This is a genomic window from Streptacidiphilus jiangxiensis (assembly GCF_900109465.1).
Taxonomy (GTDB): domain Bacteria; phylum Actinomycetota; class Actinomycetes; order Streptomycetales; family Streptomycetaceae; genus Streptacidiphilus; species Streptacidiphilus jiangxiensis.
Genome location: NZ_FOAZ01000019.1, coordinates 1 through 57,420 on the forward strand (window position 1 = coordinate 1; position 57,420 = coordinate 57,420).

Consider the following 57,420-nt stretch of genomic DNA (forward strand, 5'->3'; position numbering starts at 1 on the left):
TCCAAGGCTTGTCCCAGAGTGCAGGGCAGATTGCCCACGTGTTACTCACCCGTTCGCCACTGATCCACCCCGAAGGGCTTCACCGTTCGACTTGCATGTGTTAAGCACGCCGCCAGCGTTCGTCCTGAGCCAGGATCAAACTCTCCGTGAATGCTTTACATTCGCGCAGAGCGGTGCAACACCTGCTGGAATGAGCAGGCTTGCACACAGCGTCCTCGCTGAAAATTTGTTCTCAAAAGTAACTGGCGTTGACTTTTGGCACGCTGTTGAGTTCTCAAGGAACGGACGCTTCCTTCGCGCCTGTTTCACCAGGCCCTCCGGGCGCTTCCTTCGTTTTCTAGCTTAGCAGATCCGCCGGGCGGCTTTTCCGCTTCCCCGCTAGAAGTGGGGCTGTCGCTCGTTCGCGACCTCCGTAACGTTAGCGCATTTCCCGGATTCCCGGAAATCAGCCTCCGCTGCGTCAATTCGCACGCCAAATAGAACCCGCTTGGCTTCGGAAGACACCGATGCCTACGAGATCGATCAAGTGAGTGAATCAACTACGGGTGGTCACGCATGGACTGGTGCGGCGGAGCGACGCTCCGTACGACGCATCTGTCCGATTCAGGCGACTCGACCTACATTAGCCCCTGCCCCGGCCCTCGTCAAACGCGAAGGGGGGAGATCCGTGCGGATCTCCCCCCTTCGGGTGAATCTCTGGCGAACGTGCAGGTCAGCCTCGGTCGCCCGGGTCAGCCCTGCAGCAGCTCGACCGCGGCGAGGTTGCGCTTGCCGCGGCGCAGGACGAGCCAGCGGCCGTGGAGCAGGTCCGCCGGCGTGGCGAGAGCCGCCTCGTCCTCGATCTTCGCGTTGTTCACGTAGGCGCCGCCCTCGTTGACCGTCCGGCGAGCGGCCGAGCGGCTGGCGGAGAGGCCGGTGGCGACGAACAGGTCGACGATCTCGCCGAGTTCACCCACCTGGGCGCTCGGCAGCTCGGCGACCGCGGCGGCGAGGGTGCGCTCGTCCAGCTCGCCGAGCTCGCCCTGGCCGAAGAGTGCCTTGGACGCGGCGACCGCGCGGTCCAGCTGCTCCTGCCCGTGGACCAGAACGGTCAGCTCCTCCGCGAGCGCACGCTGCGCGGCGCGCTTGAAGGGGGCCTCCTCGGTCAGGCGCTCCAGCTCCTCGATCTCCTCGTGGGACTTGAAGCTGAAGATGCGCAGGAACTTGGAGATGTCACGGTCGTCGGCGTTCAGCCAGAACTGGTAGAACGCGTACGGCGTGGTCAGCTCGGGGTCGAGCCAGACCGTGCCGGACTCGGTCTTGCCGAACTTGGTGCCGTCGGCCTTGGTGATCAGCGGCGTGGCGAGCGCATGGGCGGCGACGCCCTCCGCCTTGCGGATCAGGTCGGTGCCGGCGGTGAGGTTGCCCCACTGGTCGCTGCCGCCGGTCTGCAGCATGCAGCCGTGGCGGCGGTAGAGCTCCAGGAAGTCCATGCCCTGGAGGACCTGGTAGCTGAACTCGGTGTAGGAGATGCCCGCCTCGGAGTTGAGACGCCGGGAGACGGCCTCCTTGGCGATCATGTTGTTGACGCGGAAGTACTTGCCGACGTCACGCAGCAGGTTGATCGCCGACATCCCCGACGTCCAGTCGAGGTTGTTGACCATCTGCGCGGCGTTCGGGCCCTCGAAGTCGAGGAAGCGCTCGATCTGGCCGCGCAGGCGGCCGACCCAGTCGGCGACCGTCTCGGGGTCGTTGAGTACTCGCTCGGCGGTGGGCTTCGGGTCGCCGATGAGGCCGGTGGCGCCGCCGACGAGGCCGAGCGGGCGGTGGCCGGCGTCCTGGATCCGCTTCATGGTGAGGATCTGCACCAGGTTGCCCAGGTGCAGGCTGACCGCGGTCGGGTCGAAGCCGCAATAGAAGGTGACCGGACCGTCCGCGAATGCCTTGCGCAGTGCGTCCTCGTCGGTGGACAGGGCCAGCAGGCCGCGCCACTTCAGTTCGTCGACGATGTCGGTCACGGTCTCGTCTCTTCCTTCGGTCGTTCCGCCGGTCGACCCGAGGGATCGGTCGCCCGAGGGGCCTGGTCGGCTAACAGCCTCGCCGACGAGGGCCCCTCTTGGCCAATCCGTTCCAGATTTCAGAGCCCGCTGGGCCAGGTGTAGCTGCTCGGGATCTGCACGGAGGCGTTCTGGGCGGCGGTGCCGTAGACGATCGCGATCTCGTCGTGGGCGTGGAAGACCAGCTGGGACGGGTCGCCGGTGGTCTCCTTGCCGTTCACGTAGACCTTGAGCGTGTGCGTGGCGTCGGTCTTGTCGGGGCCGAGCTGCGTGGAGCTGATCGGCACGCCCCACTCGGTCATGAACTGGCCGAGGTGGTAGTCCTTCACGACCGGGGACTCGATGTGGACGACGCCGGTGGTGTCGTGGGTGTGCAGCGGGCTGATGGTCCCGGCGCCCTCGTTGATGCCGACGAGCTGCGGGACGGTCACCTTCTGGCCGTTGGCCCAGACGTCGAGGTGGATGTGGATGTGCTCGGCGGTGCCCTCGGCGTTGAGCATGGTGAGGCCGGCGGCCTTGACGGCGGCGTCGGTGTCCGTGGGGGCGGCCCAGCTCACCGAGGAGGCGGAGGCGGTCGAGGCCTTGGAGCCGTTGTTGTCGACGGCGGCGGCGATGCCGATGATCGCCCCGGCCGCGATGACGACAGCTCCGGCGCCCAGGAGGATCTTGTTGCGGCGGTCACGGGCGCGCTCGGCGGCCTGCATCTCGGCTATGCGGGCGCGGCGGTCGGCGGCTGCCTGCTTCTTGGACTGTCCGGCCATGGGGCTTGGCTTCCGTTTCCGTCGGTTCCTTCGGGACTGCTGCTTCCGAAGATAAGCGAGCGAACGGTTCAAATGCGAACTACTGTGACGGACGCCTCCATCTCGCACCGAAGCTGTCACAATGCCGAACTTCCGCTGGTGAGCAGGCTTGCCGCTCCGGTACACCAGTCTCGCCCAGCGGGGCGAGGACCGGTCTCGAGAGGGGTTTTCACAGGTGACTCTAGGCAAGCTGACCTTGGTGGTCTGGCTCTGGTTCGGACTGATGAGTGCGGGATTCCTGCCGCTCTGTCTGCTGGCGAGCCAGGTGCCAGGACCGAACGCGCTGCACATCGCGCTCTATGTCCTCATCGTCGGCGTCCTGTGGTGGGGCTCGTTCGGGTACGGCATGTACCTGGGCCAGGCGATGCAGAACGGCGACAAGCGGGTCTTCCAGCGGGGTATCCGCGGGACCGGCACCGTCCTGGAGACCAAGGGCACCCACACCTACATCGGCGGGAACGACATGGGCTACGGCGGTTCCCGTCTCTACCGCATCCGCATGCGGGTGGAGCTGCCCGGACGGGAGCCCTACGAGACGCGGGTCAGCATGACCAGCCACGGCCTTCGGGAAGGTGACCGGGTCGAGGTCGGAGTCGCCAAGCACAACCGCCGCCGGGTCGCCGTCGACCTCAGCCCGGGCGCGCTCCAACGCCAGGCCGCACAGCGCGCGGCGGCCGCGCGGGCGGCGTCGGCCCCGAGTCAGCGAAAGCACCCCGCGGGTGATTCGGAGATCCGGCTCGACCGGCTGGCCAGGCAGCAGAAGGCCAAGCGCCCGCACGCCCCGGAGGACGCCGTCCCACCCGGGTACGCGGCCGCTCACGCCGACGGGCAGGGAGGGGTCCAGCCCCACGGAGGCGAGCGCGGCGGCGACCACCGGGGCAGCCAGGAGGCCGAGCGCATTCGCCAGCTGTCCGAACTGGGGCGACTCCACAAGGAGGGTGTGCTCAGCGACGAGGAGTTCGCGGCCGAGAAGGCCCGGATCCTCGGCTTCAGCTCCTGACCCCTCGGTCCACCCTTTCAGTCCACCCTTTTCAGTCCACCCTTTTGCGGACGTGGCGGCGGTAGGGGCTGACGGTGGGCTCGCCGTCGATCCAGAAGCGGTAGGGGGTGTCCGCCGCCTGGGCGACGCCGGTGCGCGGGCCCCGGCGGATCCGCTCCGCCGGGGCCGGGGTGCCGGGCAACAGACGGAAGACGTCGCCGCCGAGGCGTTCGCCGTCCTGGTCGCGGGCGACGCCCAGGGCCTGGGTGAGTCGGGCCGGTCCCTGGGCGAGCTCGGTGTCGCGGCGGGCGGAGGGGCGGCGGTGCCGGGCCTGCCCGAGGCCTTCGACGATCTCTCCGGCCCGCAGCAGTACGGCCCCGGCGGTGGTGCCGGGGCCGGTCACCAGGTTCATGCAGTAGTGCATGCCGTAGGTGAAGTACACGTAGACGAAGCCGGGCGGCCCGAACATCACGGCGTTCCGCGCGGTGCGCCCCCGGTAGGCGTGGGAGGCGGGGTCGTCGGGTCCGGTGTAGGCCTCGACCTCGGTGATCCGGACGGCGACGCGCCCGTCGGGGCGGGTGCTCACCAGGATCCGTCCGAGCAGGTCGGGGGCGACCTCGGGTGAGGGGCGGTCGAGGAAGCGCGGGTCAGTCGGATCAAGGGCCACCCGGCGAGACTAGGCTGATCGGCGGCGATTCCACCATCTCCCTGTGTTGCCGTCGTTCCCAAGGAGGCTGACGACATGTCGGAGCCCAAGCGGCGTCCGCTCCCCCACGACTTCCACCCGCCGGTCGCGGAGTTCTCCGTGTCCAGCGAGGACCTGACCGACGGCGGTGTGCTGCCGGACGCGCACGTGTTCGCGGCCGGCAACACCTCCCCGCAGCTGAGCTGGTCCGGGTTCCCCGCCGGGACCAGGAGCTTCGCGGTCACCTGCTACGACCCGGACGCGCCGACGGGCAGCGGCTTCTGGCACTGGACGGTCTTCGACATCCCGGCCGACGTCACGGAGCTGACCGGCGGTGCCGGGACCGGACCGTTCAAGGGGCTGCCGGCCGGTGCCGTGCAGGTGCGCAACGACTACGGCACGCGTGACTTCGGCGGCGCCGCGCCGCCGCCGGGGGACGGTCCGCACCGCTACGTGTTCACCGTCTACGCGGTGGACCAGGAGAAGCTCGGCCCGGACGAGAACGCCACGCCCGCCGTCGTCGGCTTCAACCTGCGCTTCCACACGCTCGGCCGCGCGCAGCTGATCGCGACCTACGAGAACGTGTGACGACGGGCCGACGACGACAGGTGACGGCTCAGCCTTAACCGCGATGCCACCGAAATTACGTTGTCCCGGCATCCGGCCCGCCCGCACAGTGGACCCACCGTCCAGCTGGGGCGGGCCGGGAGTCGGAGGCGGGTGGCGGGACATGCGTAAGACGCTGGTGCTCAACGCGACGTACGAGCCGCTGGCGGCGGTGACGCTGCAGCGAGCGGTGGTGCTCGTGCTCCAGGACAAGGCCGTGGTCGAGCGGGCCCATCCCGGACGAAGGGTGCGCGGCAGCTCGGTGGAGATACCGCTGCCACGGGTGGTGCGGCTGAAACGGTACGTCCGGGTGCCGTTCCGACAACAGGCGACGTGGTCGCGGCGCGGGGTGCTGGCGCGGGACGGGTTCCGTTGCGCCTACTGCGGACGGCGTGCGACGACCGTCGACCACGTGGTGCCGCGCTCGCACGGCGGGCCGGACAGCTGGCTGAACACCGTCGCCGCGTGTGCGGCGGACAACCATCGCAAGGCGAACCGGACTCCGGAGCAGGCCGGGATGCGGCTGCTGCGGCGTCCGTTCGTGCCGACGCCGGACGCCGCGCTGGTGGCGGCGCTGGGCCTGACCGCCGCCGATCTGGCCGACGAGCCGACCGGTGACGCGGCCGGGGCTGCGGCCTGGGCCCTGGGCACCGCGGAGTTCGGGGAGCTCGCCGCGGCGGGATGATCCGCCGGGTCAGCCGGAGGCGACGCCCTTCCAGGCGGTCGCGGAGGTGTTGTAGCTGCCGGTGTACTCCGGCAGCGCCACCACCAGGCCGCCGCTCAGCAGGACGCGGCCCGCGCCGAGCAGTGAGCCGGTGCCCTGCGGGAAGGTGCCGCCGACGGTCTCGGCGCCGCTGGTCAGGTCGAAGTGGCTGAGCCGGGCCGCCTGGCCGACGCGCTCGTCGGTGGCGACGACCGCCGCCGAGCCGTCGATGCCGACCGGCTCGGAGACGCCCTTCTCCTGGGCGGTGGTGCGCCACAGCTCCTTGCCGCTGACGAGACTGTAGGCGGCGATGACGGTGGGCCCGGAGGCGGCCGCGGCGGACTGCGCCGGCGGGTCGACGGCCGCGACCATCGTCGTGCCGGAGAAGAACAGGGCCGGGTCGGGGTCGAAGCTGCCGTGCGTGGCGTCGAGCGTGCCGCCGCTCTGGGCGACGGGGATGGTGGCCTGGCTGTCGCCCTTGTCACTGAAGGAGAGCAGGCTGTCCTGGGTCGGGTCGGTCATGTGGACGCTGACCACGGCGGGGTTGGCCGAGAGCACCGTGTAGGAGGCGGCGCTCTGCGGGAGGCCGCGCCACCAGTGGAGCTTTCCGCTGTCCGGGTCGAGCGAGACGACCTGCTGCTTGGGGCTGGTGTCGGCGCAGGTGGTCTGGAGCAGCAGGGCGGTGCCGCCGCCGTTGCCGGACAGGGCGCAGTACTTGCCGGGGCCGGAGTAGGTCCAGGCCTGCTTTCCGCCGGAGGCGTCGTAGCCGACGGCGGCGGAGTCGGAGACGGCGACCACGTGGGTGTCGTCGACCATGACGGAGGCGCCGTAGCTGGTGCCGCCGCTGGAGGGCAGTTGGGCCTTCCACTTGGTCTGTCCGGATCCGGTGTCGACGGCCACGAGCTGGCCGCAGGCCTGGCCGTTGCCGGGTTTGGCCTGGAACAGGACGGCGCCGACGCCCGAGGAGTTGACCGAGGGCGACATCGCGCAGGGCACGGCGCCGCTGCCGGGGGCCTCGACGCTCCAGAGCTTGTGGCCGTCGGCGGTGGAGTAGGCGGTGACGCCCTCGCCGTCGCCGCGGACGACAGCGTTGCTGGTGGTCCACGCGCCGAGGAGCCCGTCGTTGGCTCCGCCCGCGGCGCTGCCGCCCGCGCCGGCGCCGGCCGCGGCGGGAGCCGCCCAGGCCTTGGTGTGGTTGACGCCGATGTCGGCCTGGCTCTGGCTGCCGCCACCGGTCTGCGGGCTGCTGCCGGAGCTGCCGCCGGCGACGAACCAGCCGGCTCCGGCCACGACCACGAGCGCGACGCCGCCGATGGCGAGGCGGGTCAGGTAGCTCTTGCGGTCGACGTTCGGCCCCCGGCCGAGTGCGGCGTCGAGAACCCGGTCCTTCAGCGCGCCGCCCGACCGGTCGTCGTCACCGCGTCCGACCGCGGTGGCACCGGCGGCCGGCGCGGGTGCGTCGGCCTCGGTGTCGGACAGGGACTCCTGCTCGGGCGCGGAGGCCTGCGGCGGGACGTAGGGCGTCTCGGCGGCGTTCTCCCCGGCGGACCAGTAGGGGGTGGCCGCCGCACCGGAGGGGTCGGCGTAGTACGCCGCGTACTCCTCCTGCTGCTGGTACGTCTGTGCCTGCGGCTGCTGGTACGCCTGGTAGTCCTGGTACTCCTGAGAAGGCTGGTACTCCTGGGACGGCTGGGCGTACTGCTGCGGGTCGTAGTAGGCCTGCTGCTGCTCGTACCCGGTCTGCTCGTAGCCGCCCTGCTGGTACGGCTGCTGGTACCCGGTCGCCGGGTCGTAGCCCTGTTGCTCGTACGCCTGCTGATAGGCGGCGGGGTCGTAGCCGGTCTGCTCGTAGCCGGTCTGCTCGTAGCCCTGGCCCTGGTGGGCGTTGTAGGCAGAGTAGTCGTACGACTGCTGACCGTAGGCGTCGTAGGACTGCGGTGTCTGCTGTGGGGGCCAGTACTGCTGTTCCTGCCCGCCGTTACCGGTCTCGTCCGCTCGTTCCATGGCTGTGGTACCACTCCCGCCTGCCCGATGCGCGAGTCAGCATCTCATGCCTCTGCCGCCGCGGCGGCATCGATGAGCGATGCGAGCCTCAGATCGAGGGCGGTCAGTCCACCCGCCGAGTGCGTGGACAGGGTGAAGTGGAGGGTGCGCCAGCGGATGTCGATGTCCGGGTGGTGGTCCATCGCCTCGGCCTGGACCGCCACGGCGTCGACGATGCGGATCGCCGCGGGGAAGTCCTTGGCCTGCACGGTGCGTTGGATCGAGCCGCCCTCGCGCTGCCACTCGGGCAGGGCGAGGAGGCCGGTGGTGATCTGCTCGTCGCTGAGGAGGTCGCGGGTACCCATGGGCAGCACGCTACTCCGGGGTGCGGCTACTCGGGGTCGAGCTCGGGACGCTCGGTGCGGCGTTCGACGCCGGTGGTGCCGTTGGCGGCCGTGACGGCCGCGTCGGCCGGACCGGGGATCTTCGGGGCCAGGCCCTGGAAGGCACCGCCGACGCCCTTGATCGCGTCGCTGACCTCGCTCGGGATGATCCAGAGCTTGTTGGCGTCGCCCTGGGCCATCTGCGGCAGGGTCTCCAGGTACTTGTAGGCGAGCACCTTCTGGTCGGCGTCACCGGAGTGGATGGCCTCGAAGACGGTGCGGATCGCGGCGGCCTCACCGTCGGCGCGCAGAACGGCGGCCTGCGCCTCGCCCTCGGCCTTGAGCACGTCGGCCTGCTTCTGGCCCTCCGCCTTGAGGATCGCGGACTGCCGCTCACCCTCGGCCTGGAGGATCGCGGCACGCTTGTCACGGTCGGCGCGCATCTGCTTCTCCATCGAGTCCTGGATGGAGGTCGGCGGCTCGATCGCCTTGAGCTCGACGCGGTTGACGCGGATGCCCCACTTGCCGGTGGCCTCGTCCAGCACGCCGCGCAGGCCGGCGTTGATGGTCTCGCGGGAGGTGAGGGTGGACTCCAGGTCCATGGAGCCGATGATGTTGCGCAGCGTGGTGATGGTCAGCTGCTCGATCGCCTGGAGGTAGCTCTGCACCTCGTAGGTGGCCGCGCGCGGGTCGGTGACCTGGAAGTAGATGACGGTGTCGATGTTGACCACCAGGTTGTCCTGGGTGATCACCGGCTGCGGCGGGAAGGGCTGGACCTGCTCGCGCAGGTCGAGCCGGTTGCGGATGGTGTCGATGAACGGCACCACGATGTTGAGGCCCGCGTTGAGCGTGCGGGTGTACCGGCCGAAGCGTTCCACGATCGCCGCCTGGGCCTGCGGGATCACCTGGATCGTCCGCAGGAGCATGACGAACACGAACACCGCCACCAGAACCAGGACGATGATCACGGTTTGCACAGGGACTCCCTCGACGGACCCGCACCAAGTAGCTGACGCTGTGTTGCCTTGCCTACCCCGGGACGGGGTCGGCGACTCAGAGAACGACCGCGGTCGCGCCGTCGATCTCGGCGACGCTGACCTTCTCCCCCGGTTCGAAGGTCTGCCCGGCCGCGAGTGCGCGCGCCGACCACACCTCTCCCCTGAGCTTGATCCGACCGTCGTGCTCGTCGACGCGTTCCAGGACCACGGCCTCCGCCCCCTTCAGCGCCTCGATCCCGTGCCGGACCGACGCGGCCTGGCGCCGTTGGCGCCTGGTGATCGGCCTGACCAGCAGCAGGAGTGCGAGCGTCGTGGCGAGGAACACGACGAACTGGAGCACCACTCCGCCGCCCAGCCCGGCGGTGAGCGCTGCCGCGCCCGCGCCGATGCCGAACATGACGAACTCCAGCAGTGCCGTGTGCACCACAGGGGCGCACAGCAGCACGGCCACCAGCAGCCACCATGCCCAACTCTCCACGGGCCTCATGGTAGTTGCGCAGGTGGCTCCCCGTCAGTCGACGGGGAGAAAGATCATTACGTATCGGTCACTTCGTCATGGGCAGGCCTCGGGCGGCCCAACGGCCGTCCTGGTGCTCGAGGGTGAGCGGCAGACCGAAGCAGAGCGAGAGGTTGCGCGGGGTGAGCGTCTCGACGATCGGGCCGGCGGCCAGCACCTTGCCCTGCCGGATCATCAGCACGTGGGTGAAGCCGGGCGCGATCTCCTCCACGTGGTGCGTCACCATGATCATGGCCGGGGCGATCGGGTCCTGGGCGAGCGCGCCCAGCCGGCGGACCAGGTCCTCACGGCCGCCGAGGTCGAGGCCGGCGGCCGGCTCGTCGAGGAGCAGCAGCTCCGGGTCGGTCATCAGGGCGCGGGCGATGAGGGTGCGCTTGCGCTCGCCCTCGGAGAGGGTGCCGAACCGGCGCTCGGTGTAGTCGGCCATGCCGAGCAGGTCGAGCAGCAGCCGGGCGCGGGACTCGTCGGCCTGCTCGTAGGTCTCGCGCCAGTGCGCGGTCATGCCGTAGGCGGCGGTGAGCACGGTCTCCAGCACGGTCTGGCGCTTGGGCAGCTTGTCGGCCATCGCGGCACCGGCCAGGCCGATGCGCGGGCGCAGCTCGAAGACGTCGACGCTGCCGAGCTTGTCGCCCAGGATCGAGGCGGTGCCGGTGCTGGGGAACAGGTAGCTGGAGGCCACCTGCAGCAGCGTGGTCTTGCCGGCGCCGTTCGGTCCGAGCACGATCCAGCGCTCGCCCTCGGCGACGGACCACGACACCTGCTCAACCAGCGGGCGCCCGTCCCGGATCACGGAAACGTCCACCAGCTCCAGCACGTCGCTCATTGCGTACGCCTTCCCCAAGGAAAAGAAGAGTTCTCTCACGGTCGCAGCCTCGTGAGCCGGTCCAAACCTACGCCACCGAGGTGGCCGGACGCTCCGTAGGCTTGGCCCATGCCGCAGACGGAAGCCCATGAAGCGTACGAAGAGCCCCGGTCCGCCCGACTTGTCGCCTGGGGCAACGCCTGGTTCGCGGGCCAGGCCTCGCCGGACGACACCGCGGACGCGGTCCGCGGCGACGACGAGTCGCACGTCGTCCGCGGGCTCCCGGGTGCGGACGGGGTCGGCCTGACGCTGGCGCTGGGCCGCCTGCGCACCCTGGGCGCGACCGGGCTGCGGCTGGCCCTGCCGGCCCCCGGCCACCCACTGGGCCTGACCGGTCCCGCCGAGTTCAATGCGCGCGCGATGGAGACGGGCGAGGCGGTGCTCGCCGTCGGCGCCCCCTGGGGCTTCGTCCCCGAGGCCCTGTGGCACGGTGCGGACCACGAGGACGACGGCGTCCTGGCCGTCACCTGGCACGCGCTGCCGGTCAGCCCCGGCTTCCCCGCCGACGTCCCCGCGCTGCGCGACGCCGAGCGCGAGCTCGCGGAGGGCATGCGCGACGCGACGGAGGCACTGGTGCGGCTCGACGTCGCGGGCGCGGGCCCCGAGGTGCAGCGGGCGCTGGGACGCCTGCGTTCACGGGACGCGGAGGCGGTGGAACTGCTGGCACCCGGGTACCCGCAGCGGGCGGTGCGGGTCCTTCAGAGCGCGCGCCGCGTGGCCGCGCTGGTCGCGTTGGCGGCGGCGACGGAGGGCGCGGCGGTCAGCGCGAGCGAGATGGCGCAGCGGGCGAGCGCGCTCCGCCCCCTGGAGCGGGCCGCCCGGAAGGCGAGAGTCGCGGCCTACAACGCCGCGGTCGACGAGCCTTGACTTTCGCTGCGCCTGAGGTTGCACCGCCCAGGGGTGCGGGGAACTGCGCGACAAGCCACCCTGTGCAGTCAGATCCCGTGTGCGCAGGGCCATCCGCCTCGGGTGGGTTGCTCGCGCAGTTCCCCGCGCCTCCGGCCGTGCAACTACTTCGTGATCCCGTTACGGACCGCCCAGAGCGCGGCCTGGGTGCGGTCCTGGAGGTCCAGCTTCATCAGGATGTTCGACACGTGCGTCTTGACCGTCTTCTCCGAGAGCGTCAACGCACGCGCGATCTCGCGGTTGGAGCGGCCGTCCGCGATGAGGCCGAGGACCTCCTGCTCGCGTTCGGTCAGTGAGCCGCCGCGTCCCTGGGGCGCGCGGCCCGTGCAGTCCTCGGCGAGCAGCGCCTCCGCGAGTTCCGGTTGGAGCAGGACGTGTCCGGCATGGACGCTGCGGATCGCACCGGCCAGCGCCTCGGGGTCGACGTCCTTGTAGACGTAGCCCGCCGCGCCCGCGCGGAGCGCGGGGACGACCGTGCGGTGCTCGGTGAAGCTCGTGACGACCAGCACCTTTGCGGGGTTGCCCCGCTCCTTCAGCATCCGCAGCGCCTCGATGCCGTCGGTGCCGGGCATCTTGACGTCCATCAGGACCACGTCCGGCCGCAGTGACTCGGCGAGGTCGACGCCCTCCGCGCCGTCCCCGGCCTCGCCGACGACGGCGATGTCGGGCTGGACCTCCAGAAAGGTGCGCAGGCCGCGCCGGACGACCTGGTGGTCGTCGACGAGCAGCACCTTGATGGTCGCGTCAGCCACCGGGGACCTCCAGTTCCACCACGGTCCCCGCTCCCGGGGACGATTCGATGTGCAGGGAGCCGCCGACGCCCGCGGCGCGGTCGCGCATGGAGACGAGGCCGAGGTGGCGGCCGGCGCGGCGGGTGCCGTCGGGGTCGAAGCCCTTGCCGTCGTCGGTGACGCGCAGCCGCGCGCCGCGGCCGGTGCCGCCGGGGCCGGGGGCGCTGCACAGCTCGACGGCGACGGCCTTCGCGCCGGAGTGGCGCAGGGCGTTGTGCAGGGCCTCCTGGGCGACGCGCAGGACCGCCTCCTCCTGGCCGGCGGGCAACGCGGCGACACGGTCGTGGGTGAAGACGACGCTCGCGCTGTGGGCCCGGTTCAGGACCTCGACCTGGGAGGCGAGGGTGGGCAGCAGGCCGTCCTCGTCCAGGGCGGCGGGGCGCAGTTCGACGACGACGCTGCGCAGCTCCTCCGCGGCTTCGGCGGCGAGGCGGGAGACCTCGGCGAGCTCGGCGCGGGCGCGGGCCGGGTCGCGCTCGACGAGCGCGGCGGCGGCCTGCGCGGTCAGGCGCAGCGAGAAGAGCTTCTGCGAGACGGCGTCGTGCAGCTCGTGGGCGATCCGGGCGCGCTCGCCGACGAGGGTCAGCTCGCGGCTGCGCTCGTACAGGCGGGCGTTGACGAGCGCGAGGGCGGCGTGCGCGGCGAGGATGCGGAGGAGTTCCTCGTCGTGCGCGGTGAACCGCTGACGGCCGACGGGATTGGCCAAGAAGAGAGCCCCGAGGATCTCGTCGCCGTCCTGGATCGGGACGCCGAGGAAGGCGTGCATGTCGGGGTGGGCGCTGGGCCAACCGCCGAAGCGTTCGTCGGCACGGACGTCGTCGAGGCGGGTCGGGTCCTGCTCGTGCAGCATCGCGAAGAGGATGCCGTGCTGCCGGGGCAGCGGGCCGATGGCCCGCCACTGGGCCTCGCTGACGCCGTCGACGACGAACTGCGCGAAGCCGCCGTGGTCGTCCGGCACGCCCAGGGCCGCGTACTCGGCGCCGACGAGGGTCCGTGCGGAGGAGACGATGCGCTGCAGCACCTCGCGCACCTCCAGGTGGCGGCTCATCGCGAGGACGGCGGAGCTGATCGCCTCGATCCCGCCGAGGCAGGGGTCGCCCGCCGCGTGCTCGCTGGGCCCCGCGGCCCCACCGGGGGCACATTCGTTCGCCGACATGCCGTCACCGTACCGCCCGTGATCGCCAAGGGCATCGGACGCGGGTCGGTGGAGGCCGGGGCCCCGGTCCTAGGACCAACGGACCCGGCTCGCGGCGGCTTGTGGCCGAGGTGGGTGGGCCCGGGGGCGATCTAGCTTCGGCAGTGTCGGACGAACCGACCGGGAAGAGCACGGATCGCACGGGAGGTAGGGCCATGGCAGTCGCCGTTGTGACGGGGGCGTCGCGTGGACTGGGGCGGGCGCTGTCGCTGGCGCTGGTCGAGCGCGGCTGGGAGGTGGTCGTCGACGGGCGCGACGCGGACGCGTTGGCACAGCTCGCCGAGGGCCGCCCGCGGGTCCACGCGGTACCGGGGGACGTGACGGACGCGTGGCACCGCACCGCGCTGGTCACCACCGCGTTCGACCTGGGCGGACTGGATCTGCTGGTCAACAACGCCGGGGTACTGGGCGGCCGGGGGCTCGCGCCGGTGGCGGATCTGGAGCTGGACGAGCTGCGTCGCGCGTTCGAGGTCAACGTGGTGGCGCCGCTGGGGCTGGTCCAGGAGGCGCTGCCGCTGCTGCGGGCCTCCGGCGGAGCGGTGCTGAACATCAGCTCCGACGCGGCCGTCGAGGCCTACCCGCAGTGGGGCGGGTACGGGGCGACGAAGGCGGCGCTGGAGCTGTGGTCGGCCTCGCTGGCGGCCGAGGAGCCGAAACTGCCGGTCTGGTGGGTGGACCCGGGCGAGATGAACACGGCGATGTACCGGGCGGCGGACGCGGGCGCGGCGGAACAGTCGCCGCTGCCGGAGGAGGGCGCGGTCCCGGGCCTGCTGGCCCTGCTCGACGTCCGTCGGGCGAGCGGCCGTTACACGGCGGCCGGCCTGGCCCAGGAGGTCGGCGAGGCCGGGGCGACCGCATCGGCGGGGGCGGAGGCGGCACGGTGACGGGGAGGACGGAGGTCGCGGTGGGCGGGACGGCGGCGGACGAGGACGGCGGTTTCGTGGACGACGGGTTCGTGGACGACGGGTTCGTGGACGGGCTCGGCGACTGGCAGCTGCCGCCGGAGCTGGAGGCGGACGCGCCGCCCGAGGAGCGGGGCGGCAGCGGCCGGGACGACGTGCGCCTGCTGGTCGCGCGACAGCCGACGAACTCGACGCCACTGGTGACGCACCACGCGTTCCGGGAGCTGCCCGCGCTGCTGCGGCCGGGCGACGTGCTGGTGGTGAACACCTCCCCGACGCTGTCGGCGGCCGTCGACGGGCGGATCACCGAGACCGGCGAGCCGGTGGTGGCGCACTTCTCGACGCGGCAGCGCGAGAGCGAGTGGGTGGTCGAGCTCCGTTCCCCCGACGGTCGGGGCAGCACCCGCCGGCGCCCGCACGACGGCTCGCTGGTGACGGTCCGGCTGACCGGCGGCGCGCGGCTGAGTCTGGTGGCGCCGGTGGACGGACAGGACGGCGGTTCCCGCCGGCTGTGGCGGGCCTGCTTCGCGGCGGCGGAGCCGCTGGCCTACCTCGCGCGGTACGGACGACCGATCAGGTACGCGTACACCAGCGCCGACCGGCCCTCGGACGCCTACCAGACGGTCTTCGCCGAACCGCTGGCCTCTGCGACGGCGGGGAGCGCGGAGATGCCGAGCGCGGCCCGGCCGTTCACGACGGAGCTGGTGACCCGGCTGGTCGCCCGCGGCGTACTGGTCGTGCCGATCACGCTCCACACCGGGGTGGCCTCGATCGAGTCCCACGAACCCCCGTACGCCGAGTGGTTCACGGTGCCGGAGGTGACGGCGCGGGTCGTGAACGGCGCGCGGGCGGCAGGCTCCCGCGTCGTCGCGGTGGGAACGACGGCCGTGCGGGCGCTGGAGTCGGCGGCCGACCCGGACGGGACGGTGCGGGCACGGTCCGGCTGGACCGAGCTGGTGATCACCCCGGAGCGCGGGGTGCGCGTGGTGGACGGGCTGCTGACCGGCTTTCACGAGCCCCGCGCCTCGCACCTGATGATGCTGGAGGCGGTCGCCGGACGGGCCCTGCTGGACCGCAGCTACGCCGAGGCGCTGCGCGAGGGCTACCTGTGGCACGAGTTCGGCGACCTGCACCTCATCCTCGCCGAGGAACGGGCGGCGTCTACGGGATGAGTTCAGGCTCCGGCCCGCTCGCGCGGGCGGTCTCGGTCGGGGACATCGTCACGATGATCGCGCCGGCGGTCAGGAAGACCGCGACACCGACGGCCAGCGGCAGGATGAACTGCGAGGCCGGCAGACCGCCGGTGACGGCCCGTCCGTCCAGGTGGACCGTCACGGCCGCCATGGCGGTGTAGTGCATCGCGACCACCGCGACGCCGGCGACCAGGGCGGAGCCGAGCGCGGCGATCAGCCCGCGCACGTTCAGGGTCATCCACAGCGCCGTCGTCGACGCGGCGACCGCGATGACCACGGAGGCCAGCACCAGCAGCGGGTGGTAGGAGACGCTGCCCTGCACCTGCATCGCGGCCATGCCGAGGTAGTGCATCACCGCGACGCCGACGCCCATCAGCGTCCCGCCGACGAGCAGCGTCGGCAGGCCGCGCGGCCGGTAGCCGACGTGGACGACGCCGATCCCGACGACAACGATCGCGAGCAGAAGACTCGCGATGGTCACCGGTACGTCGTAGACGATCGTCGATCCGGTGACGGTGAATCCGAGCATCGCGATGAAATGCATGGTCCAGATACCGCAGCCGATCGCGGAGGCGGCCAGGAGCAACCAGCCCAGACGGTCCTTGGACGGAAGGTCCAGTGCGCGCACGGTGCAGCGCAGGCCCAGCGCGGCGCCTATGGAGGCGATCGCGTACGCGAGGACGGGATTCACCAAACCGTAGTGAAAGCCGTCGAGATGGGCCATGGTGGCGGAATTCACGACCGGTCCTGACTCGAAAACGGGAAACGAAAGCGGGGAGCGGCCGAGACAATACATCCCGGACGCTCCCCGCTCCACATACGGTCAAGAACTAGCGGCTGCGCATGACCTCGGGCTCGTGACGGCGCAGCAGGCGGGCCACCAACACGCTGCAGACCACCCCGAGCAGCACCAGCACGCCGACGTCCATGCCCCACTGGGCGATGGTGTGCGTCCACAGCGGGTCGTTGACCGGCTTGCCGTCCGAGCCGAGGCCCTGGATCTGCAGCAGGTTGATCGAGGCCGCCTGCGCGGCGACCGCCCAGCGGGAGGGAACCAGCCAGGCGAGCTGCTCCAGGCCGATCTGGCCGTGCACGGGGATCAGCGAACCGCAGAAGACGACCTGGATGATGGCGATGAGCACCAGCAGCGGCATGGTCTTCTCGGCGGTCTTCACCAGCGCGGAGACCACCAGACCGAGCGTCATCGAGGTGATGCCGAGCAGCATCACGACCAGGACCAGCTCCGGCAGCGCCGTGCCGGAGACCAGCAGGCCGCCGCTGGGCAGCTTGCGCGGCAGCAGGCCGATCATGGCGACCATGACGGACTGGAGCGCGGTGATCGCCCCCAGCACGATGATCTTCGACGCGACGTAGGCGGAGCGGGAGAGGCCGACGGCGCGTTCGCGCTCGTAGATCACCCGTTCCTTGATCAGCTCGCGGACCGCGTTGGCGGCGCCGGTGAGGGAGGCGCTGACGGCGAGCAGGAGCAGGACCGTGGCCGCGTCGTGGTTGCCGGCCTGGGGTGGATCGGACGGGCCGAGGCCGAACTTGGCCGGGATCGCCGCGCTCATCGCACCCATGATCAGCGGTAGCGCGAAGAGCAGCACGACGTAGCCGCGGTCGGCGGCGATGACCGAGACGTAGCGGCGGACCAGCGTGGACAGCTGCGAGCCCCAGCTCTGCTGCTTGGGCGGCTGCGTCTGGTGCTGCTGTATCCCCGCGGACTGGGCCTGCACGGCGTCGACGTCCGCCGCGTACATCTGGAAGTGCACCGAGCCGCGGAAACGGCCCTGCCAGTCGTGCTCGGCGTGGTTCTCGAAGGCCTGGAAGACGTCGGCCCAGGTCTCGCACTGGAAGAAGTGCAGCGCCTCCTTCGGCGGGCCGAAGTAGGCGACGGAGCCGCCCGGGGCCATCACCAGCAGCCGGTCGCAGAGCGCGAGCTCCGCGACGGAGTGGGTGACGACCAGGACGGTGCGGCCCTCGTCGGCCAGGTCGCGCAGCATCTTCATGACGTCGCGGTCCATGCCCGGGTCCAGGCCCGAGGTCGGCTCGTCCAGGAAGATCAGCGACGGCTTGGTCAGCAGCTCCAGCGCGACCGAGACGCGCTTGCGCTGGCCGCCGGAGAGGGCGGTGATCCGGTTGTCGGCGCGCTTCTCCAGGTGCAGCTCGACGAGCACCTCGTCGACGCGGCGCTTGCGCTCGCTCGCCTCGGTGTCGCCCGGGAAGCGCAGCTCGGCGGCGTACTCCAGGGCGGTGCGCACGGTCAGCTGCGAGTGCAGGATGTCGTCCTGCGGGACCAGGCCGATGCGCTGGCGCAGCTCGGCGAACTGCTTGTAGAGGTTGCGGCCGTCGTAGAGGACGTCGCCGCGGTCGGCCGGGCGGTAGCCGGTCAGCGCGCGCAGCAGCGTCGACTTGCCGGATCCGGAGGGGCCGATCACACCGATCAGCGACTTCTCCGGCACGGCGAAGCTGACGTCGTTGAGCAGGATCTTCTTCTGGCCCTTGTGCTCGACCTCGACGGTCAGGTGGCGGGCGGAGAAGGAGACCTCACCGGTGTCGACGAACTCCTCGAGCCGGTCGCCGACCAGCCGGAAGGTGGAGTGGCCGACGCCGACGATGTCCTGGGTTCCCAACACCTGACGGGAGATCGGCTGACCGTTGAGGTAGGTGCCGTTGTGGCTCTCGAGGTCGACGATCTCGTACCGGCCGTCGGTGAGCTGACGCAGCTCGGCGTGGTGGCGGGAGACCGACAGGTCGGAGACGACCAGGTCGTTGTCGAGGCCGCGGCCGATCCGCAGGGTCTTCAGACCCGCCGTCAGGTTGCGCACCATGGTGGGGTTGCGCGCGCCGTAGACCGGCTCCGGGTAGGCCTGCGCGGCGTAGCCCTGGCTCGGCTGCGGTTGCGACTGCTGGGCGAGCGGCTGCTGATAGCCGCCCTGCTGCGGGAACTGCTGGTGCGCGGGCTGCTGGGGCTGCTGGGGCTGCTGCTGCGGGTAACCACCCTGCTGCGGGAACTGCTGCGGCGCGGGCTGCTGACTCTGCTGCTGGCTCTGCTGCGGGTAGCCGCCCTGCTGCGGCAGCTGTGGCTCCTGGCCCGGCTGGACGCGGGCGGTCTGCTGGTCGTACCAGTCGGCGCCGGCGCCCTGGCCGGGCTGCGCCGCCGGCACCGCACTGGGCAGACCCGAGAAGGAGAGCCTCGGACCGTTCTCGGCGTTGCCGAGCGCGATCACCGTCCCGTTCCCGAGGTACGCCTGCGTGGTGCGCCGACCGTCCTGGAACGTGCCGTTCGTGCTGCCCAGGTCCTGGAAGAGCCAGGCGTTGCCCGCGAATGAGATCGTCGCGTGCTGCCACGACACACGGGCGTCGTTGATCGTGAAATCGCACTGTGGATTGCGGCCCACGCTGTACGTACGCCCGGGATCCAGCGTCGACCGCTGCCCGTTGAGTTCAAGTACCAACTGCGGCACTGTTGCCTGCCCCACCTGTAGTCCCCCGAGGTTGCCCCGCTTGCCAGGGGCAGTGTAGGGATGCCGAACGACTGGGGGAATCATTCCAGCTCGGTCACCGTCTTCAGAACCGGAACCGTCCTGCTGACGCCGGACCGTGACCGTGTGGCAACCTGACGCCTGGGGGCGGACGTTGCGGTCGTTCGCGTGACGCGCGGGAATGGTGGACGAAATGACGGTGTACCAGAGCGGCCGCCCGGTACCGGGCGGGCCGCGACCGAGTGGCGGCGGGACGCTGGTGGGTGGCGTCGTCTCCGCTGCGATGTCGGCCAGTTGGGCCTTCGTGGCGATGGCGGCAGTTGGCGCTCTCGGGGTGCACCTGCTCGGCCTGGACGCCCACGCAAACCTCGGCCCGGTGACGGCTGCCCTGGTGGCGATGGCCGTCGGCGGGAAGATCAGCCCGACCGGTGACGTGTCGGTCTTCGGAATTGACGCGGCGGCAGCTCAGGGCTCCATCGACATCATGCCGCTGGGGCTGACGCTGGTCGGCGCGGTGGTCCTGGGGTGGTTGTTCACCCGTTCGCTGCGGCGGGTAGCCGTTCTGACGGTCGGTGAGCTCGCTGCGCGCGCGGGCGGGGCGATCGTCGCGTTCATGGTGCTGCTGGCGATCGTGGCGTGGTCGGGCAACGGCACCGTGTCGGTGGACATCTCCTCGCTGACCGGCGGCTCCGGTTCGGGCGGGTCCGGCGGATCCGGAGGCTCGGGCGGTGGTGACGATCCGTTCGGTGGCCTCGGCAGTCTCGGCGGACTGATCGGCGGAGCGGTCGGCGGCAACACCAAGCCGACCGTCGGCTTCAAGGTCGACCTGGCGCCGACACTCGGCATCGGCCTGCTGTGGGTGGTGGTCGTGCTGGCCTTCGCGGTGGTGGCGGCCCGTCGCGCCCCGCTGCCGGTCGGCTGGCAGGGCCTGGCGCGCACCGCGCGCCCCGTCGCCTCGGCGATCACGACGGTCTACGTCGGCGCCTGCCTCGTGGGCGCGCTCGCGGGCATCGTGGTCGGCCTGACCGGCAACGGCGGCGCCAAGACGATCGGCGGCGTGCTGCTCGGCACCCCGAACGGTGTCTTCCTCGCGATCCCGCTCGGCATGGGCGTCAGCCTCTCGGGCAAGGCCTCCGGCCCGCTGACGCACTTCCTGCCCGCCCCGGTCAACACCTTCCTGGCCGGCGGCCAGGGCAAGACGATCACCGTCTCGTCGTTGGCCGCGCAGGACGGCCGGATCTGGCTGCTGCCGGTCGCGGTCGTGCTGATGCTGCTCGCGACGGGCGTCTTCGCCGCCGTCCGCACCCCGCGGCGCGCCTCGACCGCCGAGCCGCTCGGCGCCGAGGTCGGCGGCGCGGCGGTACGGCTCGGCGTCGCGCTGCTCGTCGTCACGCCGGTGCTGCTGGCCCTCGCGGACGTCACCGTGAACGCAAACCTGTCGGTCTTCGGCTTCGACGCGGTGGGCGCGGGCCTGAGCGTCACCGGCAACGTGGCGCTGGCGCTGGGGCTCGGACTGGTCGAGGGCGCGGTGATGGGCGCGCTGGGCGCGCTGCTGGTGCGCCGCTTCGCGGAGGCGAAGCGGGTCGGCCCGGCGGGCGGCGGCTTCGGCGGCGGTCCGGGTGGCGGCTTCGGTGCGGTGCCGGGCGGCGCTCCGGGTGGCGGCTTCGGTGCGGTGCCCGGCGGGCCGGTGCCGCAGGCGGGGCCGGCGCAGGGGCCGGGGGCGTACCCGCCCGCGTCGCCGTACCCGGCGGACCGGCCGGGTCCCTACGGGCCACCGGCAACTCCTCAGGCTCCTCCGGTTCCCCCCACTCCCCCGGCGCCGCCTGCGCCGGGCGGCTGGCCGCCCCCGCCGCAGCACCCGCAACACCCGCACCCGCAGAACCCCTACGGCGGGCCCGCGACTCCCCCTCCCCCTGCCCCTTCGCAGAACCCGTACGGCGGGCTGCCGCAGGGCCCGCAGCCGCCGCAGTCGCCGTCGCGGCCCCGGCCGGAGGACGACAACCCGTACCGCTGATCACCCGCTCGGGTTCGGGATCGTGGCACGCGCTGGCTAGGCTGGGGCGCGTGCCACGTCGACTGGTGAGCGTGAAGACCACCGGGGCCGCCCGGATCGAATCCGAGCTGGCCGCGTTGCGGGCCCGGCTGGAGCTTCCGGACGGGTTCTCCGCCGCGGTGCTGGCCGAGGTCGACGCGGTGTCCGCCGCCCCGCTCGGCCTGCCGGGCCCCGCCCGGGTGGACGCGACCGACCTGCCGCTGTTCACCATCGACCCGCCCGACTCGCGCGACCTCGACCAGGCCATGTACCTGGAGCGCCTGCCCGGCGGCGGCTTCCGCGTCCACTACGCCATCGCCGACGTCGCCGCGTGGGTCCGCCCGCGCGGCGCCATCGACACCGAGGCCCGCCGCCGCGTCGAGACGCTCTACTTCCCCGACGTCCGCGTCCCGCTCCACCCGGCGCAGCTCTCCGAGGGCGCGGCCAGCCTGCTGCCGGGCCAGGACGTCCCGGTCCTGCTGTGGCAGCTCGACCTCGACACGGACGGCGAGCTGCGCACCACCCGACTGCGCCGCGCCACCGTCCGCAGCCGGGCCAAGCTGGACTACGCGGGCGTGCAGAAGGCCCTGGACACCGGCACCGCCGACGAGGCCCTCGCGCTGCTTGCGGTCATCGGCCCGCTGCGCGAGGAGCGCGAGCAGGCGCGCGGCGGCATCAGCCTGCCGATCCCGGAGCAGGAGGTCGAGGAGATCCCCGGCGACGGCTACACCCTCGCCTACCGGGCACCGCTGCCGGCGGACAACTGGAACGCACAGATCTCGCTGCTGACGGGCATGGCCGCGGCGCGGCTGATGCTCGCCGGCGGCGTGGGCGTGCTGCGCACCCTGCCGGGCGCGCCGCCGTCCGCCATCGCCAAGCTGCACCGCGTCGCCCAGGCCCTGCGCGTCGACTGGCCGGACGACCTGCCCTACGCCCGCTTGATCCGCTCCCTCGACCCGCACCTGCCGGCCCACGCGGCCTTCCTCAACGAGTGCACGGGCCTGCTGCGCGGCGCGGCGTACACGGCGTTCGAGGGCACCGTCCCGGTCGATCCGGGCCACGCGGCCGTGGCCGCCCCGTACGCGCACTGCACGGCCCCGCTGCGCCGCCTCGTCGACCGCTTCGCCGGGGAGGTGTGCGTGGCCCTGGCGAACGGCACCGAGGTCCCCGCCTGGGCGCTCGACGCCCTCCCCTCCCTCCCGGCCCTGATGTCCGGCGGCGACCGCCGCGCCCACGAGGTCGAACGCGCCTGCGTCGACCTGGTCGAGGCCGCTCTGCTGACCGGGCGCGAGGGCGAGCTGTTCGAGGGCATCGTCATCGACGTCGACGAACGCCGCCCGGCCCGCGGCACCGTCCAACTCTGCGACCCGGCGGTCCGCGCCCCGCTGACCAACGGCGGCGGCCCGCTGCCGCTGGGCGAGGAGATCCGCGTGCGCCTGACCGAGGTCGACCTCAGCCAGCCCGCCGTCCGCTTCGCGACGGCGTGAGGGACGGCTGATCGCCCTCTCGGCTGCCGGTACCATGGTCACCACGGCGGACGAGCCGGCCGGGCGGTCGCGACGGGTCCCTCAGGGGATCCGCCGAGGAACGTCCGGGCTCCACAAGGCAGGGTGGTGGCTAACGGCCACCCGGGGTAACCCGCGGGACAGTGCCACAGAGAACAGACCGCCGGGCGCTTCGGCGCCCGGTAAGGGTGAAACGGTGGTGTAAGAGACCACCAGCGTCCAGGGCGACCTGGACGGCTAGGTAAACCCCACCTGGAGCAAGGTCAAGATGGGCGTCGGCAACGACGCCCTGCGCTGACGTCTGAGGGCTGCCAGCCCGAGTCAGCGGGTAGACCGCTTGAGGCGGCCGGCAACGGCCGCCCTAGATGGATGACCGCCTCCCGCGGCCCGGCAACGGACCGCGGAGACAGAACCCGGCGTACAGGCCGACTCGTCCGCCGCCTAGCCGCTGACCTGCGGAAATGGGCCACAGTGGCCCGTTGGCCCCGACAGGGGACGGCCCGCGCTGACCTGCGGTTTCCCAGGAGTTCCCTCCCGAATATGCACTGATTGTGCACTGGCTGGGGCATAGGTGAGCCGCTGCCGGAGTGAGGGCGCGCCGCTGGAGCGTTTCCGCAGGTCCCTCTCTGAGGCCAAGCCCTCGGTCGGCCTGGTCGGCGCCGCAGGCAGCGTGACGGGCGAGCAAGCCCGAGCTGAGCACGACCTGCGCCAGGTCATCGAGATCATCCGTACATTCCCCGGCTTCGAACGTTTCCTGTGCTCCAACGGTCTGGATGACATCATCCGCGCGACAGGTGGCCTCCCATTGGCGTACCTGGTGGTCCCGCGAACCGAACCTGGCAACCGCGCAACCGTGTCGACGCCGCAGGTGCAGTTGGTGGCTGTCCCAGAGGTCAGCAGTGTGTCGATTCTCGACCTCGTTCTGGGCGGTCCATCAGGGCCGGGCTCCTCTCGGCGCAGAAGGCCCGGTGGCTCAGCGGTACCGTCTGACCGGTGCTGCCCTCCAACGACTGGACCAGCTCACACCGCTGCTCGCCCCGGTCTCCGAGCTGGTTGCCCAGGACCGCGCCCGGAAGGCTGTCGTCGTTCCCACTGGGCTGCTGGGCATTCTGCCCCTCCACGCCGTTCCCTGCCCGCCGTCGCATGCGCTGCTCGACGATGCCGGCACCGTCATCGTCGCCCCGTCCGCCGCGGTCCTGGCCCCCTCACGGGCCAAAGCCGCACGCACACTTCCCGAACTCAGACTGGTCGGGATCGCGGACCCCACCATCGGAGCCCGCACGGGGCAGCAGCGCCAAGTCCGCCCATCGGCGTGGTGCTGACCTCGCGGTCGCCGACATGCTGGCCGCCGGCTTCGTGCCGCAGAAACCGTACCCAGGGGTACTGGAGCCCTGGGAAAAAATCTGCACCCGCTGTGGCGACCTGGTGGCACCGAAACTGGCTAAGGTGCGGTCCGGACAACGCGGGTGCCGACGCTGCGGATACGACACGGTGTCAGCCGCCCTACGGATGGACGCGACCGAGGCGGTGAAGGTGACGAGCAAAGCGGGCCTCCGCCTTCGCCCGCCTCGGCTGGAACCTGCTTGGCACCCTCGACTTCCCCACCGGCTCCGAAGCACACGCCTTCGAGCGAGACTGCCACGAGCAGTTGGAGCAGCGTGGACTGAAGCCGTTCCTCAGCCCAGAGTCGATGGGTCGCCTCTGCGGGTACGGCGAGACCTACGATGCTGCCCTACTGCCGCCAGACGAGGCCCTGGCATTCGTCCTGGAGCGGCACTCGCACGTTCAATCGGGGCCGCCATGGACCGACCCGCAGGCGCAGGCGGGGCAGGAACACAAGGGATGCTAGAAAGCCCTGGTGACAGATCATCCCACCAGTCCTCGACCCTGCGCCTGTTCGTTGTGCCGGCCCCGCCAGACGACGCCAAGGACGAGCTGGCGGCCGCCCTGCAGCCCGCCTACGAGAAATACTCGCACCTGCGGTGGGCCCGGATCGAGGACTGGCACATCACCTTGGCGTTCCTCGGCGAGCTCTCGGTCACGACCGTCCCGCTCCTGCGACCGGCCCTCGCTCGGCTGGCCGCCGATCACCTGTCCCCGGGACTGCGCCTGAACGGCGGCGGGCACTTCGACGAGCGGCTGTTCTGGAGCGGGACCGAGGGGAGCTCGCCGGTCTCCACAGGCTCGCTGATGAGGTTCGCGACTCGGTGCGAGCCTGCGGCATCTCCTTCCAGCAGCGCCCCCTGCGCCCGCACCTGACATTGGCCCGAGACTAAACGCGGCCAGGAGACCGACATCCTGTCTGCATCCGCGGGCCTCGCCGACTTCACCGGCCGCACCTGGCAGGCCGAACGCCTCCACCTGGTCGGCAGCAACATCGGCCGCGGCCCCGGTGTGATCCGCTACCGCGACATCGGGGCTTGGCGGTTCGCCGGCAAATCCTGACCATGCCTGGCCGCCCACGGTTCGACTCGTCCACCGGGACCCTGACCCCCGGTCAGGTCGTAGGGCTCCAGCGGCGCAGTGAAGCAGGCGATTTCCGAAGCAGTCCGCCATGAAACCTGAAAGCTGTCATGAATCATCGGGTACAGGCGGATCGGAATGACGCGGCGCACCGCCTCGGCCCTCTCGCTCGAGCACTTCAAGGGCGTGCGCTACCTTTCGGGCGAGATATCCGGGGCCGTCCTCGTCGTACATTGCGGTTTCATGCAGCCAGTGCCGCAGATCCGCCTCGACCTCCTGATCCTCCTTCACGTAATTCCCAGAGGCTCCAGAGAATGAGTGATTCATGCCACCGTGCTCGTCCACCACCAAGTCAAAGCCATGCAAATACTGAAGACCCATTGAAATCGCCGCGTCGTCCGGATTGAATTCGGCCCCTTCAACCCATGCAGCTGCCCACGCATGCCCCTCTTCGCGCGCGACGGAGCCATCGATCACACCCCGCCAGACGCGCGCCACCTCAGCCCTGGACGGGAGTTCGCTGCGCTCTGGCATCAGGGGGCACCCCAGGCGCCCGAGGCAATTCGACCGTCAAGCTCCTTCTGGGTGAAGTCCTTGATGACAGTCGTATATCCACCGCTTGAATTCGACATGTCCCTCACCGCCACATTGTAAACCCCATTGCCCACTGGCAGAACCTTTACCACCTGCCCATCCCTGCTCTGTATATACATGACACTACTCGGATCATTCCAGATTTCATCTCCCGACGTGCGCGTCGCGTCGCGCAGAGCCCCGTGAACATCCCGACCCGATACAGAAGGTCCGGATGGTCCGGGGGCGGCAGGGTCGAGAACCTCTGGCATGCCCTCGTAGTTGCAGTAGCAGTCCCCAGCATGACCGGAAGTGCCGCAGGCATTGTGCACGAGCACCGGCGTGCCGCCCACCACCACATAGTACGTGTGGAGCTCCTGGACGGTCAGATTCCAGCGGTCGGCCGCTCCTGGGGTGATTGTCGTACCCACCACGGAGGGGTGCCTGGCGCCGTGGGTGCTGGCGAGCTTGTGGCCGGCCTGAAGTTGGTCAGCGTGGACCCACGTGTGCGTGGTGTTGTCCCAGAATGGATGGTTCGCGGTGGTGTGAATGACGGAGGTGTGGCCGTTGCCCTCATCGATCGCGACGTCGAGGAGGTCGGTGTCGTGGTTGATCCAGACGTGCTGGACCGTGCGGGCTCCCTTGTCCTTGCCGGTGGTGGGGTCGGCAGATTCGACCTTGTCACCGACCTTGAGCTTGCCAATCGGCTTGGTCTTGCCGTCGGCGAGGAGGACCAGGGTGTCGGGAGCGAAGCTGCACTGGCAGGAAACGCAGTTGTCCCCGCTAACGAAGTCGTCGGCAGCGCCGAGCGCCAGGAGGAACTCCGAGGTCAATTGCTGTTCAACCAGCTGACCCTTGTGGTACTCCTGCGCCGAATACTGCCCATGGTGGATGCAGTCGTTCCAGATGCAGTAGAACGCGGCGATGACCTTGGCGCCCTGCAGGTCCCCGGTGTTCTGGAGGTACCTGAAGGCCTGATTGCACGCCTCGCGGCCGAAGCATAGTGCCTGTGCGCCGTGCGTTGCTCCGGTCCAGTAGTCTCCGTGCACATTCTGACCTGGTACGGCCAGATACCCGAACCACAGGAGCAGCGCATATTTCGGGTCGTCCGTATTCGGGCTGTACTTCTGCAGCCAGTTGTTCAGTTCCTTGTTGATCGTCGCGGTCGCCGGGGCGCTGGAGCCGCAGGTCCCCTGGCACTGGCAGGTGCACGGGCCGGTCTGCGGGGGCGGACCGCAGGTTCCCTGGCACTGGCAGGTGCAGGTGTCCGGGCCGGACGTGCTGCTGCCGCCACCACCGCCACCGCTGGGCCGGCAGTCGTCGCACCAGAGCCCCTGCGGGTCCGATCCGGTCGAGGGGTTGTCCCCGGCGTAGGTATAGCCGCCCATCTGGTTGGGATCACCGGCCTCGAACACCGGGTCGGGGCTGGTGAAGCGGCCGATGGAGGGGTCGTAGGCCCGGGCGCCGAGGAGGTTGAGTCCGACGGACTGGTCCGTGGGCTGGCCCAGGTATCCCCGGTTCATGCTGGGGTTGACCCAGGTGCTGGGCTGAGCACCGCGCGGATTGCCGTACGGGTCGTAGTAGCGGTGGGTGGCGGTGAGGGTGGTGGCGTCGAGGTTGCACTCGGCCGTGCCCTGGGCGTTGGAGACCTGGTAGTTGAGAGCGCCCGTGTTGGTGCGGGTGATCGTGACGCCGCCGGGCCCCGAGTAGTAGCGAATCGCGGTCGCGCCGCCGGTGGGGGCGTTGACGGTGATCTGCTCGCTGCCGCCGAAGAGGTAGAGAATCTTGGTGTTGGTGCCGGTGGTGGACTGCTCGAGGAGGTTGCCTGCGGCGTCGTACAGGTAGCTGCTGGTCTGGGCTCCGCTGCCGACCGAGTCCATGACCGTGCTGGTGCGTCCCTCCGCGTCGTAGGTGAAGGTCTGCGGGGAGGCGAGGGTCTGGCCGGTGCCGGGGGTGGTCCAGGTCTGGCCGCCGGAGCCACAGGTCCACAGGACCTGCTGGGTGCCGATGGTCGCCGACGCGGCGGGATCGGCCAGGCACAGCGGGGCCGAGGTCGGAGTGCCGAGGTTGACCAGGGTGCCGCTCGGGGTGGGCTTCCACTGCTGGGTGGCCCTGGTGTGGTCGCAGGTGTCGATCACGACCTTGGTGCCGTTGGCGATGGCGTCGCCGGCGGTGTCCAGACACACGTTCTTGCCCGTGAGTTGGACGGTGCCGTCACTCGCCATGGTCCACTGCTGCGAAGAGCTGCTGTTGCAGGAGTAAACCTGGACCTTGTTCTCCGGCGTGGTGGAACCCGAGGCGTCGTCGATGCAGAGCTTGCCACCGGTGGACAGGGTGAAGCCGGTGACCAGCGGTCCGCTGCTGGTGCGCTTCATCGTGTTGCCGGCGTTCACGCCGCTGTAGCCGGGGTCGGCGTAGGAGGGCGTGGTCGTGGTGCTGCCCAGGCCCGGGTTGGTGCTGGTGACGCTGGTGGCCTCGTTCGGCTCGGCGGTGCTGCTGGTCGCGTTGGTACCGGAGTAGGCGACGGTCTGGGTGGTGTTGTTGGCCGCGTTGCCCGTGGTGTCGTGGTTCACCATGCTGGTGCGGTCGCCCAGCAGGTCGTAGGTGTAGTCCTGCCAGTAGGCGGCCGGGCCGCCGACGGTCGTGGCCTTGGGCGCGGCCGGGGTGGCCGCCCCGGTGGGAGTGGCGCTGACGCAGCCGCCGGTGTCGCCCGTGCCCGCCGCACCAAGGCCCTTGGTGTCGCTCCAGGCGGTGGTCAGGCGGTTGAAAGCGTCGTAGCTGAAGCACTGCGTGTCGTGGGTGGTGTTGCCCTGGAGGTCGTCGACGGCGGTGATGTCGCCGGCCTGGTTGTAGCGATAGCTGACCTGGTCCGGGTCGTTGTTCGCCTTCTGCGACCAGTCACTGGTCTGGGTCACCCGACCGGTGGTCTGGTCGTACTGGGCGTAGGAGTTGAACTGGCTGCCGCTGGCGGCCGTGTTGTAGTCGGCCTCCTGGACCCGTCCGTAGGCGTCGTGGATGGTGTCCGTCAGGTAGGAGGGAGTGTTGTTCGAGGCGATCCAGCCGCTGATCCCCCACAGCTGGTTGGCCTGGTTGTAGGAGTACTGGACGTTCTCGCTCGCCAGGCCGCCGTCGTTGCCGAACTGCACGTTCTTCAGCAGGCCGTCCACGCTGCTGTAGCCGGCGGTGGTGGCGTACCGGGTGTAACCGGACGGCGCGGCGGCGATGCCCGCGGGCAGCGTCGTGGGCTGCGGAAAACCGTCGCCGGTCGGGATGTCGACCGTGGTGCCGGTCGGCTGGTAGCGCGTCGAGTAACCGGTGACGCTCTGCGTGTACGCCTTGCCGGTGGTCTTGCCGCCGACGTAGCGGATCTCGGACGTCGGGTAGCCGACGGCAAGGGTGTCGTAGGTGTCCGCCGTGAGCTGGTTGGCCGGGTTCGGGCTGCTGGTCCAGGCGCCCGTGAAGGTCCCGGTGACACGGCTGTGCCAGTCGTACTGCGTGGAGGTGGTCTGGCCGCGCGAGTCGGTGCCCTGCTGGAGGTTCCCGGCCACGTCGTAGGGGCCGTAGCTCGAGGTGCCGGTGTTCGGATCCGTCTGCGAGATCTTCTGACCGAGCAGGTTGTACTGGTACTTCCACTGGTTGCCGGCGCTGTCGGCGATCGTGGCGACCTGTCCGTTGGGCCAGTACGTGTAAGCGGTGGTGGAGTCTGCCTGCGCCTGTCCGCCGGTGTTGCTGACCGCGACGGGACCGCCGCTGACCGGGTTGATGACGAGGTTGCCGTCATTCTGAAGTGCGAGGGTGGCACCGCTGCTCGCCGCGTGACCGGTGGTCCAGAGCGACGTGCCGGAGGCACTGTAGACGACGAGGTTGCCGTCAGTACCGAAGACCGCGTACGCGCCGGGGCTTGCCGTTCCGGTCGCCCACAGGGCCAGGCCGCTCCTGACGGAATAGATGACCAGGTTGCCGTCGGCCTGCATCGCCAGACGCACGCTGGCAGACGTCAGTGTCGTGCCGGACGGGATGACCTGTCCACCGACGATCTTGACCATGCTCGTGGTGTTCTGAACGACGCTCTTGACGGTCTGGCCCAGCGCGTTGGTGAAACTCTGCGTGGAGGCCCCACCGTTGCCGGGAATGACCTGGCCGTTGGCGTCCTGGAGCTGGCTGTGGTCGGTCTCGTCCGCGCCGGGGTAGCTGGTGGTGCTCTGCCACTGCTCGACGGCGTCGTGCCACAGCGTGTTGACGGTCGGTCGGCCCTGACCGTCGTAGAAGGTGCTCGTCTCCGCCACGACACTGGCTTCAGCCGAGGTGTAGAGCGTGCCGGACGGCGCGTTGTTGTTGGGGTCGGCCTGCGCGGCGTAGCTGTAGGCCGGCCAGCCGTGGGAGTCGTAGAAGGTGTCCGAGATCAGCCGGCCGCTCTCGTTCTCCCCGGCCGGGGTGGCCTGCGTCTGCCGCGCCTGCAGCATCCCGTCGTAGATGGCGACGGAGGTGGAGTACGTCGCGCCGTCATCGCGCAGGGTGCTGGTGGTGACGGAGCTGGGCGCGCCCTCGGTGGTCAGGTTGCCGGTGGCGCTGTAGACGGCTCCCGGGTTGATCGAGTACGAGAACGTCTGACTGGCGAGCGCACCCTTCGTCTGGTCCTGGCCCGGCAGCCACACCGCGGTACGCCGCCCCAGGGCGTCGTAGGTCATGGTGGTGGTGCGGCCGTTCGGGTCGACGCTGCTGACGGGCAGCCCGTTCAGCGGGTCGAAGAACGTCTTGGTCGTCCACTGCTGAGGTCCGGTGGCGGAATCCATCTCGACCGCATCGGTGTTGCTGCCGCTGCTCTGCCAAGCCGGTGTGTAGCTGTTCTTGGTGACCACCGGATTCTTGGTGCCGGTCGGGTCGGTGGCGTCGCCGGGGTTGGGCGTGTCCGTCTCGACCACCCGTCCGGCGCCGTCGTACGACACCGCGGTGAGGGCGCGCCACTGCTCGTTGCCGCCGGTGTCGAACCCGGTGGCGATGCTGGTGGCGGTCACCCGGCCGTTGTCGACGACCTGCCCGAAGGCAGGGAGGGCGGCGAGGGTGGCCGTGCCGTCGTAGTAGCTCTTCTTGTCGGTGCGAAGGTTCGCCGCGTTGGCCGCAGGGCACGTGGTGCCGACGATCGCCGCGTTGACCGTGGTGACCTGGTCGGCGTAGGACAGCATCTGCGGGTTGGCCGACGGCGCCGTGGCGTAGCTCGTGGTGCTGCACGTCTCCTGCGCCGGGGTGACCGTGGCGCCGAACTTGGCATCCACCGACTGGGTGTCGACGGTCGAGACGCGGCCGTTGCCGTCGTAATTGGTCGTCGTCTTCTTCTGTCGCCAGGTCTGACCGTCGGCCAGGAGCGCGTAGGTGGTGCCGGTGCTCGAAGCCGTTCGTTCGCCGAGCAGGGGCGGCAACGTGGACAGGGCGGGTGCGCTGCCGGTGTCGTCGGTGGTGTTCCAGTCCGTCCACGGGCTCTGCGGCTGGGACCCGGTCTGTGTGTAGGTCAGCGGCCCGGCGACGGTCTCGGCGGCGATGGTGCCGCCGGCCGCCGTGTAGGTGTCGGTCTCCAGCGCGGTGCCGGCCAGCCAGTTGTCGTCCTGGACGGTCTGCAGGACCTTGCTGGAATCTCCGCCGAGGGTGGCGCTGACGGATACGCTCCGTTGCCGGCCGTTGGCGAGGTAGTCGCCGTTCATGCCCTGCAGGTAGGTGGTGGTCGTCCGGGTGACCGGTTCGGGGGCGATGCCGGTCCGCACGGTGACGGTGCGGAAGCCGCGGAACTGGTCCCAGGTGCGGTACTGGTCGTCGGTCTGCGCCGAGTCGTCCCGGTGCCAGGCCGCACCGGCGTACGAGTAGGTGGAGAGGTGTGCCTCGGAGCCGGTCTGGTTGGCCGCGTTGTGATTCGGGTTGTACTTGTTCGTCGAACCGCTGCTGCCGGTGGTCTGGTCCGAAGTCCACACCTGGTACACGGTGATCTTGTTGAACCAGTCCTGGTTCGGCTGGGCGTTGCCCGGTGGCGTCCAGTACACGGGGTAGCAGGAGTTGACGTTGGAATCCGCGCTGGAGAACGACAGGGTCAGCCCGGCGCAGGGGTTCAGGTTGTAGACCACTGCGATCTGCCCGCCGGTCTCGGTGTTGACCGAGGAGATCCTGGGCCGGTACAGCGGCGGCGCCATCGGCGAATTGTCGTTGACGCGGTTGTCCACCTCAGTGCCCTGGAACACCACCGGGTTCATGGAGAGCTGGTTGCCGCTGCTGTCGGACCCGGTGTGCTGAATGGTCTGCAGCCACATCACGCCCTGCAGCGCGCCCGCGTCCTTCGGGTCGATGCTGGTTCCGGTCAACGGGTCGGCGGTCGCGCCGGCGTCGGTGTAGAGCTGCCCGAGACTGTAGCTGTCGAGGGTGGTCAGTCCCTTGCCCGCGACGTTCACCTTCGTGGTGATCGACGCCAGCCGGGTCGTGGTCCAGTAGGACGGCGCGTTGGTGACACAGACGCCCGCGGGGACGCTGGTGGAGCCGGCCGGCAGCGTCGTGGAGTCGGTGGAGTTGCAGTGCAGGTCGTACGGGACGTCGGGCCAGTTGGTCGCGTTGCTCGGGCTGATGGCCGCGGTGCAGTCGAAGGTGGAGCTGACCTGGCAGCGCTGCGCGGGCGCGAAGACGATCTGTGCCGCGGGGGTGTGCCCAGCCTGCGCGTCGGCCAAAGTGTAGCCGTAGGAGATCGACGCCAGCTGTCCGCCACGGGTGTACTTCGTCAGCGTGCCCGAGCTGCCGGAGGCGGCCTGGCCGCCGCCCAGGTCGTAGTAGTTGGACTCGGTCGTGTAGTCGTAGCGCTGCACGGCCCCGGACGGGGACACCGTGAAGTCCAGGTTCCAGCGCCAGCCCTCCGGCGCGGAGCACTTGGACGCCTTGCCGTCCGTGGAGTCGTAGCAGGGGTCACCGGAGACCGGGTGCAGGACGGGAACACCCCAGGCGGAGTTCGTCGAGGCGTCGGAGGCCGTGGTCTGCATCCCGCCGTTGATCCCGGCCCCGGTCGGGGCGTGCTCGGCGCCGAAGTAGGCAGCCGAGCCGTCCATCGTCAACACCCGGTAGTACACGCCCTGGTAGAGGCCGTTGCTGGCACCCTTGAGCTCCTGGACGACGGTGCCGTCGTCACCCTGCAACGCGTACTGGGCGATCAGGTTCGGATTGGTCGTGTCGATCAGCATCGGCACCAGGACGCCGGAGTGCGAGCCGAAGGAGATCGTGGCGTTGTCGCCGCCCCAGCACTCGTCACCCGACCCCTTCAACAGCCGGTTACCGCTGGAATCGAGCAGGCTGTTGCAGGAGCGGTAGGAGCGCTCGACGTAGCCGGGCTGGTAGCTCCACCCGTCGCCGATCCAGGATGCCTGGGAGTTGCGTCCGGAGGTCTCCCCGTCCACAGCCTGCGAGTCGTAGGAGAGGTCGACCGAAGGAGCGCCACCGCCCACCGCGGCCGGAGCGTTGACCGCATAGGAGTACGTGAACGCGCCTGAGCCGCTGGCCTGCCAGCTGCCGGAGGGGCTGAGCGAGGTCGCCCCGAAGTTGCCCTGCGAGCCGGCGTTCCCCGAAGTCACCGCGACCAGGCTCATCGAACCGCTGGTGTCGAGCGGCGTGACCGCCGTACGCGACCTGGACCGCGGCCCGGCCGCACCGACGGGCACCGTCGCGACCAACTGGTCCGCCGCGGCGCGGTTGTCGAAGCTGAGGGGGGTGCGGGTCCGGCATGCCTGCACCTGCGGAGCCGTCAGCGCGCAGGCCGGCATCAGGAACATCTGCAGCCGGGAGCCGTAGCCGCCACCGTAGGCCTGCGCCAACGACGCGTAGTCGACCACGAGCTGCACCTGGCCGATGCCGACCGCGCCGTCCGCGCGCGAGACCCCCACCAGCATGCCGTTCGCGCCGGCGGCGACGGCCTGCGCGTGCGAGGAGACCTGGAGACGTACCTGCGTCGGCATCGACGCAGCGCCCGACGCGACGCCCGACGCGGCGTGGGTGCGGGCCTGGGGCGCGGGAGCCACCCAGAGCGGCAGCGACCCGGCCTTGACCGGCCCGGTCACCGCCACGGTGCGCGGGGCGGTCGAAGCGCTGCCGCTCGCACCAGCCGGAATCGAACCTGCGGCACTCCGGGCCGAGACACCGCTGCCCGGCGAGCCGGTGCCGCTCACCAGGTGCGTCAGCGCCACAGTCGTGGCTCCCGCAGCGGGCCAGGTCGGCGCGTTCGTCGCGTAGCGGGTGAGCGGGAGAGCCTTCTTCTGCAGGCCGCCCGGTGACGAGTGGCCCACCGTGTACTCGCGCAGTGGCGGCATCCCGGGCAGTGCCACCGGATGCAGGACCGCGTTCTTGGGGGTCGGCCGGTTCGCCGCAGCGTCGGCGAGCGCAGTGGGCGCACCGAACGCGAACACCGCAATGGCGACGGTCACGCTTCTGAGTCCCCCGTGCCAGATCCGGCGCCGCCCGCCCCAACCCGAACGCCCCATGCCGCCCACAGGCCCCCCACTCATCACCGGCCCGGTCCGGCCGTGCACACGACCGCACGATGCGTGTGATCAACGGGAGGCTATTGATGGCGCATCAACGGCTCAATACCCTGTCCCGGCATTACGCGTGGGATCTGTGTGCACTGTGCGTCTGTTGTGTCCACTCTGTGCCCAGGGCATCAGGGACGCCACAGAGCAATACGGACACCAACCGGCGCCGCCGCCTGACCATCAATCAGCACGAAGTGGCGGACTTCACACCGCCACTGGGGCTGCTTCATAAGAGAGTCATGAACACATGACATTGACCCCTTGTCAAAGACCGGCTACAAGAGGCCGTCTGGCCCGAAAGCTGGCCACCACCGCAGGGATCGCCGGGCTGCTCCTCGGCCCGGTCACCGCGCCCGCCTGGGCGGCGAGTGCCTCCGCCAGGCCGCACGCAACGGTCGACGACCCCTGGAACAGGGCGCAGCAGAAGGCCGTGTCGACGGGCGGTGCGGTGACTGTCGACTCCGTCACCACCCCGACCTATGAGGTCACGGCCAACCCCAACGGGTCGTTCACCGCGGTCCAGAGCGCCCTGCCCGTCCGCACGAAGCAGAACGGCTCCTGGGTCGGGCTCGACGCCACCCTCACGACCGACCCCGTCACCGGCGCGGTCGTGCCGAAGGCTGCTGCCCAGCCGATCCGGCTCTCCCACGGCGGCCATGGCCCCCTTGCCACGCTCACCGACCCCAGCGGCAACACGCTCGGCCTGAGCCTCCCGTTCGCGCTGCCCACGCCGAGCCTGTCCGGGTCGACCGCCCTGTATGCCAACGTCCTGCCCGGCGTGGACCTGTCGGTCACCGTCTCCGACCAGGGCGGCTTCTCCGACGTCCTTGTCGTCCACAACGCAGCCGCTGCGGCCGACCCCGGCCTGAAGAAGCTCACCTTCGCCACCTCCGGGCAGGGCCTGACGGTTGCCTCGACGGGCCGCGGCGGCGTCACCGCCAGCACCGCGAACGGCACCGTGTCCTTCGCGGCGCCACCCGCGGCCATGTGGGACTCCAGCACCGGCTCCCCCGCACAGACGGCCGGCAGCTCCGTCCGCGCGGCCCAGACCGACGGCGCCCCGCCCCTCCTGGGCACGGGCTCGAGTGTCTCGAGCGTCGCCGGGCCCGGCACCGGGGCCCAGGTCGCCGCTCTCCCGGTGACCCAGTCCGGCAGCACCCTGAGCATCACCCCGAGCAGCAGCATGCTCGGCGGATCGTCGCCCCACTACCCGGTCTACGTGGACCCGGCGATCGCCCCCGTCAAGAACCCCACCTCGTCGTCCACGAACGCGCTCTTCGAAGCCCAGCAGGGCTGCGACAGCTACGCCGCCAGCGAGCACGCCGTGGCCACCAACGGCCAGGGCGTCGGCTTCCAGGGAGACACCTCCGGCTGCTACGGCGCCGAGGAGAGCTTCTACCAGATCGACACCCGGAACCTCACCAAGAGCATGGTCATCTCCACCGCCACGCTCACCCTGAAGAAGACCTACTCGGCCTCCGAGACCTGCAGCACGAGCCAGCCCCTGTCCGTGTACCAGACGGGCGTGATCGGCAGCTCGGCGTACTGGGACACCAGGCCCTCCCAGATGGCCAAGCTCTGGAGCGGGAACGTCGGCGACGCGTACAACGGCGCCTACGGCGGCACCGCGTGCGGCGACAAGGACGTGAACATCACCGTCACCAGCCAGATCGCGAACATCGCGGCGGGGGGCTATCCCAGCTACACCATAGGTCTGTACGGGGACGAATCCTCCAGCTCCAACTTCACCCGCTTCGCGGGCAACCCGTACATCACCACCACGTTCGACCTCTATCCCACGCTGGACAGCATGGCGATGTCTCCCACGCCGAACCCGGTCGCGTGCGGGTCACAGAGCGCCCACGGCTGGATCGGCGCCACCACGCTCAACGGCTCCGGCAACAGCAACATCACGCTCGGCGCGAACATCCGCACCTACGTGACCGGCGAGAAGGGCTACGCCCAGTTCAGCGTGACCGACTGGAGCGTCCAGCCGCCCAGCTCCGGAGGCACCTGGCAGGAAGTCCAGCTCCTCAGCCTGCCCGTGTCGAACACCGTCGACGCCAGTTCGACCAGCACCTCCGTGAGTGCCAACATCGGAGGGGCCGTCCAGGACGGTCACTCCTACGAATGGGACGCACAGGCCTACACCGCTTCGTCCCAGGCCCTGGGGTCCAGCAGCGCCTCGTGCTTCTTCAGCGTCGACGCCACCCCGCCGAATTCGCCGACCGTGACCACCGCCGATCCTTCGTTCCCGCAGACCGGCGGCGGCGCCGGCAGTCCGGTGAAGTACGCGGGTGACCAGATCAGCATCGGCGTCTCCGCCACCGACCCCGCCCCGGCCGCGACCTGCCCCGCCAACAGCGCCAACGGCAACGCCTGCACGGCCAGCGGCATCGACCACTTCACCTGGCAGTTCGATCTCCAGCCGACCGCTGATCTCACCAACTCCAGCCCCTGCGCCACGATCCACCTGTGCGGCACGGTGACTCCGGCAACCACGAGCAGCGACGCCGCCGGCAACTCCACCGGGACCGCCAACGTCGTCGCCGCCGTGCCGAGCTGGGGCAACCACACCCTCTACGTCATCGGCGTCGACAAGGCCGGCAACCCCTCGCAGACCCCCCTCGCCTACACCTTCACCGCGCCGTGGAACCCCAACACCAAGATCACCCCCGGTGACCTGACCGGTGACGGCGTCCCCGACCTCCTGGCCACCACGAAAGACCAGCACCTCTTCATCGTCCCGGGCGACAACACCGGCGTCGGCCGGGCCGCCACGTCCTTCCCCCCCACCAGCACCAACCCCACGCCCGGCGGTGACACCTGGGACAACTACCTCGTCGCCCACCGCGGCAGCCTCACCGGCGGCAGCGTCGACGACCTGTTCGCCTACAACACCAAGACCAAGGTGATGTACGCCGTCGAGAACGACGCCAGCCCCGGCGGCAGCCTCACCACCCCGGGCTTCACCCAGAACCGGCCCATCAACTGGAACAATGGCACGGCCAAACCCACCTGCCTCACCAGCGACGCTACCCGCTGCTCCGGCACCGCCTACGCGAGCGACTGGAGCAAGGTCACCGCGCTCACGGCAGTGCCCGACATCTACGGGGGCACCACCACCTACCCCGACCTGATCACCGTCGAGGGCAACGGATCCCTGTGGATCTACCAGACCGGCAGCGGCGGTCTGAACAACCCCGTCCTGCTCGGTGACGGCGACTGGTCCAACTACGACCTGCTCGCCCCCGGCAGCGAGAACGGCACCGCCATGCTGTGGGTCCGCGACAAGATCAGCGGCAACCTCTACAGCTTCAACGTGCAGGCCACCGGCGCCAACAACCTTCCCCCGCTGCTGCACGCCCCCGGCTCCACCACGCTGGTCAACGGAGTGAGCACCAGCACCGACCAACTCTGCCTCGCGGACCCCGGCGCCAGCACCACCGACGGCACCGCAGTGATCCTCTGGGGCTGCGACAACGGTCCCGAGCAGCACTTCACCATCGGCACCGACCACACCATCCGCGTCCTGGGCAAGTGCCTGGCCACCGTCAACAACTCAGTCAGCAACGGCGCAGGGGTCGACATCACCACCTGCAACGGCGACACCCACCAGCAGTGGAGCGCCGGCGCCAACGGCCAGCTCCAGAACACCGCGTCCGGATTGTGCCTGGCCGATCCCGCCGCCACCACCACCACCGGCACCAAGCAGATCATCTGGACCTGCTACCCCACCCACGCCGAGCAGAACTGGAACGCGGGCAGCAGCGCGGCCCTCAGCCCCACGCCGACCGGCGCCTACATCACCAACCTGCCCGTCGGCACCTACCCGTCCATCGCCACCCCAGGGGACGTGAACAGCCCCACCAGCGGCCCCGACGGCTACCCGGACCTCTACACGCTGGACACCACCGGCAAGCTCACCGAGTACTTCGGCGGCGCACCCAGCAACGGGGTTCCCACCTTCCAGTCCACCCACTCCCTCGGCACCCCCTTCCCCGCCGGGACTGCCATCAACAGCCTGTCCTGACAATGCCTCACAACCTGTAGGCATCGGCCGTGCGGCCTCCCCTCCGACGAGGCGCCGCACGGCCGACTCCCAGCGGGCGACCCACCGGGCACCAGGCACCGGGGGATCGCCGATTCGGCCGTCGGGCTCAGCCGCGCAGGGTGGGTAGGTGGACGAGCTCCTGGGTGCGGCCATCCAGCGTTCGGCTGGAGATCAACTCCAGGTCGAAGTCTGCCGCGTCGGCGAAGACCAGGTCGTCACTGGTGTTCCTGGTGATCACCGGGATCGAGTTGTCGTCACTCCGGGTGGACTCTTCGCCCATCAGCCGGCAGATGCTCGCCTCCCCTTCATTGGGTCATCCAGTCGCCGCCAACCCAGTGCATTCACCGTGCACTGCACCCGACTGCCGGGCATTCGCACAGGTCAGCAACCATGCCATCGGATCCTTGGAAGTCCCCGGCGTACAGGCCGACACGTCCGCCCCATAAGGCTCTGACCTGCGCGTTTACGGCGCAAACCCGCAGGACTCCACCGGCGGGTTCCCTCTGACCAGTTCTTTCGGACAGGTTCTCGCCGCCGTAGTCCGCCAGGGCTCGTCCGGGACCTCAGGATTCCTCCCGCTGCCGCTTGCGCGCCCGCCACCAGGCGCGCAGCACCGCGCAGACGATCGCCAGCGCCACGGCGACCAGCAGGACGAACTGGTAGCGCAGCGCCTGGCGGTAGAGCGGGCCGATGTCCGTGCCGGCGGTGTATCCCAGGGCAGTCCACGCCGCGACCCAGGCCGCGGCCCCGACGGCGTTCCAGAGCGTGAACCGCCGGTGCGGCATCTCGTTCGAGCCGGCCAGCAGCCCGTTGGTCTGGCGCAGCACGTCGACGAACCTCGCGACCACGACGACCTTGGATCCGCGGCGCCGGTAGAAGTCCTCGGCCTTGGCGTAGCGCTCGGGGGTGAGCCGCACATAGCGTCCGAACCGGGTGATCAGCCGCGTTCCCTCGCGGCGCCCGAGCAGGTACGCGATCTCGGCCCCGGCGGCCGCTGCGATCCACGCAACGACGGCCACCGCAAGGACGTTCATGCGACCGGTGCCGGCGTAGACCGCCGCAACGATCAGCAACGTCTGTCCCGGAACCGGCACCAGCATGTTGTCGAGCGCGACCAGCAGGGCGAGAGCCGCGTAGCCGTAGTGGTCCAGCAGCGGCTGCAGCGCGGCCAGTGGGCCGGGCAGTCCGCTGGAGTCAACCACGCCACTCACCTGGCCGCATGCGTTCCGACTCGCTCGATTGCCGTCCTCACCTCCCAGGATGCGCGCCCGACGGCGCAGCTGGCGAGCCGAGCCCGGTCGTGTCGCATCGACAGGGGCGACTCCGGCTTCACTCGGTCTCCTGGGCGACGGCCAGATGATGCAGGACGGTCAGCAGGTCCCGGCGGGCGAACCACTCCTTGGGAGCATCCCGGTACGCGCCCTGGGTCTGCCGTCGACGGAGCGCCTCGACCAGGTGACGGATCTCGTCCGCGGCGGCCGGCGGCTGCGGGAGCGCGGGGCTGAGATGGGCGGTGACGAGCCTGTCGATGGCCACGACGGTCTCGTCGACCGGGTCGAGCAGTGGGCGGTGAGTGCGCTGCCAGTGTCCGGCTGTGAACAGGGCACCTGCCCGTGGGTCCGCATGCCATCGGTCGCAACGGTTGGCGTTGCGCAGGGAGGCCGGTGGGACGCGCTGCCCGTCCCGCTTGGCGGCAGTTCGGACCGCAGCGTACGCCGCCTTCCGCTCGGTCCACTCCGCCCGGCTCTGTTCGAGCAGCTGGAGTGCAGCGAGCAGCGAGTCCTCGTCCCGTCTCACCGAGCCGGTGCGGCTTTCGAGGAAAGCGATCGTCGTGTGGAATCCCAGCGGGCGGTAGAGCTGCACGCAACTGCGGAACATCGAGACGCGAAGTCCGAACGGCAGGTCTCGGTCGCGGGTGCGACCTGCATGGCAGGTGAAACTCATGCGGCCTCCCAGGGAGCCTTGCGCCGGTCAACGTGCCGACGTGTCCCGGCGCCGACCTTACCCGCGGCTTCCAACGGCTCGCAGGTTCTCCCGGTGGGGCAGAACAGCTCAAGATCGGTCACGCAAGTGCGCTTGCGGTCAGCGAGAACTCGTCCAAGGTGTCCCACGCGAAGCAGCGGTGGCTGCTTATCGGGTGCACCCGGCGGTGCGGCAGAGATCCGGGGCGCTAGTTTGTCCAGGTGCGCTTCCTGGAGGAATCCTTCGTGCTCGGGGCCTTGGGCCGTGGCCGGAGCGTCGAGCAGTTCCTCGGTCCCGCGGGTGACGCCGAGACCCGCGGTGTCCGCTGGGTTGAGGTCGTTCCGGCTCACTCTGGGTTCAGGGTGGTACTTCACACGTCGGCGGACGTGGGGAGTGAGCAGTTCTGTGACCTCGTGGAGTTTCCTCCGCTTGATCTCGAGAACGAGGACGAGGAGTTCGGCCGGGAGATCGCGAAGGTCGAGGCGGCGGTCGACGCGGTCGCCATCGCGTCGGCTCGAACGGGAGCTGTTCGGGACCGCTGGGTCAACAGCGGTGTGGCTCAGGATGATTACCGGGACTTCGTTCGAGCTGGCCGTCCAGATCACTGGCCTTCAGGCGCGCCGTGATGGATCGCGAGGCGGCCATCGCACTCGTGCAGAAGATCATGAATGGCGATTACTCCGACGACGCGGAGGTCCAGGTTCTTCTCGAGCAGCTCGAGAGAGCTTGCCGCCGCCCGCCCGGCTATGTGAGCGGCTTGGCCCCCGCAATCCCTCTGCCGCCCGCGAAACGGCCAGGCCCACGCCTTTCCTGACCCACCGTCTCGGCACGTCCTGCTACGTTCCTCGCCATGCCGCGACCCGTCGACCCCGAAGAGGCCTGCGCAGACCTGCGATCCGTGGGCCTGGAGCCCCTGGAGCCATACCCCGGCGCGAACAGCCGTGGCGGTCCCGGTGCAGGTCTGCGGGAACGAGGTGACGACGCCGCTGGCTCAGGTGCGAGCAGGGCAAGGGTGCAGGTTCTGCGGCATCGAGTCCCGCCGGGCGGGCCAGACGCACGATGCGGACCAGGCCGCAGATGAACTCCGCATATTCAGCTACGAGTCACTGGTGCCGTCCCCGGGGATCGCGCAGCCGTGGTCGGCCCGGCACAAGGAGTGCGGACAGCACGTGTCGCCCCGGATCAACGACCTGAAGAAGGGGGCCGGCGGGCGAGGGGGGTGCCCCCTTGGGGCTCGACCCGCACGACTCGGCTGGGTCCTGCTCGGCACCCTCGACTTCCCCACCGGCTCCGAAGCTCACGCTTTCGAGCGAGAATGCCACGATGAGTTGGGCCGGCGCGGGTTGACGCCGTTCCTCAGCCCGAAGTCGATGGGCCGTCTCGGCGGTTACAGCGAGACCTACAACGCCGCCCTGTTGGCGCCGGACGAGGCCCTGGCGTTCGTCCTGGAGCTGCACGGGCGGATCCAGTCGGACCGCCCTGATGCCGAGGGCTCCACGAACGACTGAGTTGGCTCGGGTGAGGACGACCGCGGGACCTACTGGCCAAGAGCTCAGTCTGCCCCGCCGACGGTCGTTCACGGGTTCTCGTCCTCGTGCATTGGCCGTGCACTGCGCCAGGGCGGCCGGCCTTCGCGCAGGCCAACGGGCCTCAGTGCTCGACGAACATTTCGAAGTCGTTGTGTCCGTCGGAGAACTCGTAGGTCAACTGCTGCTTGAAGAGCTCGTGCCAGTAGTTGTTGGTGTCCTGGCCCCAGATGCCCTCCGAGGTGATCACCACGTCCTTCTGGCGGCCCGGCGGCGTGTTGGGTGTGCTCACCGTCAGCGTCAGGCTGGTGAGGTCCTTCCAGTACAGCTGCTGCGTGGGCCTGGGGCCGGCGAGCAGATTGACGTCGCTGTCGGTGTTCTGGAAGTCACCGAACTTCTGCAACTGCTCCGGGTCCGGGGAGCAGCCGTTGGTGTTCGTCCGGATCAGCTTGGTCCAGGTGTCGCTGCCGGAGGGATCGCGGTAGCGGGCCGTGACCCATACCGGGATGCACTCGTTGGTGTTGGAGAGTCCACCGACGTGGAACCACATGTTGAAGGCCTTGAAGTCGTCCGTCCCCGCTGCGGACGCAGGGGCGACGTCCAGCGGGGCGAGCAGCACCAGGCCCAGCAGCACAGTGGCGGCTTTCCTGACTCTCCGTGCAACAGCAGTCATTCTCATGGCGGCCACTCTGCCGTATCCACCGTGCACGAACGTCCGGCTGGGTGCGGACAGGCGTACATTCACTCGAATTGGGCTGTGCGGCACAACTGTTGACGTCACCCAGGGCGCCAGGTGCATCCGCCGACCCGAGTACCCTCGGCCCGTGGAGGATCGCGGGCAGTACGTGAGGTATCAGCAGGACCGTGCCGTGCTGGCGGCGATCGGAGCGCACCTCGACCCACAGATCGGCCGGCTCGAGGTGCGGTTGCCCCGCTCCGTGGCCGAGGCGGCGGTGGGCGCCTGGGATCGTGAGGAGTCGGGCGGGGTCGGCAAGGAGAGCCGCGAGGAGTACGAACTGCGTGAGGCCGCCGCCGAGCTGGCGTTCATCGGCCTGGCGATCTCCTCGCGCGGCGTGTGGGACGCCGAGGGTGTCGTGGTCGACCTGGATGTGGTGGAGATTGCGGCCGCGCTGCGGGCTGCGCGGTAGGCAGGGCCGCCTGGCCGCCTGGCCGCTTCAGCCGACCCTTCGGGTCTCCTCCGTCAGTTCGCCCAGTTCCGCGCGTGGGACGTGCGCGCGCCAGGCATGGCGGCCGGCCGGGGTGAGGGAGAGGGCGGCGGCGTGTTCGGTGTTGGGGTCGGCGAGCGCGAGGGTGGCCGCGTCCGCGGTGACCGCGAGGAGCTCGAAGGGGACGCCGCGCCAGGTGGTCAGCAGGCGGCGGAAGAAGACGTCGTCGCACTGGGCCTCGGCGAGGTGGCGGGACATCATCGTGCCGTCCGGGGCCGCGCGGTAGGCGGTGAGCTCGCCGTCGTTCGGGCCGAAGTCGGCCGGGTACGGGTCGCCCTGGATCACCGCCCCGAGGCCGCGGGCGAGGGTGTCGGCGGGTGTCGGAGCCGGGCCGGGGGCAGGGGTGAGGCCGCGTTCGGCGGCGGTGGGGAAGGCGTGCCAGCCGGTGTGCCGGCCGGCGTAGCGGGCCACGCCCTGCTCGTAGCCGGCGCCGCCGTGCTCGGCCAGGTGCCAGATCTCGGCGCCGATCGGGATCTCGGAGAGCTCCAGCCAGTACTCGGGCACCGCGGCCGGGGCGTACTTGGTGTAGCCGGTGCCGAGGAACGGGTCCGGCAGGACGAGGGAGGAGTCGAGGCGGGCGGCGCCCTCGGTGGTGGCCCCGCCGAAGGAGGCACGGAACAGGCCCGGCCAGCTCGCCAGGAAGCGGAGGACGAACAGGCCGTCGCCCTCGGGGAAGTCGGCCGCATCGTCGGTGAGGCCGTGGACCGCGCGGGCCTCGGCGCCGGAGTCGACGCGGGCGACGTCCACCATGCGCGAGCAGAGCCCCCACATCCGGGTGGGTTCGAACAGGCCGGGGACGAGGGTGTTGCCGACGTACTGCTGCGCGAGGGTGCGCGTGAGCGGCAGTTGGATGACGGTGCGCGGCGAGAGGCCCGCGGTCGGGGTGGAGGCAGGGGTGGTCATCGGTCGTGCTCTTCCTTCCAGGCCGCCATCAGGTCCTCGCGGTGCTCGGTGAGGTCGGTGACCTCGTCGAGCGGGAACGTGCCCATCCAGGCACTCGCCTCCATACGCTCCAGGTGGTCCTCGATCAGCCACCATTCGCGTCCGGCGTACCAGCCGCCGATCCGTCCCTCCGAGGACCCGACGGCGTCGAACGGCTGGTCGCGCCAGCGAAAGGTCCAGCGGGTGCGATACCAGCTGTCGAGTTGCTCAGGGCCTGCGAAGAAGGCCCGGCCCGGGGCGTTCGGGTCCGGCTGGAGATCGCTCGGGACCGGATCCCCGTCCTCGATGAGTGCCAGGGTGACGCGGACCGACTTCCTGCCGCCGAGGACGCGGTAGAGGTTGCCCTGGTACGACCCGAAGACTCCGGCCCGGTGGAGCATGCGCTCAGCCATGGACCGCGCTCCAGGCGCCGCCCTCGTAGAAGCCGATCATCCGCTCCCCGCCGTCCGGGGTCAGCTCCCACATCTCGGCGCGCCCCGGAAACTCCGTCCCCCTCGGAGCCAGCCACTCGGGCACGCCGCCACCGGTGTAGCCGGTACCGGTGAACGGATCCTCCATCACCGAGCCGCTCGCGGCATGACCGGACGCGATCGTGGCGACCGTGTCCGCCCGCCCCCCGAGCGAAGGGTCGGCGCGGAGGTCGCCGACGGCTCCGTAGCTCGGCACCGCGCTGTCCCCCAGACCGTCCGGAGCCCGGAAGCGGAGCTGGTAGGCCTCCGTCGCGTTCTCCGCGACCGGCGTCCAACCCTGGCCCTTGTCGTCCAGGGCAAGACCGTCGCGAAGCTGCGCAGGTGTCCGCAGGCCCGCGGTGTCGGTGCCGCGGGCGATGGAGTTCCCGAAGGTGCTCGGATCGAAGGGATATTTGCCCAGCGCGGACTTGTTCTGCAGGTACGCGTCCTTGACGTCCTTCCCGACGACCTTGGTCATGATCTGCCCGTCGTCGATCCGGATCTTGTTGCGGACCGCGGCGACCTGCCGGATCTCCTCCGGAGTCAGGTCGTTGGTGGGGCTGAGACGGAGGCGGTCGTACTCGGCGCGGCTCATGCCGGTGCCCTCGAGGGCCTGGTCGATCTCCTGGTCGGCGTTCGGGCCGTCGCGCAGGGCGTCGTTGCCGAAGCGTGGTGCCGCCACGTCCGACGGGGCGGGGGTGTCGCCGCCGGTGAGGGCGTGGTCGATCTTCGAGGCGTCGCCCGCGCGCGGGGCGGGGACGGGCTTGTCCGTGGGGAGCTTGGAGCGGAAGTCCTCCGCGGTGCGGGCCTCGTTCTCGGCGTGGGCGGCGAGGTTGCGGGTGCCCTTGTCCACCGCGTCGTCGACGACGTGGGCGCTGCGGTGGGCGATGTTCGGCAGACTCTTCCGGGCCTCGTCCCGCAGGGCCTGGACGACGGCCCGCTCCTCGCCTCCGGCGGCCCCCATCAGAAGGCCAGCCCGTCGAGGCCGCTGTTCAGGGTCTGGGCGTGGCCCCGGAAGGTCTCCGCGTGGCCGCGGAGGATCTCCAGGTGGGCGCTGGCGGCGGCGTGGTCCAGCGAGAAGCCCTCGGCCGCCCCGGTGCCGGAACCGGAGGTCTGGGACCAGTCGAGGCCGGACATCGCCGCCTCGACCTTGGCGAACAGCGGCTTGGCCGCTGCCTCGATGATCTGGCCGGTGATGTACTGGATGATCTGCTGCTTGAGGGTCTCCAGCAGCGCCTTGCCCGCCTCGATGATCACGGGGACGGCGGCCTCGGCGAGACCCGCCGTCGCGACTGCCGCCGCCTGGTCGGCCACGAAGGTGGCGGCCATGGCGACGAGTTCGGCCAGCGCCTCGACCTTCTGCGCGACGATGACCTCCGCGCCGACGTCGAGGGCGTCGGCGAGGATCCGGCAGCCCTCCACCAGCTCCTGGACATGACGCTCGGACAACTGCGCCCAGCCGGCCTGCATCCGCTGCGTGGCTGCGCCCTGGTAGGCCTGCGCGAAGTCGGACAGCGCCGCCGTCGTGTCCTGGTGGGTCTGCTCGACCGCCCGGCCGAAGGCGCGGACCATGGTCGCGAAGTGGCGGACGTCGTCCTCGTTGAGGTAGGGCCAGGGGACCCCGATGACGTTCAGGAAGGTCACGACAGGGCCTGGCAGGTCGTCTACCGCCATGGTCGTCCCCCGGGAGAGATCAGGTGTGCGTGCGCAGTCCGCATCCTAGCGATCCGGGCCGAAGGGGCCGGCACCCCCGCCGAACGGCGGGATGTGGCACCCCCGACCGGGGGGACGGTGATCATAGATGTTTCGTGCGCGGTGCAAGTGGTCTGTACTGGCGGCGCCATGTTCGAGCATCACTCGTACGAGGGGGACACAAGGATGCGCTTCAAGCGCGCGCTCACCGCGGTCGTGCTGGCCGGCGGCATCGTGGGGGCGGCGGCCATGCCGGCGTCGGCGGCGACGGCGACCGCCCACCAGGGCATCAGCGGCGGCTTCGGCTACGGCTACAGCGGCCCGATCCACGCCGGCAAGAAGTTCAGCGTCCAGCTGGACGCGACGGTCTACGGCTACAAGGGCCTGATCATCGCCTGCCTGACGGCCACGGACAACCTGAACAAGGCGTTCAAGCCGATCGTCTGCACCAAGCCGGGCCACAAGCAGGTGAAGCTGGTCGGCGGCCACGCCGTGCTGAACCACAGCGGCAACTGGCTGCTGGCGCCCGAGGTGGACAAGATCGTCACCATACACGGCAAGCAGGTGCTGGTTCCGATCTTCCGCGCCGCCGAGAACGTGCAGTTGGTGCACGTCTCCAAGTGACGGAGCGGTAGTGGCCGGACGGCCTGCGGCGCGCTGTGGGGTCAGTGCGCTGCGGGCCGGAAGGCCGGGTAGCCGAGGATGACAAGCTGCTCGGCCGGGTCGAGCGGGTACGGGACGCGCAGGCCCGTCGGTTCGAAGCCCAGGCGGGCGTAGAAGGTCTGAGCACGGACATTCGACTCGTGGACGCCCAGGGTCAGGTGTGCGACGTCGATGTGGGCCTCCGCGAAGCCGATCGCCGCGCGCATCAGCGCGTCGGCCGGTCCGCGTCGGCCGCGGTGGGCCGGGGTGACGTAGACGCTGTAGACGTGGGCGTGGTCGGGGATGTCGACCATCGGGGCGGCGCCGGCCATGCCGAGCCACGCACCAGCGGGGTCGGTGGAGTCGGTGGAGTCGGTGGGGTCGGTCGGACGGGTCTCATCGACGGCGACGGCGACGGCGACGAAGAGCGCGGTGGAGTCGGAGGTGGCGGCCTCAGCGGCCATGGCCTGCCAGACCTGGTCCGGAAAGGCCTCGGTCGCGGCATAGGTCACGCTGAACGCGGTCGGCGAGTCCTTGAGCGCCTCCAGGCGCAGGGCGCGCAGCTCGCGCCACTCCCCCGAGGTGATACGGCGGACGACGTACGGCGCCGGTGACGGATGAATCATGCGTCTGATCCTGCCGCAACGGCCGGGTAGCGTCGGACCATGACGTCCTCCTCCCTCGCGCGCGCCCTCTGGATGCGCACCGAGCCCCTGCACGCCGTCGTCTACTTCGACCCCGACTGCCGCGCGTTGGGCCGGGCGATGGGCCTCAAGGGCTTCTGGCACGGCTACTTCCCGCTGCGGCTGGGCCCGCTCGGCGCCGTGGGGCCTGCGGTCGCGGGCTCGGTGCTCGGTGCGTTCGCGCCGGGGATGGTGGCGCGGGCGCTGCCGTCCGTGTGGGAACTGGTCACGCCGGAGCGGGCCGTGGCGGAGCGGGCTGCCGCCGCTGCGGCGGCGTTGCGCCGGGTGGTGCCGGGGATCGAGGCGCTGGCGGCGGAGTTGAGCGCTGCGTCGGCGGCGCTCACGATGATGGTGGAGGACGCCCCGACCCTGGCGCGACCACTCTTCGCCGCCAACCGGCCCCTGCACGCCGGGTTCGGCGATCCCGTGGCGCGACTGTGGCAACTGACCACCAGCCTCCGGGAGTTCCGGGGCGACGCCCATCTCGCGGCCCTCGCCGACCACGGCCTGGACGGCGTCGAGTCGCTCGTGCTGGCGGCGGCCACGGGCCGGGTGCCGGCCGCGTCGATGCGGCTGGACCGCGGGTGGACCGAGGACGAGTGGGCGGCGGCCGGCGAGAGGCTCACCGCCCGCGGCCTCGTGGACGCGGACGCCGCGCGGGCCACGCCCGCCGGAGCGGCCCTGCGGGACGCGATCGAGGACGCGACGGACCGGCTGGCCACGCGGCTGCTGCGGCCGGTCGGGCCGGAGACCACCCTCGCGCTGCTGGCCCGTCTCGAGGAGCCCGCCCGACTGCTGCAGGCGGCGGGAATCCCGCCCCGGGCGAACCCCATCGGCCTACCGGACGCTCGCAACTGACCCCCGTTCTCTCTTGACTTCTTCACTCCGTCGGGCGAAATTCCAGGTCGCCGCTCCGCGATCGAGTCCATGCCGACCAGGCTGATCCGGGCGGCACTTCCGCGCCATGGATCAGATCAGCCGGGTTCTGTCGACGATCGGTGGTGGTTGAGTCATGCCTGAAAGGGTTCGCACACGAGGTCTGTCGCGGCGTCAGTTCATCTCCCGGGCGGCCGTGACCGCCGGGACCCTCGCCGCGCCGACGCTGCTGACCGCCGCCGCGGCCACGCCCGCACGGGCGTTGAGCAGCGGGGACCACGTGCCTGTGCTGGTGGTCGGGACGGGCTACGGGGGCGCCGTCACCGCGCTGCGGCTCACCCAGGCCGGGATCCCGGTCGCGATGGTGGAGATGGGCCAGAGCTGGAGCACGCCGGGCAGCGACGGGAAGATCTTCTGCAACATGCTCAAGCCGGACGGGCGGGCCTACTGGCTGCGTACCGAGACGGACCAGCCGGTCAGCTACTTCCTCGGCGCTCCGTACAACAAGAGCATCCCGAGCTACACCGGCGTGCTGGATTCCGAGCACTTCGCCAACACCCGTGTGTACCAAGGGCGTGGCGTCGGCGGCGGCTCACTCGTCAACGGCGGCATGGCGGTGGTGCCCAAGCGCTGGTACTTCGAGGAGATCCTGCCGCAGGTCGACGCGGACGCCATGTACAACGTCTACTACCCGCGCGCGAACGCCGGGTTGGGTGCCAACAGCGTCGATCCGGCCTGGTACAACTCGGCGAGCTGCTACCAGTACGCGCGGGTCGGCTCCAGCCAGGCCGGCGACGCCGGCTTCAACACCGTCTTCGTCCCGAACGTCTACAGCTTCCCTTACATGCAGCGGGAGTTGGCCGGATCGGCGCCGCGCTCCGCACTGGCGAGCGAGGTCATCTACGGCAACAACTACGGCAAGCAGTCCCTCGACAAGACCTACCTCGCCGCGGCCGCGGCGACCGGACGGCTCTCGATCAGCCCGCTCCACAAGGTCACCGCCGTCTCCCCCGCCGCTGTCGGGTCCGGCTACAGCGTGACGATGGAGCAGTTGGACACGGGCGGCAACGTGGTGGCGGTCAAGACCGTGACCGCCGACAAGGTCTTCTTCGGCGCGGGCAGCGTGGGCACCAGCAAGCTGCTGGTCACCATGCGCGACACCGGCCTGCTGCCGGACCTGCCCGCCGCGGTCGGCCAGGGCTGGGGCAACAACGGCAACGTCATGGTCGGCCGTGCCAACTACCTGTGGGCGCCGACCGGTGGGCTCCAGGCGTGCATGCCGGTGCGCGGCATCGACAACTGGGCCGACCCGACCTACCCGTGCTTCGCGGAGATCTCCCCCTTCCCGGCCGGTACCGAGCTGTGGATCAGCCTCTACCTGGCGATCACCAAGAACCCGAACCGGGCCACCTTCACCTACAACCCGGGGACCGGCGGCGTCGACCTGAGCTGGCAGGCGTCGTGGACGCAGCCCTCGATCACGGCCGCGGCGAACGTCTTCGACCGGATCAACAAGGCGGAGGGGACGATCTACCGCACGGACCTCTTCGGGGTCTACAAGACCTGGGGCGACGACTTCGTCTACCACCCGCTCGGCGGCTGCGTGCTGGGCAAGGCCACCGACCTGTACGGGCGGCTGCCGGGCTATCCCGGCCTCTACGTCACCGACGGCTCGCTGATCCCCGGCAGCACCGGGGTCAACCCGTTCGTGACGATCACCGCGCTGGCGGAGCGGAACATTGAGAACGTGATCGCGAACGACTTCGGCTGAACCACCGGATGAGTGAGGTGGTGGTCAGCGGCGCTCGGGGAGGCCGCTGACGAGGGCCTTGAAGCGGTCCGAGAGCCGCCGCCGGGAGGCGCGGCGCTCGGACCGGGCACGCTTGGTGCTGCCCTCACCGTAGAAGCGGCGGAACCACGGCGAGCCCGGGTAGCCGAGCCGCAGCGCGCCCCACAGGGCCAGAAACGGCAGCAGGACGCCCGCGACCCCGAGGAAGTAGCGGCCCTTGAGGGCGGCGACGACGGACAGCGCCGAGTTCAGCAGGATGAACGAGAAGAAGAACCAGGTCCCCTCGCCCGGCTGCCGTGCGAACGGGTTGGAGACCAGCAGCCCGATCGCGCCGAGCGCCGCCACGCCCACGACGGTGTCGACCGAGGTGCGCCCTTCCTCGGCCCAGTAGACGTCCGAGAGGTGCAGCCACAGGGCGAACTCGTCCAGCGTGAGCGCCGCGCCGACACCGAAGGCGGCGGCGAGGCAGGACCGGAGGAGCCCGTTCGGGACGGCGAGGAACTCCACCACACCCGAGATCAGCAGCAGGAAGATGCCCGGCACCAGATGGTGGACGTGCACCTCGCCGACCGCGACGTTGCCGAACGGCCCCCGCCCGGAACGGATCATCCGCACGATCAGGCGGGTGACCGCGAAGGTGAGCACGAAGGCCACCAGCATGAACAGGAGGGCGGTACGTCCGGCGCCGAGGTGCAGGTGCATCCCTCGATGGTGACCGGACGCGTCCCGCCCGACGCGCTACGGCGCGCCGGGTCCGGCGAGCGCCGTGCCTCGCGCGACTCCTCGCGCGACTCCTCGCGTTACTGCCGGCGCTCGGCCTGCTCCTCGCGCTCGGCCTCCGCCTCGGCCTCCTCGGCCTCCTCACGGGAGATGCCGAGCAGGTAGAGCACGGTGTCGAGGAACGGCACGTTGACGGCCGTGTGCGCGGCCTCACGGACCACCGGCTTGGCGTTGAACGCGACGCCGAGCCCGGCGGTGTTCAGCATGTCGAGGTCGTTGGCGCCGTCGCCGATGGCCACGGTCTGCTCCAGCGGCACGCCCGCCTCGGCGGCGAAGCGACGCAGCATGGTGGCCTTGCCGGCCCGGTCCACGATGTCGCCGACGACCCGGCCGGTGAAGCGGCCGTCGGCCACCTCCAGGGTGTTCGCGGCGGCGAAGTCGAGGCCGAGACGCTCGGCGAGGTCGTCGGTGACCTGGGTGAAGCCACCGGAGACGATGGCGACCTGGTAGCCGAGGCGCTTGAGGGTCCGGATCAGGGTGCGGGCCCCCGGGGTGAGCCGCACCTCGGAGCGGACCTTGTCCACGACGCTCGCGTCCAGCCCCTCCAGCAGGGCGACGCGGGCGCGCAGCGACTCCGCGAAGTCCAGCTCGCCGCGCATGGCGGCCGCCGTGACCTCGGCGACCTTCTCCTCACAGCCGGCGTGCGCGGCGAAGAGCTCGATCACCTCGTCCTGGATCAGCGTCGAGTCGACGTCCATGACGACCAACCGCTTGGCCTTGCGCTGCAGCCCCGAGGCGACGACCGCGACGTCCACCTGCTGTGCGGCCGCCTCCGGCGCGAGCGCCGCACGCAGCTCCTCGGTCGCCACGCCCGAGACCGCGAGCTCCACGGCCGTGACCGGGTACTTCGCCAACCGGAACACGCGGTCGATGTTGCCGCCCGACTCGGTGATCCGCGCGGTCAGCGCGGCGAGCGCGCTCGCCGGGAGCGGGTTGCCGAGGATCGTCACGTGCGAGCGGCCCTCGCCACGCGGCCGGTTGTCGCCCAGCCCGGAGATGACCTCGGCCTGCAGGTGTCGGCTCTCGGCCCACTGGTGAACGTTCGCCCGCAGTTCCCCGTCCCTGGGCGGAGCGGTCACGAGCGCGCAGAGGACGATCCGCCCCCGGATCACGACCTGCTCGAAGTCGACCACGTCCACGCCGAACTCGGCGAGGGCGGTGAACAGCTCGGTCGTCAGACCGGGACGGTCCTTGCCGAAGACCTTGACCAGAAGGGTCGGGGCGTCGGAGGCGAGGCTGGCTGCGGTGGCAGCAGTCTTTGCGTTCATGGTGAGCCCAACGCTACCGGGTGAGACCTGCAGTCCCGCAGCGTGTCCCGATCCCCGGACAGTCGGTTGGACCCCCGAGGGGCGCGGGGAACTGCGCGACAAGCCACTCACATGCGGACGGTCCTCGCCGCGCGGAGCCATCCGCCTCGAGCGGGTTCCACGAGCGGGGTCCTCGCGCAGTTCCTCGCGCCCCGGACGGGGCGCTCGCCTGCTTTAAGGTTGCTGGCGGGAAGACCGTGATCGGAGGAGTCGCTCAGTGCTGGTGCTGTTGCCGCCATCGGAGGGAAAGGCCGCGTCCGGGGAGGGAGCGCCCGTCGACCTCGGGTCGCTCGTGCTGCCGCGGCTGACCGAGGCGCGGGAGGCTGTGCTGGACGCGCTCGTCGCACTCTGCCGGGGGGACGAGGCCGTCGCGCTCGAGGTTCTCGGGCTGAGCGAGGGCCTGCGGGGCGAGGTCGCGCGCAACGCGGAGCTGCGGACGGCTCCGGCGCTCGCCGCCGGCTCGCTGTACACGGGTGTGCTCTACGACAACCTCGGCCTGGCCGATCTGCCCGCGGACGCCCGTGCCCGGGCGGAGCAGAGCGTCGTGGTCTTCTCGGGCCTGTGGGGCGCGGTGCGGATCACGGACCGGATCCCCCCGTACCGCTGCTCCGGCGGGATCAAGCTGCCGCCGCTGGGCGGTCTCGGCGCGCACTGGCGGAAGCCGATGGCCGCGGCGATGCCGGAGCTGGCCGGAGAGGGGCTCGTCCTGGACCTGCGGTCCTCGGCGTACGGCGCGCTGTGGAAGCCGACCGGGGAGGTCGCCTCGCGCACGGCCACGGTGCGGGTGCTGCACGAGCGCGTCGTGGGCGGGGTGACCAAGCGTTCCGTGGTGAGCCACTTCAACAAGGCCACCAAGGGCCGACTGCTGCGCGGCCTGCTGGAGTCGGGCGCCGCTCCGGCCTCGCCGGCCGAGCTGGTGGAGGCGCTGCGCGACGCGAAGTTCACCGTCGAGGCGGGCGCGCCCACGGCCGGGAAGCCGTGGGCGCTGGACGTGGTCGTCGCCGAGCTCTGAGGCCCCGGAGGGACGACTACGCGGGCGTGCCGCCCGCGTAGTCGCTCGCGAACGCGGTCTCGACGACGGAGGCCACTCCGGAGTTGGTGAGGATGATGCCCAACTCCCGATTGTTGTCGAGGGAGTTGGTGGTGATGTTCATCGACCCGGCCTCGACCTTCTGGGTGGCCAGGCCGTAGTCGGCGACGATCGCCTTGGCGTGGATGTAGAAACCGGTGCTGGAGGAGTAACCCACCACCGTGCCACCGGCGTTGTCGATCTGGGCGACCTCGCTGGAGTAGCTGCCCGGCGTCTCCAGCACCACGCGCACGGTCACGCCCGCCGCGGCACGGGCGGCGATGGCGTTGACGATCGTCGGGTCGCTGAACTCCTCCTCCTCCACGTCGAGGGTCCTGGTCGCACCGTTGATCACGCCGAGCAGGCGGCTGCGCGCGTCGGTGGGCGACCAGAGCAGGTTGTCGCCGTCGCCCGGGGTGACCGCGGTGTGGGCGTAGTCGGCGTTGAAGACCTTCTCGACGGCGGCGACGTCGTTGGCGTCGTTGTCGAAGACGCCGTAGTCACGGCTGGTCGGGTAGTACTTCGCGGTCAGGTTGCCGGTGAGGATCAGCGAGGTGGCACCGTCGACCGTGATCGTCTTCTGGTGCGTGTAGACGTACGAGCTGGACGAGTAGACGACGCCGACGCCGGCGTTCTTCAGCGCGGTGTAGGCCGAGCCGTTGGTGGAGGTCTGCTTGCGGTCGAGGACGACCCGGACCGTGACACCGGCCTTCTCGCGAGCGATCAGGTCGTTGACGGCGGTGGTGTCGCTGAGCTCGTACATCGTCATGTCGAGCGTCTTGGTCGCCGAGTTGATGAAGGTGTAGATCGCCGGCTCGGTGGTGCCGAGGTTGAACGCGAAGGCCGAGTAGCTCGCGGCGTGGGCGGGGAGCGCCGCGGCGAACAGTGCGGTGCCGGCGGCGAGAGCAACGGTGGCGCGGCGGATGCCCTTGCGGGACATGTGTTTCTCCTTGGGGAGTTGACGGAGAATCAGCTCTCACGAGAAGACCACGCGCGTAGAATGCGACAGAAGTTGTTGAGGGTTAAATGTTCATGTCCAGTCAGCCACACCTGAGGAGAGCCTGTGCAAGCTCTCCCCACCGCCCCCACTCAGCGCAGGTGTGACGTGTCGTTGAACAGTCGCAGCGACGCGTTCCCGTCGGCGTAGAACTGCACCGCCGAGACCGCCGCCGCGCTCAGCTCCATCCGGTAGAGCGCCTCCGTCGGCGCCCCCAACGCGAGCCGGACGAGGGTCTTGATCGGCGTCACGTGCGAGACGACCAGCACGGTGCGGCCGGCGTAGCGGGCCAGCAGCCGGTCCCGGGCGGCGGCGACGCGGCGGCTCACCGCGACGAAGCTCTCCCCGCCCGGCGGAGCGGTCTTCGGCGAGGCCAACCAGGCGTCCAGCGCCTCGGGCTGACGCTCCTTCACCTCGGCGAAGGTGAGGCCTTCGAAGGAGCCGAAGTCGGTCTCCCGCAGGGCCTCCTCGATCCGGACCTCCAGCCCCAGCGCGTCGGCGGACGCCTGCGCGGTCTCCCGGCAGCGGCGCAGCGGCGAACTGACGATCGCCTCGATCGTGCCGCGCGTGGCGAAGGCCGCGGCGGCGAGCCGGGCCTGCCGGCGGCCGTGCTCGGAGAGCGCGGGATCGTCGCCGCCGCTGCCGGAGAATCGCTTCTGCGGGGTCAGCGCGGTCTCGCCGTGGCGCAGCAGCACGAAGGTGGTGGGCTTGCCCATGTCCGCGGGCGCGGCCCAGCCGACCGGCAGGGGCTTCGGCTCGGCGAGCGCCTCCGCGGTCGGTTCCGACGCCTCGACGGCGACCGTGCGCGGAGCCTTCGGCTCCCAGGCGCGGCCCGCCTGGCCCGCGTCCATCGCCTCGTTGGCGAGGCGGTCGGCGTGCTTGTTCTCCTTGCGCGGGATCCAGCGGTACTGGACCCGTCCCGCCGGGAACAGGGTGCGGGCCTCGGCCGCGAGCGGCTTCATGTCCGGGTGCTTGACCTGCCAGCGGCCGGACATCTGCTCGACGACCAGCTTGGAGTCCATCCGGACCTCGACCGCGGCGGTCGGGTCGATCGCGGCGGCCGCCCGCAGCCCGGCGATCAGGCCGCGGTACTCCGCCACGTTGTTGGTGACGCGGCCGAGGAACTCGGCCGCCTCCGCCAGCAGCTCACCGGTGTCGCCGTCACGGACGACGGCACCGTAACCGGCGGGCCCGGGGTTGCCCCGCGACCCGCCGTCGGCCTCGACCACGAACCGGCGACCCCCCGAAGCGTTCCCGCCGGTCGTCACAGACCGGACTCCGAGGTGCGGACCAGGATGCGTCCACAGTTCTCGCAGCGGACGACCTCGTCCGCGGCGGCGGCGCGCACGGTGGCCATGTCGGTGATGGAGAGCTCGACCCGACAGCCCTCGCAGCGACGCTGGAACAGGCGCGCGGCGCCGACGCCGGCGTTCTGGGTGCGCAGGCGGGTGTAGACCTTCATCAGGTCGGCCGGGATGGCGGCGGCCAGCGCCTCGCGGTCGCGGGTGACCTTCTCCACCTCGGAGTCGATCGAGCCGAAGGACACCTCACGGCGGCTCTCGGCCTCCTTGACGGCGTTCACGGCCTCGTCGCGGCGGGCGGTCATCTCGCTGACGCGGGTCTGGGCGGACTCCAGGCGCTCCATGATCTCCAGGACCACGTCCTCGAGGTCGCTCTGGCGACGGGCCAGCGAGCCGACCTCGTGCTGGAGGTTGGCGAGGTCCTTGGCGGAGCCCACCGAGCCGGAGTCGAGCAGCTTCTGGTTCCGGGCGGCGCGCTGGCGCACCTGGTCGACGTCCTGCTCGGCCTTGGTCAGCTCGCGCTGGGTGTCGCTGAGCTGGGTCTCGGCGGCGACGGTCAGCGAGCGCAGCTGGGCGAGGTCGGTGGAACGCTGCTCGATCTCGGCGTGCTCCGGCAGCGTGCGCCGGCGGTGGGCGAGCTGGTCGAGACGGGAGTCGAGTGCCTGCAGGTCCAGCAGGCGGATCTGGTCGGCGGGCGCGGCGTTCAGGGGGAGCTCCTCAGGCAGTGGGCGGTGCGAAAGACATGGGGGCGTGCGCGGTCCAGGGGTCGGTGACGTGGGTGGACACCCGCGTCTCCAGATCCCAGCCGTGCTGGGAGGCGACGGCCAGCAGCGCGCTCTCGGCGCTGCGCAGCCAGGGCCACTCGGTGGCCCAGTGGGCGGCGTCGACCAGGGCGATGTCCGCGTGCTCGCGGGCCTCGGAGGCCGGGTGGTGGCGCAGGTCGGCGGTGACGTAGGCGTCGACTCCGGCCGCGCGGACCTCGGCGAAGAAGCTGTCGCCGGAGCCGCCGCAGACGGCGACGCGGCGCACCGGCCGGTCCGGGTCCCCGGCCGCGCGCACGCCCTGGGCGGTGGCCGGGAGACCGGCCGCGACGCGGGCGGCGAAGGCGGACAGCGGCTCCGCCTCCGGCAGCTCGCCGATCCGGCCGGTGCCGCGGCGCCCGGCAGGGTCGGTCGGGTCCGGGATCAGCGGCCCGGTGATGCGCAGGCCGACAGCCTCGGCGAGGGCGTCGGAGACGCCCGGGTCGGCGTGGTCGGCATTGGTGTGCGCGACGATCAGGCCGATGCCGTGCCGGACCAGGGTGTGCACGACCTTGCCCTTGAAGGTGTCGGCCGCGACGGTGGTGGTGCCACGCAGGTAGAGCGGGTGGTGCGTGACCACGAGCTGCGCGCCGAAGGCGACGGCCTCGTCGACGACGGCCTGGACCGGGTCGACGGCGAACAGCACCCGGCTGACCTCCTCGTCCGGGTCGCCGCAGACCAGCCCGACGGCGTCCCAGGACTCCGCCCAGGCGGGCGGGTAGAGCTCGTCCAGGGCGCGGCGGACGTCGGAGAGTGTGGGCACGTGTCCGAGGGTATCGCGGCGCGGTGGCCGCATCGGACATCGCGCGAGGTTACGGGGGGCCCTGGAGCTCCACCCGTACGAGTGATGTAACCGCGATCCCGTGCGAGCGGCGCACGCCCGTCAGTAGCTTCGGTGGTGCGACCGGGCCCCACCGCGGAGGGCCCGACCGGAACCGTCTTCTCGAACGATCTGAACGATCTGAACGACGCGAGCGGCTCTCGTGGGCTCTACCGAACGCTGCGCACGCACTCTCCGTTCTCTCCTCCTTGTTCCTTCCGTTCCGGCGACGTGTGTCGTCCCGACCGAGCTGCGGTGGTGCATCCATGACCGCGATCCCCCTGACCGTTCCCCCGCTCTTCGGTTCCGCGACCGGTCCGGCCCCGGGCTCCGCCGCGCTGCGCCGGGTCAGCTTCACCTTC

At 70.6% G+C, this 57,420-nt stretch carries 46 protein-coding genes, 1 rRNA gene, 1 other RNA gene and 2 pseudogenes (1 of these 50 only partly in view); 20 read left to right on the forward strand and 30 right to left on the reverse strand.

Features of this window, described 5'->3' with window-relative positions; all coding sequences use genetic code 11:
* The 3 genes from BMY61_RS30350 to BMY61_RS30360 form a co-directional block, all read right to left on the reverse strand.
* Positions 1-151: ribosomal RNA gene (locus BMY61_RS30350) — 16S ribosomal RNA — on the reverse strand; the annotation flags it as partial.
* Positions 152-731: 580 nt separating this feature from the next.
* Positions 732-1,997 (reverse strand): tyrosine--tRNA ligase, encoded by a 1,266-nt coding sequence (tyrS, locus tag BMY61_RS30355; RefSeq protein ID WP_042457579.1) that lies wholly within the window; start codon positions 1,995-1,997, stop codon positions 732-734.
* Between the two features lie 119 nt (positions 1,998-2,116).
* Positions 2,117-2,797 carry a hypothetical protein gene (locus BMY61_RS30360; protein ID WP_052439383.1) on the reverse strand — a complete coding sequence of 227 codons (681 nt, stop codon included), beginning with the start codon at positions 2,795-2,797 and terminating at the stop codon, positions 2,117-2,119.
* A gap of 214 nt (positions 2,798-3,011) precedes the next feature.
* Between BMY61_RS30360 and BMY61_RS47170 the strand changes: the two genes are divergently transcribed.
* Complete coding sequence (locus BMY61_RS47170; protein WP_236656606.1) at positions 3,012-3,836, forward strand: SHOCT domain-containing protein; 825 nt, start codon at positions 3,012-3,014, stop codon at positions 3,834-3,836.
* A 31-nt stretch (positions 3,837-3,867) separates the two neighbouring features.
* On the opposite strand, the gene BMY61_RS30370 is transcribed toward BMY61_RS47170, so the two are convergent.
* Entirely contained in the window at positions 3,868-4,482 is a 615-nt protein-coding gene (locus tag BMY61_RS30370; protein WP_042457573.1) for a DNA-3-methyladenine glycosylase, read from the reverse strand.
* 75 nt (positions 4,483-4,557) lie between these two features.
* Between BMY61_RS30370 and BMY61_RS30375 the strand changes: the two genes are divergently transcribed.
* On the forward strand, positions 4,558-5,088 hold the full coding sequence (locus BMY61_RS30375; RefSeq protein ID WP_042457569.1) for a YbhB/YbcL family Raf kinase inhibitor-like protein: 531 nt from the start codon (positions 4,558-4,560) through the stop codon (positions 5,086-5,088).
* 142 nt (positions 5,089-5,230) lie between these two features.
* On the forward strand, positions 5,231-5,791 hold the full coding sequence (locus BMY61_RS30380; RefSeq protein WP_042457566.1) for an HNH endonuclease: 561 nt from the start codon (positions 5,231-5,233) through the stop codon (positions 5,789-5,791).
* A gap of 9 nt (positions 5,792-5,800) precedes the next feature.
* Here the strand turns inward: BMY61_RS30380 and BMY61_RS48485 are convergent, their stop codons facing one another.
* The 5 genes from BMY61_RS48485 to BMY61_RS30405 all read right to left on the reverse strand — a co-directional run bounded on the left by BMY61_RS48485 (position 5,801) and on the right by BMY61_RS30405 (position 10,513).
* Positions 5,801-7,813 carry an outer membrane protein assembly factor BamB family protein gene (locus tag BMY61_RS48485; protein ID WP_042457563.1) on the reverse strand — a complete coding sequence of 671 codons (2,013 nt, stop codon included), beginning with the start codon at positions 7,811-7,813 and terminating at the stop codon, positions 5,801-5,803.
* Positions 7,814-7,857: 44 nt separating this feature from the next.
* A complete protein-coding gene (locus tag BMY61_RS30390) occupies positions 7,858-8,157 on the reverse strand; it encodes a 4a-hydroxytetrahydrobiopterin dehydratase (protein WP_042457560.1) in 300 nt (99 codons plus the stop codon).
* Between the two features lie 26 nt (positions 8,158-8,183).
* Positions 8,184-9,152: an SPFH domain-containing protein gene (locus BMY61_RS30395; protein ID WP_042457557.1), complete on the reverse strand. Its 969-nt coding sequence runs from the start codon at positions 9,150-9,152 to the stop codon at positions 8,184-8,186.
* 76 nt (positions 9,153-9,228) lie between these two features.
* Complete coding sequence (locus tag BMY61_RS30400; protein ID WP_075004122.1) at positions 9,229-9,660, reverse strand: NfeD family protein; 432 nt, start codon at positions 9,658-9,660, stop codon at positions 9,229-9,231.
* 58 nt (positions 9,661-9,718) lie between these two features.
* Positions 9,719-10,513 carry an ABC transporter ATP-binding protein gene (locus BMY61_RS30405; protein WP_042457550.1) on the reverse strand — a complete coding sequence of 265 codons (795 nt, stop codon included), beginning with the start codon at positions 10,511-10,513 and terminating at the stop codon, positions 9,719-9,721.
* A gap of 108 nt (positions 10,514-10,621) precedes the next feature.
* Here BMY61_RS30405 and BMY61_RS30410 point away from each other — a divergent pair, with 108 nt between their 5' ends.
* Positions 10,622-11,419: a hypothetical protein gene (locus BMY61_RS30410; RefSeq protein WP_042457547.1), complete on the forward strand. Its 798-nt coding sequence runs from the start codon at positions 10,622-10,624 to the stop codon at positions 11,417-11,419.
* A 143-nt stretch (positions 11,420-11,562) separates the two neighbouring features.
* Here the strand turns inward: BMY61_RS30410 and BMY61_RS30415 are convergent, their stop codons facing one another.
* Positions 11,563-12,210 (reverse strand): response regulator, encoded by a 648-nt coding sequence (locus BMY61_RS30415; protein ID WP_042457543.1) that lies wholly within the window; start codon positions 12,208-12,210, stop codon positions 11,563-11,565.
* Positions 12,203-13,297 carry a GAF domain-containing sensor histidine kinase gene (locus BMY61_RS30420; protein WP_042457600.1) on the reverse strand — a complete coding sequence of 365 codons (1,095 nt, stop codon included), beginning with the start codon at positions 13,295-13,297 and terminating at the stop codon, positions 12,203-12,205. Before BMY61_RS30420 ends, BMY61_RS30415 begins: the two co-directional genes overlap by 8 nt.
* Before the next feature lie 302 nt (positions 13,298-13,599).
* Between BMY61_RS30420 and BMY61_RS30425 the strand changes: the two genes are divergently transcribed.
* A complete protein-coding gene (locus tag BMY61_RS30425) occupies positions 13,600-14,328 on the forward strand; it encodes an SDR family NAD(P)-dependent oxidoreductase (RefSeq protein WP_042457540.1) in 729 nt (242 codons plus the stop codon).
* 86 nt (positions 14,329-14,414) lie between these two features.
* On the forward strand, positions 14,415-15,518 hold the full coding sequence (locus BMY61_RS30430; RefSeq protein ID WP_042457597.1) for an S-adenosylmethionine:tRNA ribosyltransferase-isomerase: 1,104 nt from the start codon (positions 14,415-14,417) through the stop codon (positions 15,516-15,518).
* Here BMY61_RS30430 and BMY61_RS30435 read toward each other — a convergent pair.
* Together BMY61_RS30435 and BMY61_RS30440 are read right to left on the reverse strand one after the other, a co-directional pair.
* Positions 15,508-16,278 carry an MHYT domain-containing protein gene (locus BMY61_RS30435; protein WP_082015539.1) on the reverse strand — a complete coding sequence of 257 codons (771 nt, stop codon included), beginning with the start codon at positions 16,276-16,278 and terminating at the stop codon, positions 15,508-15,510. The genes BMY61_RS30430 and BMY61_RS30435 overlap by 11 nt on opposite strands.
* A gap of 91 nt (positions 16,279-16,369) precedes the next feature.
* Positions 16,370-19,006 carry an FHA domain-containing protein gene (locus BMY61_RS30440; RefSeq protein ID WP_042457535.1) on the reverse strand — a complete coding sequence of 879 codons (2,637 nt, stop codon included), beginning with the start codon at positions 19,004-19,006 and terminating at the stop codon, positions 16,370-16,372.
* Between the two features lie 211 nt (positions 19,007-19,217).
* On the opposite strand from BMY61_RS30440, the gene BMY61_RS46580 reads away from it, so the two are divergent.
* The 5 genes and pseudogenes from BMY61_RS46580 (at position 19,218) to thpR (ending at position 25,006) form a co-directional block, all read left to right on the forward strand.
* Positions 19,218-21,038 (forward strand): streptophobe family protein, encoded by a 1,821-nt coding sequence (locus BMY61_RS46580; protein ID WP_083555227.1) that lies wholly within the window; start codon positions 19,218-19,220, stop codon positions 21,036-21,038.
* Between the two features lie 50 nt (positions 21,039-21,088).
* On the forward strand, positions 21,089-22,543 hold the full coding sequence (locus tag BMY61_RS30450) for an RNB domain-containing ribonuclease (protein ID WP_042457532.1): 1,455 nt from the start codon (positions 21,089-21,091) through the stop codon (positions 22,541-22,543).
* A 51-nt stretch (positions 22,544-22,594) separates the two neighbouring features.
* Positions 22,595-22,998, forward strand: an RNA gene (rnpB, locus tag BMY61_RS30455) — RNase P RNA component class A.
* 531 nt (positions 22,999-23,529) lie between these two features.
* Positions 23,530-23,883, forward strand: coding sequence for a CHAT domain-containing protein (locus BMY61_RS46585; RefSeq protein ID WP_075004123.1), 354 nt, complete (start codon positions 23,530-23,532; stop codon positions 23,881-23,883).
* A 520-nt stretch (positions 23,884-24,403) separates the two neighbouring features.
* Positions 24,404-25,006, forward strand: a pseudogene (gene thpR, locus BMY61_RS30465) (RNA 2',3'-cyclic phosphodiesterase).
* Positions 25,007-25,132: 126 nt separating this feature from the next.
* Here the strand turns inward: thpR and BMY61_RS45380 are convergent.
* Positions 25,133-25,558 carry a hypothetical protein gene (locus tag BMY61_RS45380; protein WP_143094595.1) on the reverse strand — a complete coding sequence of 142 codons (426 nt, stop codon included), beginning with the start codon at positions 25,556-25,558 and terminating at the stop codon, positions 25,133-25,135.
* Positions 25,558-34,035 (reverse strand): polymorphic toxin-type HINT domain-containing protein, encoded by an 8,478-nt coding sequence (locus BMY61_RS30475; RefSeq protein WP_042457526.1) that lies wholly within the window; start codon positions 34,033-34,035, stop codon positions 25,558-25,560. The genes BMY61_RS45380 and BMY61_RS30475 overlap by 1 nt, the downstream gene beginning before the upstream one ends.
* A 355-nt stretch (positions 34,036-34,390) precedes the next feature.
* Between BMY61_RS30475 and BMY61_RS30480 the strand changes: the two genes are divergently transcribed.
* Positions 34,391-38,176, forward strand: coding sequence for a ricin-type beta-trefoil lectin domain protein (locus tag BMY61_RS30480; protein ID WP_143094596.1), 3,786 nt, complete (start codon positions 34,391-34,393; stop codon positions 38,174-38,176).
* Positions 38,177-38,303: 127 nt separating this feature from the next.
* On the opposite strand, the pseudogene BMY61_RS30485 reads toward BMY61_RS30480, so the two are convergent.
* From BMY61_RS30485 to BMY61_RS30495, 3 genes and pseudogenes are all read right to left on the reverse strand, one after another.
* A pseudogene (locus tag BMY61_RS30485) lies at positions 38,304-38,438 on the reverse strand (dihydrofolate reductase family protein); the annotation flags it as partial.
* 322 nt (positions 38,439-38,760) lie between these two features.
* Entirely contained in the window at positions 38,761-39,399 is a 639-nt protein-coding gene (locus BMY61_RS30490) for a DedA family protein (protein ID WP_236656605.1), read from the reverse strand.
* A 127-nt stretch (positions 39,400-39,526) separates the two neighbouring features.
* Entirely contained in the window at positions 39,527-40,141 is a 615-nt protein-coding gene (locus tag BMY61_RS30495) for a hypothetical protein (RefSeq protein ID WP_052439378.1), read from the reverse strand.
* A 239-nt stretch (positions 40,142-40,380) separates the two neighbouring features.
* On the opposite strand from BMY61_RS30495, the gene BMY61_RS30500 reads away from it, so the two are divergent.
* Positions 40,381-40,785, forward strand: coding sequence for a hypothetical protein (locus BMY61_RS30500; protein WP_236656604.1), 405 nt, complete (start codon positions 40,381-40,383; stop codon positions 40,783-40,785).
* A 543-nt stretch (positions 40,786-41,328) separates the two neighbouring features.
* The gene (locus BMY61_RS46590; RefSeq protein ID WP_161791343.1) at positions 41,329-41,667 is read left to right on the forward strand and encodes a hypothetical protein; all 339 of its coding nucleotides are present in this window, start codon (positions 41,329-41,331) and stop codon (positions 41,665-41,667) included.
* 142 nt (positions 41,668-41,809) lie between these two features.
* On the opposite strand, the gene BMY61_RS30510 is transcribed toward BMY61_RS46590, so the two are convergent.
* Positions 41,810-42,364 (reverse strand): hypothetical protein, encoded by a 555-nt coding sequence (locus BMY61_RS30510; RefSeq protein ID WP_143094597.1) that lies wholly within the window; start codon positions 42,362-42,364, stop codon positions 41,810-41,812.
* A gap of 145 nt (positions 42,365-42,509) precedes the next feature.
* Between BMY61_RS30510 and BMY61_RS30515 the strand changes: the two genes are divergently transcribed.
* Positions 42,510-42,833, forward strand: coding sequence for a hypothetical protein (locus BMY61_RS30515; protein ID WP_042457512.1), 324 nt, complete (start codon positions 42,510-42,512; stop codon positions 42,831-42,833).
* A 27-nt stretch (positions 42,834-42,860) separates the two neighbouring features.
* Here BMY61_RS30515 and BMY61_RS30520 read toward each other — a convergent pair whose 3' ends face one another.
* From BMY61_RS30520 to BMY61_RS30535, 4 genes are read right to left on the reverse strand one after another with little or no spacing between them, the layout of a single operon-like run.
* The gene (locus BMY61_RS30520) at positions 42,861-43,814 is read right to left on the reverse strand and encodes a hypothetical protein (protein ID WP_042457510.1); all 954 of its coding nucleotides are present in this window, start codon (positions 43,812-43,814) and stop codon (positions 42,861-42,863) included.
* Positions 43,811-44,245 carry a hypothetical protein gene (locus BMY61_RS30525; RefSeq protein ID WP_042457508.1) on the reverse strand — a complete coding sequence of 145 codons (435 nt, stop codon included), beginning with the start codon at positions 44,243-44,245 and terminating at the stop codon, positions 43,811-43,813. The genes BMY61_RS30520 and BMY61_RS30525 overlap by 4 nt, the downstream gene beginning before the upstream one ends.
* Complete coding sequence (locus tag BMY61_RS30530) at positions 44,238-45,266, reverse strand: hypothetical protein (RefSeq protein WP_042457505.1); 1,029 nt, start codon at positions 45,264-45,266, stop codon at positions 44,238-44,240. Before BMY61_RS30530 ends, BMY61_RS30525 begins: the two co-directional genes overlap by 8 nt.
* On the reverse strand, positions 45,266-45,946 hold the full coding sequence (locus BMY61_RS30535) for a WXG100-like domain-containing protein (RefSeq protein WP_052439375.1): 681 nt from the start codon (positions 45,944-45,946) through the stop codon (positions 45,266-45,268). The genes BMY61_RS30530 and BMY61_RS30535 overlap by 1 nt, the downstream gene beginning before the upstream one ends.
* 234 nt (positions 45,947-46,180) lie before the next feature.
* On the opposite strand from BMY61_RS30535, the gene BMY61_RS30540 reads away from it, so the two are divergent.
* Complete coding sequence (locus tag BMY61_RS30540) at positions 46,181-46,618, forward strand: hypothetical protein (protein ID WP_042457497.1); 438 nt, start codon at positions 46,181-46,183, stop codon at positions 46,616-46,618.
* A 41-nt stretch (positions 46,619-46,659) separates the two neighbouring features.
* On the opposite strand, the gene BMY61_RS30545 is transcribed toward BMY61_RS30540, so the two are convergent.
* Positions 46,660-47,262, reverse strand: a complete 603-nt coding sequence (locus BMY61_RS30545) for a GNAT family N-acetyltransferase (protein ID WP_042457494.1) — start codon at positions 47,260-47,262, stop codon at positions 46,660-46,662.
* Positions 47,263-47,301: 39 nt separating this feature from the next.
* Here BMY61_RS30545 and BMY61_RS30550 point away from each other — a divergent pair, with 39 nt between their 5' ends.
* Positions 47,302-48,177, forward strand: a complete 876-nt coding sequence (locus BMY61_RS30550; RefSeq protein WP_042457491.1) for an SCO6745 family protein — start codon at positions 47,302-47,304, stop codon at positions 48,175-48,177.
* A 154-nt stretch (positions 48,178-48,331) separates the two neighbouring features.
* Positions 48,332-49,966 (forward strand): GMC oxidoreductase, encoded by a 1,635-nt coding sequence (locus BMY61_RS30555; protein ID WP_042457488.1) that lies wholly within the window; start codon positions 48,332-48,334, stop codon positions 49,964-49,966.
* A gap of 24 nt (positions 49,967-49,990) precedes the next feature.
* Here BMY61_RS30555 and BMY61_RS30560 read toward each other — a convergent pair whose 3' ends face one another.
* Positions 49,991-50,686: a hypothetical protein gene (locus BMY61_RS30560; protein ID WP_042457485.1), complete on the reverse strand. Its 696-nt coding sequence runs from the start codon at positions 50,684-50,686 to the stop codon at positions 49,991-49,993.
* 98 nt (positions 50,687-50,784) lie between these two features.
* The gene (gene serB / locus BMY61_RS30565) at positions 50,785-52,032 is read right to left on the reverse strand and encodes a phosphoserine phosphatase SerB (RefSeq protein ID WP_042457482.1); all 1,248 of its coding nucleotides are present in this window, start codon (positions 52,030-52,032) and stop codon (positions 50,785-50,787) included.
* Between the two features lie 256 nt (positions 52,033-52,288).
* Between serB and yaaA the strand changes: the two genes are divergently transcribed.
* On the forward strand, positions 52,289-53,083 hold the full coding sequence (yaaA, locus tag BMY61_RS30570; protein ID WP_042457480.1) for a peroxide stress protein YaaA: 795 nt from the start codon (positions 52,289-52,291) through the stop codon (positions 53,081-53,083).
* Positions 53,084-53,099: 16 nt separating this feature from the next.
* Here yaaA and BMY61_RS30575 read toward each other — a convergent pair whose 3' ends face one another.
* The 4 genes from BMY61_RS30575 to BMY61_RS30590 form a co-directional block, all read right to left on the reverse strand.
* Positions 53,100-54,080 carry a phospholipase D-like domain-containing protein gene (locus BMY61_RS30575; protein WP_042457477.1) on the reverse strand — a complete coding sequence of 327 codons (981 nt, stop codon included), beginning with the start codon at positions 54,078-54,080 and terminating at the stop codon, positions 53,100-53,102.
* A 149-nt stretch (positions 54,081-54,229) separates the two neighbouring features.
* Positions 54,230-55,405 carry a bifunctional RNase H/acid phosphatase gene (locus BMY61_RS30580; RefSeq protein ID WP_042457474.1) on the reverse strand — a complete coding sequence of 392 codons (1,176 nt, stop codon included), beginning with the start codon at positions 55,403-55,405 and terminating at the stop codon, positions 54,230-54,232.
* On the reverse strand, positions 55,402-56,145 hold the full coding sequence (locus BMY61_RS46595) for a zinc ribbon domain-containing protein (protein WP_177240396.1): 744 nt from the start codon (positions 56,143-56,145) through the stop codon (positions 55,402-55,404). Before BMY61_RS46595 ends, BMY61_RS30580 begins: the two co-directional genes overlap by 4 nt.
* 10 nt (positions 56,146-56,155) lie before the next feature.
* Positions 56,156-57,001 (reverse strand): Nif3-like dinuclear metal center hexameric protein, encoded by an 846-nt coding sequence (locus BMY61_RS30590; RefSeq protein ID WP_042457467.1) that lies wholly within the window; start codon positions 56,999-57,001, stop codon positions 56,156-56,158.
* Positions 57,002-57,324: 323 nt separating this feature from the next.
* Between BMY61_RS30590 and BMY61_RS30595 the strand changes: the two genes are divergently transcribed.
* Positions 57,325-57,420 carry the beginning of a S9 family peptidase gene (locus tag BMY61_RS30595; RefSeq protein WP_052439372.1) on the forward strand. The gene runs 1,911 nt beyond the window's last position, so only the first 96 of its 2,007 coding nucleotides appear in the window; its start codon is at positions 57,325-57,327; its stop codon lies off the right edge, out of view.

Bases quoted from the DNA above. Each gene is read 5' to 3' on its own strand.
- BMY61_RS30520 (WP_042457510.1), bottom strand. From the start codon at position 43,814: ATGACCACCCCTGCCTCCACCCCGACCGCGGGCCTCTCGCCGCGCACC.
- BMY61_RS30375 (WP_042457569.1), top strand. From the start codon at position 4,558: ATGTCGGAGCCCAAGCGGCGTCCGCTCCCCCACGACTTCCACCCGCCG.
- BMY61_RS30360 (WP_052439383.1), bottom strand. From the start codon at position 2,797: ATGGCCGGACAGTCCAAGAAGCAGGCAGCCGCCGACCGCCGCGCCCGC.
- BMY61_RS30410 (WP_042457547.1), top strand. From the start codon at position 10,622: ATGCCGCAGACGGAAGCCCATGAAGCGTACGAAGAGCCCCGGTCCGCC.
- serB (WP_042457482.1), bottom strand. From the start codon at position 52,032: ATGAACGCAAAGACTGCTGCCACCGCAGCCAGCCTCGCCTCCGACGCC.
- BMY61_RS30550 (WP_042457491.1), top strand. From the start codon at position 47,302: ATGACGTCCTCCTCCCTCGCGCGCGCCCTCTGGATGCGCACCGAGCCC.
- BMY61_RS30555 (WP_042457488.1), top strand. From the start codon at position 48,332: ATGCCTGAAAGGGTTCGCACACGAGGTCTGTCGCGGCGTCAGTTCATC.
- BMY61_RS30575 (WP_042457477.1), bottom strand. From the start codon at position 54,080: ATGTCCCGCAAGGGCATCCGCCGCGCCACCGTTGCTCTCGCCGCCGGC.
- BMY61_RS30390 (WP_042457560.1), bottom strand. From the start codon at position 8,157: ATGGGTACCCGCGACCTCCTCAGCGACGAGCAGATCACCACCGGCCTC.
- BMY61_RS30380 (WP_042457566.1), top strand. From the start codon at position 5,231: ATGCGTAAGACGCTGGTGCTCAACGCGACGTACGAGCCGCTGGCGGCG.
- BMY61_RS30510 (WP_143094597.1), bottom strand. From the start codon at position 42,364: ATGAGAATGACTGCTGTTGCACGGAGAGTCAGGAAAGCCGCCACTGTG.
- BMY61_RS30545 (WP_042457494.1), bottom strand. From the start codon at position 47,262: ATGATTCATCCGTCACCGGCGCCGTACGTCGTCCGCCGTATCACCTCG.
- BMY61_RS30525 (WP_042457508.1), bottom strand. From the start codon at position 44,245: ATGGCTGAGCGCATGCTCCACCGGGCCGGAGTCTTCGGGTCGTACCAG.
- BMY61_RS45380 (WP_143094595.1), bottom strand. From the start codon at position 25,558: ATGCCAGAGCGCAGCGAACTCCCGTCCAGGGCTGAGGTGGCGCGCGTC.
- BMY61_RS48485 (WP_042457563.1), bottom strand. From the start codon at position 7,813: ATGGAACGAGCGGACGAGACCGGTAACGGCGGGCAGGAACAGCAGTAC.
- BMY61_RS30425 (WP_042457540.1), top strand. From the start codon at position 13,600: ATGGCAGTCGCCGTTGTGACGGGGGCGTCGCGTGGACTGGGGCGGGCG.
- BMY61_RS30480 (WP_143094596.1), top strand. From the start codon at position 34,391: ATGACATTGACCCCTTGTCAAAGACCGGCTACAAGAGGCCGTCTGGCC.
- BMY61_RS30530 (WP_042457505.1), bottom strand. From the start codon at position 45,266: ATGGGGGCCGCCGGAGGCGAGGAGCGGGCCGTCGTCCAGGCCCTGCGG.
- BMY61_RS30420 (WP_042457600.1), bottom strand. From the start codon at position 13,297: ATGAGCCGCCACCTGGAGGTGCGCGAGGTGCTGCAGCGCATCGTCTCC.
- BMY61_RS30405 (WP_042457550.1), bottom strand. From the start codon at position 10,513: ATGAGCGACGTGCTGGAGCTGGTGGACGTTTCCGTGATCCGGGACGGG.
- BMY61_RS30560 (WP_042457485.1), bottom strand. From the start codon at position 50,686: ATGCACCTGCACCTCGGCGCCGGACGTACCGCCCTCCTGTTCATGCTG.
- BMY61_RS30540 (WP_042457497.1), top strand. From the start codon at position 46,181: ATGCGCTTCAAGCGCGCGCTCACCGCGGTCGTGCTGGCCGGCGGCATC.
- BMY61_RS46580 (WP_083555227.1), top strand. From the start codon at position 19,218: ATGACGGTGTACCAGAGCGGCCGCCCGGTACCGGGCGGGCCGCGACCG.
- BMY61_RS30400 (WP_075004122.1), bottom strand. From the start codon at position 9,660: ATGAGGCCCGTGGAGAGTTGGGCATGGTGGCTGCTGGTGGCCGTGCTG.
- BMY61_RS30495 (WP_052439378.1), bottom strand. From the start codon at position 40,141: ATGAGTTTCACCTGCCATGCAGGTCGCACCCGCGACCGAGACCTGCCG.